Annotated in this window: 37 protein-coding genes and 1 pseudogene; 24 read left to right on the forward strand and 14 right to left on the reverse strand. The window is 67.6% G+C overall.

The genetic code is table 11. The features are described from left to right. The 6 genes and pseudogenes from EJC49_RS03740 to EJC49_RS03765 form a co-directional block, all read right to left on the reverse strand. Positions 1-632: pseudogene (locus tag EJC49_RS03740) on the reverse strand (hypothetical protein); the annotation flags it as partial. Next, positions 629-1,024, reverse strand: a complete 396-nt coding sequence (locus EJC49_RS03745; protein WP_126698127.1) for a phage holin family protein — start codon at positions 1,022-1,024, stop codon at positions 629-631. The gene EJC49_RS03745 and the pseudogene EJC49_RS03740, both read right to left, overlap by 4 nt. Continuing rightward, positions 1,021-1,620, reverse strand: coding sequence for a hypothetical protein (locus tag EJC49_RS03750; protein WP_126698128.1), 600 nt, complete (start codon positions 1,618-1,620; stop codon positions 1,021-1,023). The genes EJC49_RS03745 and EJC49_RS03750 overlap by 4 nt, the downstream gene beginning before the upstream one ends. Positions 1,621-1,924: 304 nt before the next feature. After that, a complete protein-coding gene (locus EJC49_RS03755) occupies positions 1,925-3,316 on the reverse strand; it encodes an alpha,alpha-trehalose-phosphate synthase (UDP-forming) (RefSeq protein WP_126698129.1) in 1,392 nt (463 codons plus the stop codon). A 53-nt stretch (positions 3,317-3,369) separates the two neighbouring features. Next, complete coding sequence (otsB, locus tag EJC49_RS03760) at positions 3,370-4,140, reverse strand: trehalose-phosphatase (protein WP_170314600.1); 771 nt, start codon at positions 4,138-4,140, stop codon at positions 3,370-3,372. 179 nt (positions 4,141-4,319) lie between these two features. Continuing rightward, on the reverse strand, positions 4,320-4,583 hold the full coding sequence (locus tag EJC49_RS03765; RefSeq protein ID WP_126698131.1) for a hypothetical protein: 264 nt from the start codon (positions 4,581-4,583) through the stop codon (positions 4,320-4,322). Positions 4,584-4,921: 338 nt separating this feature from the next. Between EJC49_RS03765 and EJC49_RS03770 the strand changes: the two genes are divergently transcribed. From EJC49_RS03770 to EJC49_RS03820, 11 genes are all read left to right on the forward strand, one after another. Continuing rightward, complete coding sequence (locus EJC49_RS03770; protein ID WP_245453247.1) at positions 4,922-6,955, forward strand: alpha-1,4-glucan--maltose-1-phosphate maltosyltransferase; 2,034 nt, start codon at positions 4,922-4,924, stop codon at positions 6,953-6,955. Then, complete coding sequence (treS, locus tag EJC49_RS03775; RefSeq protein ID WP_126698132.1) at positions 6,955-10,251, forward strand: maltose alpha-D-glucosyltransferase; 3,297 nt, start codon at positions 6,955-6,957, stop codon at positions 10,249-10,251. The genes EJC49_RS03770 and treS overlap by 1 nt, the downstream gene beginning before the upstream one ends. Then, positions 10,248-12,455, forward strand: coding sequence for a 1,4-alpha-glucan branching protein GlgB (gene glgB / locus EJC49_RS03780; RefSeq protein WP_126698133.1), 2,208 nt, complete (start codon positions 10,248-10,250; stop codon positions 12,453-12,455). Before treS ends, glgB begins: the two co-directional genes overlap by 4 nt. Before the next feature lie 7 nt (positions 12,456-12,462). Next, positions 12,463-14,535, forward strand: coding sequence for a glycogen debranching protein GlgX (glgX, locus tag EJC49_RS03785; RefSeq protein ID WP_126698134.1), 2,073 nt, complete (start codon positions 12,463-12,465; stop codon positions 14,533-14,535). Further along, positions 14,532-16,373, forward strand: coding sequence for a malto-oligosyltrehalose trehalohydrolase (treZ, locus tag EJC49_RS03790; protein WP_245453248.1), 1,842 nt, complete (start codon positions 14,532-14,534; stop codon positions 16,371-16,373). Before glgX ends, treZ begins: the two co-directional genes overlap by 4 nt. Positions 16,374-16,455: 82 nt before the next feature. After that, positions 16,456-17,085 carry a uracil phosphoribosyltransferase gene (upp, locus tag EJC49_RS03795; protein WP_126698136.1) on the forward strand — a complete coding sequence of 210 codons (630 nt, stop codon included), beginning with the start codon at positions 16,456-16,458 and terminating at the stop codon, positions 17,083-17,085. 111 nt (positions 17,086-17,196) lie between these two features. After that, the gene (locus tag EJC49_RS03800) at positions 17,197-17,754 is read left to right on the forward strand and encodes a TIGR02281 family clan AA aspartic protease (protein WP_126698137.1); all 558 of its coding nucleotides are present in this window, start codon (positions 17,197-17,199) and stop codon (positions 17,752-17,754) included. A gap of 79 nt (positions 17,755-17,833) precedes the next feature. Next, on the forward strand, positions 17,834-18,907 hold the full coding sequence (corA, locus tag EJC49_RS03805; RefSeq protein WP_126698138.1) for a magnesium/cobalt transporter CorA: 1,074 nt from the start codon (positions 17,834-17,836) through the stop codon (positions 18,905-18,907). Positions 18,908-19,099: 192 nt separating this feature from the next. Further along, positions 19,100-19,369, forward strand: a complete 270-nt coding sequence (gene rpsO, locus EJC49_RS03810) for a 30S ribosomal protein S15 (RefSeq protein ID WP_126698139.1) — start codon at positions 19,100-19,102, stop codon at positions 19,367-19,369. 270 nt (positions 19,370-19,639) lie between these two features. After that, complete coding sequence (gene pnp, locus EJC49_RS03815) at positions 19,640-21,787, forward strand: polyribonucleotide nucleotidyltransferase (protein WP_126698140.1); 2,148 nt, start codon at positions 19,640-19,642, stop codon at positions 21,785-21,787. 136 nt (positions 21,788-21,923) lie between these two features. After that, the gene (locus EJC49_RS03820) at positions 21,924-22,940 is read left to right on the forward strand and encodes a class I SAM-dependent methyltransferase (RefSeq protein WP_126698164.1); all 1,017 of its coding nucleotides are present in this window, start codon (positions 21,924-21,926) and stop codon (positions 22,938-22,940) included. Between the two features lie 26 nt (positions 22,941-22,966). On the opposite strand, the gene EJC49_RS03825 is transcribed toward EJC49_RS03820, so the two are convergent. The 4 genes from EJC49_RS03825 to fabA form a co-directional block, all read right to left on the reverse strand. Continuing rightward, the gene (locus EJC49_RS03825) at positions 22,967-24,496 is read right to left on the reverse strand and encodes a putative bifunctional diguanylate cyclase/phosphodiesterase (RefSeq protein ID WP_126698141.1); all 1,530 of its coding nucleotides are present in this window, start codon (positions 24,494-24,496) and stop codon (positions 22,967-22,969) included. A gap of 110 nt (positions 24,497-24,606) precedes the next feature. After that, positions 24,607-25,407 (reverse strand): enoyl-ACP reductase FabI, encoded by an 801-nt coding sequence (gene fabI, locus EJC49_RS03830; RefSeq protein WP_126698142.1) that lies wholly within the window; start codon positions 25,405-25,407, stop codon positions 24,607-24,609. 12 nt (positions 25,408-25,419) lie between these two features. Next, positions 25,420-26,637: a beta-ketoacyl-ACP synthase I gene (gene fabB, locus EJC49_RS03835; RefSeq protein ID WP_126698143.1), complete on the reverse strand. Its 1,218-nt coding sequence runs from the start codon at positions 26,635-26,637 to the stop codon at positions 25,420-25,422. Positions 26,638-26,698: 61 nt separating this feature from the next. Continuing rightward, complete coding sequence (fabA, locus tag EJC49_RS03840) at positions 26,699-27,214, reverse strand: 3-hydroxyacyl-[acyl-carrier-protein] dehydratase FabA (RefSeq protein ID WP_126698144.1); 516 nt, start codon at positions 27,212-27,214, stop codon at positions 26,699-26,701. A 235-nt stretch (positions 27,215-27,449) separates the two neighbouring features. Here fabA and EJC49_RS03845 point away from each other — a divergent pair, with 235 nt between their 5' ends. The 5 genes from EJC49_RS03845 to EJC49_RS03865 all read left to right on the forward strand — a co-directional run bounded on the left by EJC49_RS03845 (position 27,450) and on the right by EJC49_RS03865 (position 31,824). Further along, positions 27,450-28,181 (forward strand): hypothetical protein, encoded by a 732-nt coding sequence (locus EJC49_RS03845; RefSeq protein WP_126698145.1) that lies wholly within the window; start codon positions 27,450-27,452, stop codon positions 28,179-28,181. A gap of 106 nt (positions 28,182-28,287) precedes the next feature. Continuing rightward, a complete protein-coding gene (locus EJC49_RS03850) occupies positions 28,288-28,608 on the forward strand; it encodes a hypothetical protein (RefSeq protein WP_126698146.1) in 321 nt (106 codons plus the stop codon). A gap of 38 nt (positions 28,609-28,646) precedes the next feature. Further along, positions 28,647-29,312, forward strand: coding sequence for a peptide-methionine (S)-S-oxide reductase MsrA (msrA, locus tag EJC49_RS03855; protein ID WP_126698147.1), 666 nt, complete (start codon positions 28,647-28,649; stop codon positions 29,310-29,312). A 185-nt stretch (positions 29,313-29,497) separates the two neighbouring features. Then, positions 29,498-30,487, forward strand: a complete 990-nt coding sequence (locus EJC49_RS03860; protein ID WP_126698148.1) for a BMP family lipoprotein — start codon at positions 29,498-29,500, stop codon at positions 30,485-30,487. Positions 30,488-30,642: 155 nt separating this feature from the next. Next, positions 30,643-31,824 (forward strand): MFS transporter, encoded by a 1,182-nt coding sequence (locus EJC49_RS03865; protein WP_126698149.1) that lies wholly within the window; start codon positions 30,643-30,645, stop codon positions 31,822-31,824. Between the two features lie 22 nt (positions 31,825-31,846). On the opposite strand, the gene EJC49_RS03870 is transcribed toward EJC49_RS03865, so the two are convergent. The 4 genes from EJC49_RS03870 to EJC49_RS03885 form a co-directional block, all read right to left on the reverse strand. After that, entirely contained in the window at positions 31,847-32,566 is a 720-nt protein-coding gene (locus EJC49_RS03870; RefSeq protein WP_126698150.1) for a hypothetical protein, read from the reverse strand. Positions 32,567-32,661: 95 nt separating this feature from the next. After that, complete coding sequence (locus tag EJC49_RS03875) at positions 32,662-32,868, reverse strand: SlyX family protein (RefSeq protein ID WP_126698151.1); 207 nt, start codon at positions 32,866-32,868, stop codon at positions 32,662-32,664. Continuing rightward, a complete protein-coding gene (locus EJC49_RS03880) occupies positions 32,865-33,302 on the reverse strand; it encodes an acyl-CoA thioesterase (protein WP_126698152.1) in 438 nt (145 codons plus the stop codon). The genes EJC49_RS03875 and EJC49_RS03880 overlap by 4 nt, the downstream gene beginning before the upstream one ends. Next, positions 33,299-34,474, reverse strand: coding sequence for an iron-containing alcohol dehydrogenase (locus EJC49_RS03885; RefSeq protein WP_126698153.1), 1,176 nt, complete (start codon positions 34,472-34,474; stop codon positions 33,299-33,301). Before EJC49_RS03885 ends, EJC49_RS03880 begins: the two co-directional genes overlap by 4 nt. Before the next feature lie 120 nt (positions 34,475-34,594). Between EJC49_RS03885 and EJC49_RS03890 the strand changes: the two genes are divergently transcribed. The 8 genes from EJC49_RS03890 to deoA all read left to right on the forward strand — a co-directional run. After that, positions 34,595-36,127 (forward strand): ABC transporter ATP-binding protein, encoded by a 1,533-nt coding sequence (locus EJC49_RS03890; protein WP_126698154.1) that lies wholly within the window; start codon positions 34,595-34,597, stop codon positions 36,125-36,127. Beyond that, entirely contained in the window at positions 36,127-37,266 is a 1,140-nt protein-coding gene (locus EJC49_RS03895; protein WP_126698155.1) for an ABC transporter permease, read from the forward strand. The genes EJC49_RS03890 and EJC49_RS03895 overlap by 1 nt, the downstream gene beginning before the upstream one ends. A 1-nt stretch (position 37,267) precedes the next feature. Then, positions 37,268-38,230: an ABC transporter permease gene (locus EJC49_RS03900; RefSeq protein WP_126698156.1), complete on the forward strand. Its 963-nt coding sequence runs from the start codon at positions 37,268-37,270 to the stop codon at positions 38,228-38,230. A 164-nt stretch (positions 38,231-38,394) separates the two neighbouring features. Further along, positions 38,395-38,787 (forward strand): cytidine deaminase, encoded by a 393-nt coding sequence (gene cdd, locus EJC49_RS03905; RefSeq protein ID WP_126698157.1) that lies wholly within the window; start codon positions 38,395-38,397, stop codon positions 38,785-38,787. Continuing rightward, on the forward strand, positions 38,784-39,578 hold the full coding sequence (locus tag EJC49_RS03910) for a purine-nucleoside phosphorylase (RefSeq protein WP_126698158.1): 795 nt from the start codon (positions 38,784-38,786) through the stop codon (positions 39,576-39,578). Before cdd ends, EJC49_RS03910 begins: the two co-directional genes overlap by 4 nt. Before the next feature lie 32 nt (positions 39,579-39,610). After that, positions 39,611-40,591, forward strand: coding sequence for a deoxyribose-phosphate aldolase (gene deoC / locus EJC49_RS03915; RefSeq protein ID WP_210211746.1), 981 nt, complete (start codon positions 39,611-39,613; stop codon positions 40,589-40,591). 10 nt (positions 40,592-40,601) lie between these two features. Further along, positions 40,602-43,019, forward strand: a complete 2,418-nt coding sequence (locus EJC49_RS03920; protein ID WP_126698160.1) for an aldehyde dehydrogenase family protein — start codon at positions 40,602-40,604, stop codon at positions 43,017-43,019. Positions 43,020-43,254: 235 nt separating this feature from the next. Continuing rightward, positions 43,255-44,341: thymidine phosphorylase (deoA, locus tag EJC49_RS03930; protein WP_126698162.1), on the forward strand; the 1,087-nt coding region annotated here is incomplete at its 3' end.

The raw sequence follows: 44,341 nt of genomic DNA on the forward strand, positions 1-44,341 counted from the left end.
CGTCCGGCCCGTGCCGCCTGGCGCCCGGCATCGGCGGCGTAGTGACCCGCGTCGGCCGCGTAAGCACTGGCGCGGTCCTTCGCGTCGCGAACCGCGTCGGCGGCATCGGCGCCCAGGCGGGACGCCGCATCCGCCACCGAATGGCCCGCATCGGAAACACGGTGCGCGGCGTCGCCGGCGCGCTCGCTCCAGGTAGAGGTGTCGACGCCGTTGCCGTCTCGCGCCTCCAGATAGCCGAGGCCGCCGGCGCCGGTCTGGACGGGCCCGGTGCCGCGGCGCGGCGTGTTGCCGATGACGCCGTCATCCACCGCGCCGTCCGGATAGAAGGCGCTGTCGCCGTCATAGCCGAAGCCGCCATCGTCGGGATAGGGATAGTATTCGCGACGCACCGGCCGGGGACCGGCAAAGAGCCACGCCATCCCGGCGCCGATGAGCGCGAGGCTGAGCGGATTGTCGCGGACCTGGCGACCGAGGTTCGACACGGCGGCGGAGCCGTTCGAGTCGCCCATGTAGCGGAAGACCTCGTCGACCAGCTGGCCGGGCGACATGCGGTCGCGGATCTGCTCGGCGGTGCCGGCCATCCGGGCGCGGACTTCCTCCGCGTGACGTTCGTGTTCTGTCGAGGATTTCATCGCACCTGCTCCTTTGCAACGTCCATGTCACGGCTGACCTGGGCCAGCGTCTTTTCCGGCACCAGCTCCGACGGCGACATGTTGGCCGTGCCGCGGCGAACCAGCATGTAGCCGATCACGGCCACGACCAGTCCGACGAGAAGCGATGCCCAGCCTGCGCCGAGGCCGAGATTGGCCAGGGCGACGACGAGCGCCTGCAGCAGCACCAGAAGCGCGGCCAGAAGCATGACGGCGCCGGCCGCGACCTCCATCAGGCCGGTGCCGGCCTTGCTCATCTTTTCCTGCACCTCGGCGCGCAGAAGCCGCGCTTCGGTGCGGATCAATTCGGCCATCTGGTTGACGAGGTCCGTCACCAGCGTTCCGAGGGGTCGGGGATCCTGCTGGACGCTCATGACATGCCTCCCGTCCGGCTCGAGGGGATCGTGGGCTCGGCGGCGCCGTAAGCACCGGCGGCCGGCGTCGGGCGCGGCCCCTGCGGCGGGCGCGGCGCGCCGGTGCGCGGGCGGGCGTGGTCGTGCTGCGCGGAGGCGCCGGCGAAACGTCCGATCGCGATGCCGGCGAGGACGCTGGCGGCGATGAAGCTGACCGGGTGGCGGCGGCCGAAGTCGCGCACCTTGTCGACCATTTCGCCCGCGGACGCGCCCTGCAGGTTGCGCGACAGGCTTTCCAGCCCCTCGGCGGCCTGACCGACGAGACCGGAGATCGGCCCCATGTCCTTCTTGTCGAGCTCGTCGCGGGCGCTGCGGACGGCGTCGGCGAAGGTCTTCAGCCCGTCGGCCGCCTGATCCTTCAGGGCCTCGCCGCGCTCGCGGATCTCTTCCTGGGCCTCATGCGCCATGGACGAGGCCTGCTCGCCGATCGCCGCGCGAGCCTTGTCGAACTCACGGGCGGCAGCCTGCTTCTCGTCTTCGAAGCGCTCGCGGGCGGCATCGGCGTCGGCGCCGACCCGCGTTTTCGGATCGTTGGTGAAACTGTTCTGATCGTTCATTGATCGCTCTCCTCAAGCAAGTCCGAGAAAGGACAGGATGGCCAGGACCACGACGATCAGGCCGATGACGTAGATGATGGAATGCATGGCGAAATACCTCCGCTGCTGTTCGGTCCGCGTTCAGCTGGAAGAACCTGCGGACGGGAAACCTGTTCCATCGCGCCGGGAAAGTTTCGCCGGCCGGGCGTCGGTGCGGAGATGTCAGAAGGCAACTACGTAAGTGTAGACGCACATAACGGCTCGACGGACGGTTCGCCTTGCGATCCCGACGCGACGGTGCGGCAACGGTAACGGCGGTGTGGCGTCAGGCGGCGACGCTGTCGGCGCCGCCGGCGCCTTCGAGCTGGTCGATGAAGGTTTCCATCCAGATGCCGACGTCGCTCTGCTTCACCCGGTCGAGCAGACGCGCATGCCGGTTCTGCCGCTCCTCCAGCGGCATCCTCAGGGCCAGTTCCATCTTCTCCCCCATCTCCTCGGTGTCGTGGGGGTTGACGATGAGGGCGTCCTCGAGCTCCTCGGCAGCGCCGGCGAACTGGGACAGGACCAGCACGCCAGGATCAGCCGGATCCTGCGCGGCGACGTATTCCTTGGCCACCAGGTTCATCCCGTCGCGGAGCGGCGTGACCAAGCCGACCTCGCTGGAGCGGAACATGGCCGCCAGGCGCGGCCGGGGGACAGGCCGGTGGATGTAGCGGATCGGCACCCAGTCGATGTCGCCGAACTTGCCGTTGATGGAGCCCGACAGGCCTTCCAGCCGCATGCGGATCTCGGCATAGGCGGTGACGTCCTCGCGCGTGGGCGGTGCGATCTGCAGGAAGGTCACCGTCTTCTCGAGTTCGGGGTGCAGGTGCAGCATGCGGGAAAAGGCCTCGAACCGCTCGGGGATGCCCTTCGAATAGTCCAGCCGGTCGACGCCGACGATCTGGCGCTGACGCAGGATGGCGCGCCGCATGTGATCGATGTTGATGTCCTCGAACGTCTTCTCGGCCAGCTCCGTGAACTGGGCGACGTCGATGCCGATGGGAAGCCGAAGCGCGCGCACGGTGCGGCCGCCGCAGCGGATGACGCCGTCGGCGCCCATGGCGTCGGGGATGTTCTCCTCGACGTAGCGGTTGAAGTTGTTGAGGTCCGTCGACGTCTGGAAACCGACCACGTCATATTGCAGCAGCGCCTCGACCAGATAGGCATGGTTCGGGGAGGCGGCGATGATGTCGGCCGGCGGAAAGGGAATGTGGAGGAAGAAGCCCATCTTGTGCCGGCACCCGAGCGCCCGCAGCCGCTCGGCGAAGGGAATGAGGTGGTAGTCGTGCACCCAGACCATGTCGCCCTGCTTGAGGAAGGGCTTGAGCAGGGCGGCGAACTTGCCGTTCACCCGCATGTAGCCCTCGAAATACTGCGGACGGTAGTCGACCAGGTCGACCCGATAGTGGAAGAGCGGCCACAGGACGCTGTTGGCGTAGCCGATGTAATACTGGCTGTAGTCCTCGACGGTGAGGGGCGAGGAAATCACGTCGACGTCGCCGACCCGATCGATGCCGAGCTTCTCGGTCTCGTTTTCCAGCGTGTTGCCGTCCCACCCGAACCAGACGCCGCCCTTGGCCTTCAGCGCGTCGGCGATCGCGACGGCGAGGCCGCCCGACTGCGTGGCCTGGCGCAGGTCCGCCACCCGATTGGACACGACGACTAGACGGCTCATTCCTTTGCTACTCCCGGTGGTATCGATTTCTTTCTTCCCTCTCGGACGTAAGGCTAACTCGACCCGGCCCGTTCCGTTCCGCCCGATGGCGGGCCTGCCATTCCCCTCAACCAGGCATGCAGCGCCGCCGGGTCGGGCATTCGATGGGTGGCGATGGTGGGGCCGCCGCCGATCTTGACGGAGACGCCGTCCCACCGCGGCAAGGCACCGAAGGCGTCTTCATCGGTCACGTCGTCGCCGAAGAAGACGGGTCGACGACCGCGAAAGGGGGCTTCCGCCATGAAGTCGGCGACGAGGTCGCCCTTGGTGCGGCCGCTGAGCTTCAGTTCGGCGACCATCTTGCCTTCGAGAAGCGAGAGGCCGGAGGTGTCGGCGACCGCGCGCGCCAGTTCGCGACAGGCCCGTTCGAGTTCCGGCCGGCGGCGATAGTGCAGCGCCACGGAGGTGCGCTTCGCCTCGACCAGAAGCCCCTCGTGGCTGGCGGCAAACCGGTTCAGCTGCTCGACCACGCGCTCGATGGACTGGCGGTCGGCCTCGACCTGGTGCCGCCGGCCCTGCGGATCGCGTCGCTCGGAGCCGTGCGCGCCGCCCAGCGGCAACCGCAACGGCGACAGGAAAGCGTCGAGGGCATCGATCTCGCGGCCGGACACCACGGCAACCGCCCCGCCGGACATCCGGTGCAGGCGGCTGAGCGCCTCTAGAACCTCGGGGGCGATCCGCACCGCGCGAGGGTCTTCGACGATCTCCGCAAGGGTTCCGTCGAAGTCGAAAAAGAACGCCGTGGAGGACGGCGGAAAGGCCAGCGTCGAAAGGTCGTCGTACAAGGCTCCATTGCTCCTGCTGCACTGCACTATAGCGCCAGCCCGGAGAAATCCAACCCTCCGTTGTGCGTTTTGCGATGGCTACACAATTCTAGCGTGTATCACCGCCGCTGCACAATCCGGTTCGTCCGGGGAAGGCGACCCTCGCCGCCGCCCCGTCGCCCGGCCTTCGGACGGTCCGGCTAGGCGCGATATGCCCATGACCGGAACACGGCTCCGGTCTCGTCGGACCCGACCGGGACCCGGCGCTCGGCCCGACCGAAGGCTTCGGCCAGGCATCGGATGGCGTCCTTGGCCTTGACGAGCGCTTCGGTGGGGCTGGCGTCCGCGGCGTCGAGCGTGATGGTGCCGGTGGCGCCATCCTCGGTGACGAAGCAGATGGGCGTGGCGGCGGCCTCACCCGGCACGATGGCGTCGAGCTCTGGCGAGCGAGTGATCTGGGGCATTCTTTCCTCCTCCCGGATGCGCGGTCAGGCGCATTCCACGGAACGCAGAAGTTGTCTCGCCGTTCCCTGCCGCCATCGAAATTTCGCGGGACGATGTCCGGGCGGACGCCTTCCGAAGGGGGAACTTTTCCGTGCCGCTCGGGTTGAGCAAGGGTGACGGAGCGGAGACCGACCATGCGAAACACGATCTGGACTCGAGCCACGAGCCAGTCGCGGCCTGACCGTGGAACGGCACGCCTGCCCGACGAGCCGGCCATCCGGACGGATTTGCGCAGCGGCGGCGGCGACCCCGCCTCCCCCGCGCCTCACCCTTTCCCTTCGTCGAACGTTTGAGAACCATGGCCACGAACGCAAAGAGAAAGCCGCAAGGCGGCCCGGCGCGCGTTGCGCGGAAGATGACGGACCCGCGGCTTGGGCAACTGGCCGAACGGCGTCTCGCCATCGAGGGGATCGACCCCGAGATCGACGGGGGCCGGTTTCCCGCCAAGGCGGCGCAGGGCTACAGCTTTCCCGTGGAGGCAGACGTCTTCGGCGAAGGGCACGACGTCGTCGACGCGGCGCTGCTGTGGCGGCGCAAGGGCTCGAACCAGTGGACGGAGGTGGCGCTGGAATTCGAGGTCAACGATCGCTGGCGCGGCGAGATCGTGTTCCCGGAGATCGGCGACCACGAATACACCGTGATCGCCTGGCGCGACCTCTTTGCCGGATGGCGACGCGACGTGGACAAGAAGATCAAGGCGCGACAGGCCGTCGCGCTCGAACTCGAGGAGGGCATCGCCCTCGTGCGGGAGGCGGCCCGCGACCCGCGCGAACCCGGCGAAGGCGCCGCGCTGGCGGACTTGCTGGCCGAACTGGATCGGCAGCCCGACGAGGCGGCGCGCCTTGCGCTTCTTCTCGGCGAGGACGCCGCGGCGCTGATGAAGGCGCTGGCGCCGCGCAACAGCCTGACCTGGTACGAGCGCGTTCTCGACGTGATCGTCGACCGCGAACGCGCGGTCTTCGGCGCCTGGTACGAGATGATGCCGCGGTCGCAGTCGTTCGAGCCCGGCCGCCACGGCACCTTCGACGACGTGATCAAGCGCCTGCCCTACGTGAAGGATCTCGGCTTCGACGTTCTCTACTTCACGCCGATCCATCCGATCGGGAAGATCAACCGCAAGGGACCCAACAACACGCTGACGCCGACGGGCGATGACCCCGGCAGCCCCTACGCGATCGGATCCGACGAAGGCGGCCACGACGCGATCCATCCCGAACTCGGCACGATCGAGGATTTCGACCGGCTGGTGGAAGCCGCCGCCGCCCACGACATGGAGATCGCGCTCGATTTCGCCATCCAGTGCGCGCCCGACCATCCCTGGATCAAGGAACATCCGGAATGGTTCGACTGGCGCCCGGACGGGACGATCAAGTTCGCGGAGAACCCGCCGAAGAAATACGAGGACATCGTCAACGTCCACTTCTACCGCGATTCCATCCCGGACCTGTGGCATGCGCTGCGCGACGTGCTGTTCTACTGGATCGGCCACGGGGTGAAGATCTTCCGCGTCGACAATCCGCACACCAAGCCGTTCCCCTTCTGGGAATGGGTGATCGGCGAGGTGAGGAGCCAGCACCCCGACGTGATCTTCCTGTCGGAGGCCTTCACGCGGCCCAAGGTGATGAAGCGGCTGGCCAAGGCCGGCTTCACCCAGTCCTACACCTACTACACCTGGCGAAACCTCGACTGGGAGCTGGAGCAGTATCTCACTGAGCTGACGCAGGAGGAATGCCGCCACTACATGCGGCCGAACTTCTTCGCCAACACGCCCGACATCAACCCGCGCTATCTCCAGACGGCGGGCCGGCCCGGCTTTCGGACCCGCCTGCTGATGGCGGCGACGCTGGCCGGGAACTACGGCATCTACAATGGCTACGAGATCTGCGAAGCCGCCGCGCTGCCGGGCAAGGAGGAATATCTGGACTCCGAGAAGTACCAGCTGCGCGAATGGGACTTCGACCGCCCGGGCCACATCAAGGACGACATCCGCCTGGTGAACCGGCTGCGGCGCGAGCACCCGGCGCTGCGGGACTTCACGTCGCTGCGCTTTCACAAGGTCTCGAACGAGAACGTGCTGTCCTATTCGAAGGGCACGCCGCAATCGGGCAGCTATCTGCTTTTTCACGTCAATCTCGATCCGCACCAAGCCCAGACGTTCCATTTCGAGGTGCCGCTGTGGGCGTTCGGCCTGCCCGACGACGGCGCGGTGAAGGTGCAGGATCTCGTGAATGGAAACAGCTTCGCCTGGGTCGGCAAGAATCATACGCTGACCCTCGACCCCCAAGCCCGGCCCTATGCGGTCTGGCGACTGCTAGGACCGGTGACGACCTGATGAAGAACGCAAGCAATTCGATGGATGGCGCGATCGACCGCAGCCAGCCCGACTGGTATCGCGACGCGATCATCTATCAGGTGCACGTGAAGGCCTTCCAGGATTCGGATGGCGACGGCATGGGCGACTTCGCCGGCCTGATGAAGCGCCTGGACTACATCCAGGATCTCGGCGTCACCGCGATCTGGCTGCTGCCGTTCTATCCCTCGCCGCTGCGCGACGACGGCTACGACATCGCCGACTACCGGTCGATCAATCCGTCCTACGGCACGATGAAGGATTTTCGCGCCTTCGTCGCGGAGGCGCACCGGCGCGGCCTGAGGGTGATCACGGAACTCGTCATCAACCACACCTCCGACCAGCACCCCTGGTTCCAGAAGGCGCGGCAGGCCAAGCCCGGCTCGGCGGCGCGCGACTTCTACGTGTGGAGCGACACCGACACCAAGTTTCCGGAGACGCGGATCATCTTCCTCGACACCGAGAAGTCGAACTGGACCTGGGATCCGGTGGCGGGCGCGTTCTTCTGGCACCGCTTCTATTCGCACCAGCCCGACCTGAACTTCGACAATCCGCGGGTGCTGCAGGAGGTGCTGAAGGTGATGCACCTGTGGCTCGACATGGGCGTGGACGGACTTCGCCTCGACGCGATCCCCTATCTGGTCGAGCGCGAGGGCACCAACAACGAGAACCTGCCCGAGACGCACGTGATCCTGAAGAAGATCCGCGCCGAGCTGGACGCCCACTACACCGACCGCATGCTGCTGGCCGAGGCCAACCAGTGGCCGGAGGACACGCGGCCCTATTTCGGCGACGGCGACGAGTGCCACATGGGCTTCCACTTCCCGCTGATGCCGCGCATCTACATGGCGCTGGCGCAGGAGGACCGCTACCCGATCTCCGACATCATCCGCCAGACCCCCGAGATTCCCGACGGATGCCAGTGGGGCATCTTCCTGCGCAACCACGACGAGCTGACGCTCGAGATGGTGAGCGACCAGGAGCGCGACTACCTCTGGCGCACCTATGCCGAGGATCGCCGCGCCCGCATCAACCTGGGCATCCGCCGCCGCCTCGCGCCGCTGCTGCAGAACGACCGGCGCAAGATCGAGCTTCTGAATTCGCTGCTGATGTCGATGCCCGGCACGCCCATCGTCTACTACGGCGACGAACTGGGCATGGGCGACAACTACTATCTCGGCGACCGCGACGGCGTGCGCACGCCGATGCAATGGTCGGCCGACCTCAACGCCGGCTTCTCGCGCGCCAACCCGCAGCAGCTGTTCCTGCCGGTGATCATGGACGCCATCTACGGCTATCAGGCGGTCAACGCCGAAAGCCAGCAGCAGGACCCGTCCTCGCTGCTGAACTGGATGCGCAAGCTGATCCAGGTGCGCAAGCAGCACTCGGCCTTCGGCCGGGGCACGATGACGCTCCTCTATCCGCGCAACCGCAAGATCCTGGCCTATGTGCGCGAGCACGAGAACGACCGCATCCTGTGCGTGGCCAACCTGTCGCGCCAGGCGCAGGCGGTGGAACTCGACCTGTCGTCGTTCAAGGGCGCGGTTCCGATCGAGCTCACCGGCCGTTCGCCCTTCCCGCCGATCGGCGACCTGCCCTATCTGTTCACGCTGCCGGCCTTCGGCTTCTACTGGCTGTTGCTGGCCGACGAGGCAGAGGCGCCGCGCTGGCACCAGCAGGTGCCGGACGTGCTGCCCGATTTCGTCACGCTCACCACCCGCGACGGCCGTGTCTCCACGGCCCTGTCGGGCGCGGGCGGCAAGCTGCTCGAATCCGAGACGCTGCCGCAGTTCCTGCATCTGCAGCGCTGGTTCGCGGGCAAGGACCGGTCGGTCGAGGCGGCATCGATCAAGCCGCTCGCCGAGATCGACGGCGGCCGCCACATGCTGGCGGAGTGCCACGTGAACCTGGACGGCGAGGTTCAGCGCTACTTAATGCCGCTGTCGGCCCGCTGGGGCGAGGAAAACGTGACATTCGGCGCGCCGACGCTCTCCTACACGCTGGCCAAGCTGCGGCAGGGCCCGCGTTTCGGGGCGCTGGTGGACGCCGCCCACGACGACGGCTTCGGCCAGGCGATCCTGGCGGCGATGAAGGAAGGCGCGGACCTGCCGGTTGCGGGCGGGACCATCCGCTTCGACAACAACGGCCGGCCCGAGATCTATGCCGAGGCCGGAGCGTCGCGGCCGCTCGGCGTGGAACAGTCGAACGTGTCGATCGCCTTTGGCGACACGATCATCTTCAAGATCTACCGCCGGTTGCGCAGCGGCATGCAGCCCGAGGTGGAGATGGCCCGGTTCCTGACCAATGTCGGCGGCTTCGCGCATGCGCCGGGCTATCTCGGCTCGATCGAGCACCAGGCGGATGGCGAGGAGCCGACCGTGCTGGCGACCGCGTTCGAATATGTCCGCAACCAGGGCGACGCCTGGGACATCCTGTCGGCGGCCCTCCAGCGCGATCTGGAAAACGACGACCTGATTTCCAACGCCATGGCCGCGCCGGAGGCCGAGGAAGAACCGTTCTTCTTCCCGCTCAACCTCGGCGCGCTGCTGGGGCAGCGCACGGCGCAGCTTCACCAGGCGCTCGCGACCGACACGGACGACGTTGCGTTCCGCGTCGAAGCGACCACCCGCGCCGACGTCGAGGCCTGGGTGGCCTCGGCGCGGGCCGACCTGGACGCGGCGCTGCGCGCGCTGGACGGCGCCGAGCGCAAGGGCGAGGTCGGCGCCATGATCGACAGCGTGCTGGCGCGCAAGGGCGAGTTCGAGAAGCGGCTGGCGGCCTGTCTCGACCACACGCCATCCGGCGCGCGCTCGCGCATCCATGGCGACTACCATCTGGGCCAGGTGCTGATCGCCGCCGACGACGTGGTGCTCATCGACTTCGAGGGCGAGCCCTATCGCTCCATCGAGGAACGGCGCGCCAAGACCACGCCGCTGGTGGACGTGGCCGGCATGATGCGTTCGATCGACTATCTCGCAGCGGATGTGGTACGACTGCGCGGGCCTCTTGCAATGCCGGCCGACGAGCGTGCGGTCGCCCGCGCCATGCGGTGGCGGGAGGAGACGATCCATGCATTCCTGGACGCCTATCGCAAGACGATCGACGGCTGTTCGACGCACGTCGCCGACGCCGGCTTCGAGCGCGCCCTGCTCGACCTTTTCCAGATCCAGAAGGCGGCCTACGAAGTGAGCTACGAACTTGGCAACCGGCCGTCCTGGGTCGATATCCCTCTGCGGGGTCTTCTCGATCTCCTGGATGCCGATGGAGCCGAAGCATGAACATGGCCAACAAAGGGTCCGCCCCGCCGGCCGGCGATGTCGACGCCATCGTCGCCGCGCGCCACGGCAACCCCTTCGTGGTGCTCGGCATGCATGGCGGGGGCAGCGCGCCCCTGCTGGTCAACGTGTTCGCGCCGGAAGCCGGCGAGGTGGCCGTCATCGATCGCGCCACCGGCAAGGACGTGGCCGCGCTGGCGCGGATTCATCCGGACGGCTTCTTTTCGGGCCCGATCGAGGGTCGGTCCGATCGCTTCGACTACCGCTTGCAGCTCACGGCAGGAGAGCACCGCTGGACGATCGACGATCCCTACTCCTTCGGACCGATCCTCGGCGAACTCGACGAATACCTGATGGGCGAGGGCCGTCACGCCGAACTCTACAAGCGGCTCGGCGCGCATCCCGCCGAGGTCGGGGGCGTTCACGGCACCGTCTTCTGCGTGTGGGCGCCCAATGCGCGCCGGGTCAGCGTCGTCGGGCCGTTCAACAACTGGGACGGCCGGCGCCACCCCATGCGCAACCGCGTCGGCGTGGGCGTCTGGGAGCTGTTCGTTCCGGGCCTTCAGGCCGGCACGACCTACAAATACGAGGTTCTCGGCGTCCACGGCGAGGTTCTGCCGCTCAAGACCGATCCGGTCGGCTTCTTCGCCGAGGAGCCGCCGGCCACCGCCTCCATCGTCAGCGGGCTTCCGCGACACGACTGGAACGACGGGGGCTGGATGAGCCAGCGCGCGGTGCGGCAGGCGACCAACCAGCCGATGTCGATCTACGAAGTCCATCTCGGCAGCTGGCGCCGCGGCGCGGCCAACGAAATCCTCGACTACGACGCGCTGGGAGACCTGCTGATCGACTACCTCCAGGACATGGGCTTCACCCATGTGGAGTTCCTGCCGGTGACCGAGCATCCGTTCACCGGTTCGTGGGGCTACCAGCCGATCGGTCTGTTTGCGCCGACGAGCCGGTACGGTTCGCCCGAAGCCTTCGCGCGGATGGTGGACCGGCTGCACCAGGCCGGCATCGGCGTCATCGTGGACTGGGTTCCGGCGCATTTTCCGTCCGACGAGCACGGGCTGGCGCATTTCGACGGGACGGCGCTCTACGAGCACGAGGATCCCCGTCTCGGCTTCCACCAGGACTGGAACACGCTGATCTACAATTTCGGCCGCACGGAGGTGTCGAACTTCCTCCAGGCCAGCGCGCTCTACTGGCTCGACCAGTATCACGTCGACGCCTTGCGCGTGGATGCCGTCGCCTCGATGCTGTACCTCGACTACAGCCGCAAGCCGGGCGAATGGGTGCCCAACCGCCATGGCGGCAACGAGAACCTCGACGCCGTCGCGTTCCTGCGCGAGACCAACCAGCGCATCGTCGAGCGTCATCCGGGCGCGCTGACCATTGCGGAGGAATCGACGGCATGGCCCGGGGTCAGCCGTCCGGTGGGCGACGGCGGCCTCGGCTTCGACTACAAGTGGAACATGGGCTGGATGCACGACACGCTCGCCTACATGAGCCTCGACCCCGTGCATCGCCGGCATCACCATCACCAGATGACCTTCGGCATGGTCTATGCCTATTCGGAAAAGTTCGTGCTGCCGATCAGCCATGACGAGGTGGTTCACGGCAAGGGCTCGCTTCTCGGCAAGATGCCCGGCGACCGCTGGCAGCGTTTCGCCAATCTCCGCGCCTATCTCGCCTTCATGTGGACCCACCCGGGCAAGAAGCTGATCTTCATGGGCTGCGAATTCGGGCAGGAGCGCGAATGGAACCACGACCAGTCGCTCGACTGGCACCTGCTCGACGATCCCATGCATGCCGGCACGCGGGCGCTGGTTCGCGACCTGAACGCGCTCTACCGCTCCAACGCGGCGCTGCACGAGCTCGACTGCGACCCGCAAGGCTTCGAGTGGCTGGGCGCCGACGACACCGAAAACAGCGTCTATTCCTTCGTGCGCCGCAGCGGCAGCGGAGAACCGGTGGTGGTGGTGTGCAACATGACGCCGGTGCCACGGCCCGGATACCGTGTCGGCGCGCCGCGCCCCGGCTCCTGGTCGGTGCGGCTGAACAGCGACGACGCGGAATATGGCGGCTCCGGCGCGGGGCCAAAGGAACCTGTCAAGGCCAGCCCCGTTTCATGGCATGGCAGGCCACATTCGATGGAGCTCGACCTGCCCCCACTCGCCGTGGTGATTCTCGCTCCGCATCCCTAGGAGCACCATGCGCCGCAACGGACAGATCAAGACGGGCTCCCCCTTTCCGCTGGGGGCCCACTGGGACGGCTCGGGCGTGAATTTCGCCCTGTTTTCCGCCAACGCCACAAAGGTGGAACTCTGCCTCTTCGATGGCGCCGGCCGCCGCGAGATCGAGCGCGTGGAACTGCCCGAGTTCACGCACGAGGTCTGGCACGGCTATCTCCCGGACGTCCGCCCCGGACAATTGTACGGCTACCGGGTGCACGGGCCCTACGAGCCCTCGGCCGGCCACCGCTTCAACCCCAACAAGCTGCTGCTCGACCCCTATGCGCTGGAACTGCGCGGCGACATCCGCTGGCACGACGCCGTGTTCGGCTACCGGATCGGCCATCGGCGCGAGGACCTGTCGTTCGACCAGCGGGATTCGGCCTTCGTCATGCCGAAATGCGTCGTGGTCGATCCGGCCGTGACCTGGGGAAACGACGTGCGGCCCGGCCGCGCCTGGCACGACACGATCATCTACGAAGCCCATGTGAAGGGCATGACCGCGCTGAACCGCGATCTGCCGGAACAGTATCGCGGCACCTTCACCGGGCTGGCCGATCCGCGCACGATCGACCATCTGGTGAAGCTCGGCGTCACCGCGGTGGAGCTGATGCCCACGCAGGCCTTCTTCGACGACCGGCATCTGATCGAACGCGGCCTTTCCAACTACTGGGGCTACAACACGATCGGCTTCTTCGCGCCGGCCACCCGCTTCATCGCGCCCGGCGCCGGCATCCACGACTTCAAGCTGATGGTGCGCCGGCTGCACGAGGCCGGCATCGAAGTGATCCTCGACGTGGTGTACAACCACACCGCCGAAGGCAACCAGATGGGGCCGACGCTCTCCTTCCGCGGCATCGACAATGCCAGCTACTACCTGCTCGGCGATGATCCGCGCTATTATTTCGACACCACCGGCTGCGGCAACACGGTCAACCTGCGCAACCAGCGCGTTCTGCAGATGGTGATGGATTCGCTGCGCTACTGGGTGCAGGACTGCCATGTCGACGGCTTCCGTTTCGACCTGGCGAGCTCGCTCGGCCGCGACCGCGACAGCTTCGACCAGAACGCGGTCTTTCTCGACGCGGTGCGCCAGGACCCGGTGCTGTCGATGGTCAAGCTGATCGCCGAGCCGTGGGACACGGGCAACGACGGATACCAGCTCGGCAACTTTCCGCCGATGTGGGCGGAGTGGAACGACCAGTACCGGGACACCACCCGCGCCTTCTGGAAGGGCGACGACGGCATTGCCTCCGACCTGGCCGGGCGGCTTCTCGGGTCGGCCGACTGTTTCGAGAAGCGCGGGCGCCGGCCGTGGGCGAGCGTCAACTTCGTGACCGCCCATGACGGTTTCACGCTGATGGACCTCGTCAGCTACAACGACAAGCACAACGAGGCGAACGGCGAGGAGAACCGGGACGGCCACTCGCACAACCTGTCCTGGAACTGCGGCGTGGAAGGCGAAACGGACGACGAGGAGATCCTCGAACTGCGCGACCGGATGCGCCGGAACCTCGCCGCCACGGTGCTCCTGTCGCAAGGGACGCCGATGATCCTCATGGGCGACGAAATCGGCCGGACGCAGCACGGCAACAACAACACCTATTGCCAGGACACCGAGATGAACTGGCTGCGCTGGGGCGAGGATGTCGCGGAGCGCGACCAGGCCTTCTTCGAGTTCATGCGCAAGCTCATCCGGCTTCGCCACCAGCAGCCGCTGCTGCGCCAGCGGTACTTCCTGCATGGCGAACCGCGCCCCACTGGCGCGAGCGGTGTCTGCTGGCTTCGCGCCGACGGCGAGCAGATGACGGACGAGGACTGGCACCAGCCGCACACCCGCGCCTTCGCCATGCTTCTGTTCACGACGGAGCAGAAACTGCTGATCGTGTTCAACGCGCATTACGAGGACATCGACTTCGCCCTTCCCGAGGCGTTCGCGACCGGATGGCGGCGGCTTCTCGACACGGCCGACCCCGGCGCCGAAGACGCGGCGATCGATGGCGGGTTTACGGCTCGCAGCCGGGCGCTGATGCTTCTGGAGACCACGGCTTGACGGGCGGCAGGCCCCCTCGCGCCCTGCCGCCGCTGTCGTGGGGGGCCGAGCATACGGGCGACGGGGCGGTGCGCTTCCGGCTCTGGGCGCCGGGGCTCGACGCCCTGACGCTGCGGCTCGGCGGCGAGGACCGGCCGATGACGCGCGGACGCAACGGCTGGTTCGAGCACGTCGCCGACGGGATCGCGCCGGGCACGGCCTATGCCTACGTCCTGCCGGACGGAATGGCGGTTCCCGACCCGGCCGCGCGCGCGCAGGCAAGCGACGTGCACGGGCCGTCCCTCGTGGTCGATCCGGCCACCCATCGCTGGACCGCGCCGGACTGGACGGGCCGGCCCTGGGAACAGGCTGTCATCTACGAGCTGCATGTCGGCACGTTCACCGAGGCAGGCACGTTCGAAGCCGCCATCGAGAAGCTGGACCACCTGGCGGACCTCGGCGTCACCGCGATCGAACTCATGCCGGTGGGGCAGTTCTCAGGCGATCGCGGCTGGGGCTACGACGGTGTCTTGCCCTATGCGCCGCACCGGGCCTATGGCGGCCCGGACGGCCTGAAGGCGCTGGTGGACGCGGCCCACCAACGCGGCCTGATGGTTCTGCTGGACGTGGTCTACAATCATTTCGGGCCGGACGGGAACTACATCTCCCTTTACGCGCCGGACTTCTTCCGCGCCGGGAAGCACACGCCCTGGGGACCGGCGATCGCGTTCGAGGCCGAGCCGGTCCGGCGCTTCTTCGTCGAGAACGCGCTCTACTGGCTCGCGGAGTACCGTCTCGACGGCCTGCGGCTCGACGCGGTCGATCATGTCGCCGACGACCTGCTGGTCGAGATCGGACGGCGCGTGCGCGAGACGTTTCCGGACCGCCACATCCACCTGACGACGGAGGACAACCGCAACGTCACCTTCCTGCACCAGCGCGGCGAGACCGGCACGGTGCCGGGCTTCACCGCGGAATGGAACGACGACTTCCACAGCATCGCGCACGTGATCGCGACCGGCGAGACGGACGGTTATTTTGCCGACTTCGCCGACGATCCGGCCGGCAAGCTCGCCCGCGCCCTGGCGGAGGGCTTTGCCTATCAGGGCGAGGTGTCGCCGCAATGGGGCCGGCCGCGCGGCGAGCCTTGCGCGCACCTGCCGCCGACCGCCTTCGTCGATTTCCTGCAGAACCACGACCAGGTGGGCAACCGGGCCTTCGGCGAGCGCCTGCCCGCCCTCGCCTCGCCCGACATGCTGCGGGTGCTGACGGCGATGCTGCTGCTGTCGCCGCACATCCCGCTGCTGTTCATGGGCGAGGAGTTTTCCGAGGATCGGCCGTTCCTGTTCTTCACCGATTTTCGCGGCGATCTCGCGAAAGCGGTGACCGAAGGCCGGCGGCGCGAATTCGCGACGTTCGCGGCCTTTCGCGACGGGGAAGCGGCGCGGCGCATTCCCGACCCCAACGACCCCGGGACGTTCCTCGCGTCCAAGCTCGACTGGACGAAGCCCGGCCTCGGACGCGGGCGGATCCGGCTCGACCAGATCCGCCGGCTGCTCGCGACAAGGCGCGAAACCATCGCGCCGCTGCTGGCCTCGGCGCGCGGCCACAGCGGAACCATCCGCGACGCCGCCGAGGGTGTGGTGGCGGTCGACTGGAGGCTCGGCGGCGCGAGGCTGAGCCTGCGCGCCAATCTTTCCGGCACGACGCGCAGCGCACCGGGGCTCGATGCACCGGTTCTCTTCGCCGAACCGGCGGAGACGATGGCCGTCCTGGCCGACCGGGTGGAGATGCCGCCCGTTTCGATCGTGGTTGGCCTTGCTCCGCAGGGAGAAGCGGCAACGCGCGCCGAGGGCTGATCGCCGGCTCCTGTTTCCCCGTCGCCACCGATGCGCTAAGGGACCAGATCGAGAGAAATGCGCGCAGTCCGAGGAGCCCCCCATGAAAGGCGTCACCGTCGTCAGCCACCCGCTTGTCCAGCACAAGCTCACCATCATGCGCAAGAAGGAGACCTCGACGGCGAGTTTCCGGCGGCTGCTGCGCGAGATTTCGCTGCTTCTGGGATATGAGGTGACGCGCGAGCTGGAACTGACGACGACCACCATCGAAACGCCGCTGCAGACGATGGAGGCGCCGACGCTGGAAGGCAAGAAGCTGGTCTTCGCCTCGGTGCTTCGCGCCGGCAACGGCCTGCTCGAAGGGCTTCTCGACCTCGTGCCGGCGGCGCGCGTGGCCCATGTCGGGCTCTACCGCGACCACGACACGCTGGAGGCGGTCGAGTATTTCTTCAAGGCTCCGAGCGACCTCGGCGACCGTCTGGTCATCGTGGTCGACCCGATGCTGGCCACCGCCAATTCCGCGATCGCCGCAATCGACAAGCTGAAGGAGCGCGGCGCCACGAACATGCGCTTCCTGTGCCTGCTGGCCGCGCCGGAAGGGCTCGAGCGCTTTACCGCCGCGCATCCCGACGTGCCGGTGTTCACCGCCTCGATCGACGAGAAGCTGAACGAGAAGGGCTACATCGTGCCCGGTCTCGGCGACGCGGGCGACCGCATGTACGGCACCAAGTAGACCCCGGCGCAAACGCTTCGTTCACCATGCGCAGCGCAAGCCTGCGCGGATGGTGGCGAGCTTAAACCGCCTTCAACACAAAGCCTCCAGGGTTCGCCGCGGAGGTTTTCGATGAAGAGACTGCTGCTTGCCCTCTGCGCGATCGTGGCCGCCGCCACCGCGGTGCCGCTCGTCTACCAGTCAGATCCCGAGCGGTTCCACGACATGGCGTCCTGGGCGCTGCGCCCGGCCGAGCCGGAGCCGGTTCCGGTGGTCATGCTGGCGTCGCCGCGCGAGACGGGCGTGCGGCAGCTGACGGGCCGGCGCATCGAGATCCCGATCGATCGCCGCGGCCATTTCAGCGCGGAGTTCCGCGTCAACGGCACGCGGCTCGACGCCATGATCGACACCGGCGCGACGCTGGTGGCGATCAACCGGAGCACGGCGGCGCGCATCGGCCTGAACCTCATGGCGAAGGACTTCGTCTACAAGGTCGACACCGCCAACGGGCCGGCCCTGGCCGCCGCCGCCGTGATCGACAGCCTGCAGATCGGCCGCATCCGCCTCGACGGCGTGGAGGCCGTGGTGCTGGAGGACAAGTCGCTGAAGCAGACGCTGGTGGGCATGAGTTTCCTCAACCGGCTGTCCGCCTTCCGCGTCGAGCGCGGAACCCTGCTGCTGGAGCAGTAGACGGCGGGTCGCCGCCGCCCGCCCCCTCGCTTCGCGCCCGGGGTCGCGGTAAGGACGGCTCTCCTGGAGAAAGCCGCCGATGAAGGACAAGGTCAAGTTCGTGTTCAGACGGCGGGCGCCGATCGGCGCGCCGCCTGGCACCCTCATCCGCGACGAGCGCGCCTCGCCGACGTCGATCCGCATGATCGTGGTGGAGGACGATCACGTCGAAACCACCGCGAACGCCACGGTGGCGCAGGTGCGCGAGGCGCTGGGTTCGAGCAAGCGCGTCTGGGTGGACGTCACCGGGCTTGCCGACCTCGAGCTCCTGGGCGCGGTCGGCGAACTGTTCTCGCTCGATCCGCTCGCGCTGGAGGACATCACCAACACCAACCAGCGGCCCAAGGTCGACACCTACGAAAGCCATGCGCTGATCGTGGTGCACATGTTCGACGGCGTGACCGTGCGCTCCAAGGAACAGTTCTCGATCCTGTTCGACGAGCGGCACGTGGTGACCTTCCAGGAGCGGCCGGGCGACTGCCTGCAGCCGGTGCGCAAGCGCCTGCAGGGCGCCAACGGGCGCATGCGCAAGAGCGGCGCGCCCTATCTGGTCTATGCGCTGCTGGACACCATTCTCGACGCCTATTTCCCGATCCTGGAAAGGATCGGCGAGGAGCTGGAGGAACTGGAAGACCGCATCACCCAGGATCCGCAGCCGGCGGATGTCGGCCGGCTGCACCAGCTCAAGCGCGAACTGCTGGTGGTGAAGCGCGCGCTGTGGCCGTCGCGGGAAATGCTGTCGGCGATGTCGCGCGAGGACCTCGGCCTGATCCCCACCGAGGTGCAGCACTATCTGCGCGACACCTATGACCATGCCATCCAGCTGATCGACCTGGTGGAGACCTACCGCGAACTCGCCACCGGCCTGCTCGACCTCTATCTCTCCAGCGTGTCGACCCGCATGAACGAGGTGATGAAGGTGCTGACGATCATCTCCACCATCTTCATTCCGCTCGGCTTCCTGGCCGGGGTCTGGGGCATGAACTTCCATGCCGACTCGCCGTGGAACATGCCCGAACTCGGCTGGCGCTATGGCTATCCCGCGGCGCTCCTCGTCATGTTCAGCATCGCCTGCGGCCTGCTCTTCCTGTTCTGGCGCAAGAAGTGGATCTGACCGGCCGGACGCGCCGGCACCGCCCGGCGGGCGCCGGTCTCCCGGGAAATTGCCGCTGGCAATCAAACGTGTTTTGCACTATATGCGCCGCACATCTCGCATTTCGCGTCATGTGTACATGGCCCCTGCTGGACGACATCCCGGCCGCGGGCGACCCGTTTTCCTGATCCAACAACAGAAAGGACCAGCACGATGTCGGTAACTGCCGAGCGCAAGCAGGAGCTTGTCAAGGAATTCGCGACCAAGCAGGGCGACACCGGTTCTCCGGAAGTCCAGGTTGCCGTTCTCTCCGAGCGCATCAAGAACCTGACCGAGCATTTCAAGGGCCACGCGAAGGACAACCATTCCCGCCGCGGCCTTCTCAAGATGGTGTCCCAGCGCCGCAGCCTCCTCGACTATCTGAAGGGGAAGGATGAGGCCCGCTACAAGACGCTGATCGAGAAGCTCGGCCTGCGTCGCTGACGAACGTCCGGCCGGCGGCGCCAACGGGTGCCGCCGGCCGGTTCATTGGGCAGGGCTGACAGCCCGCCCGCCCGGTTTCCATCGCGCAAGGCGACCGTGGAAACCGCCCATGGCCAGGTCATGGGGCAGGATTGCAGGACGCTCGCGCGGAGATCGCGCCGGATCATCGAGCCTCCCGTTGTCTTGCCCATGGCTCGGCCCAACGAAGCCACAGGGGGAAAGGCCGCCCGCGCGGACTGCGCGGCCCCTTTCCGCACAGAAAGACGAAACATGTTCAATCACCACAAAGTGGAAATCGAGTGGGGCGGCCGTCCGCTCATCCTGGAAACCGGCAAGATCGCGCGCCAGGCCGATGGCGCGGTGCTCGCGACCTATGGCGAGACCGTCGTGCTCGCGACCGTCGTCTCGATGAAGGAGCCGAAGCCCGGCCTCGACTTCTTCCCGCTGACCGTCAACTACCAGGAAAAGACCTTCGCCGCCGGCAAGATCCCCGGCGGCTTCTTCAAGCGTGAAGGCCGGCCGAGCGAGAAGGAGACGCTGACCTCGCGCCTCATCGACCGCCCGATCCGCCCGCTCTTCGCCGAAGGCTACAAGAACGACACCCAGATCATCGTCACCGTGGTCCAGCATGACCTCGAGAACGATCCCGACGTGCTTGCGATGGTCGCGACCTCCGCGGCACTGACGCTCTCGGGCGTGCCCTTCATGGGTCCGATCGGCGGCGCGCGCGTCGGCTACATCGGCGGCGAGTACGTGCTGAACCCGCACATCGACGAGATGCCGGAATCGAAGCTCGACCTGATCGTCGCCGGCACCTCCGACGCCGTGATGATGGTGGAGTCCGAAGCCCATGAACTCACCGAAGAGGTGATGCTCGGCGCGGTGATGTTCGGCCACAAGGCCTTCCAGCCGGTGATCGACGCCATCATCAAGCTCGCCGAAGTGGCCGCCAAGGACCCGCGCGACTTCACCGCGCCGGATTATTCCGAGCTCGAGGCCGAGATGCTGAAGATCGTCGAGGACGAGCTTCGCGCCGCCTACAAGAACACCGACAAGCAGGCCCGCTATGCCGCCGTCGACGCGGTGAAGGCCAAGGTCAAGGCCGCCTTCGCGCCCGCCGAGGGCGAGGCGGCGAAGTGGACGTCCGAGCAGATCGGCACCGTGTTCAAGGAACTCCAGGCCAAGATCGTGCGCTGGAACATCCTCGACACCAAGAGCCGCATCGACGGCCGCGATCTCGCCACCGTCCGCCCGATCGTCTCGGAAGTCGGCATCCTGCCGCGCACGCACGGCTCGGCGCTGTTCACCCGCGGCGAGACGCAGGCGATCGTGGTCGCCACGCTCGGCACCGGCGAGGACGAGCAGTTCATCGACGCGCTGACGGGCACCTACAAGGAAACCTTCCTGCTCCACTACAACTTCCCGCCCTTCTCGGTCGGCGAGACCGGCCGTGTCGGGTCGCCCGGCCGTCGCGAGATCGGACATGGCAAGCTGGCCTGGCGCGCCATCCATCCGGTGCTGCCCGCCGCCGACCAGTTCCCCTACACGCTGCGCGTCGTCTCCGAGATCACCGAGTCCAACGGCTCGTCCTCGATGGCGACCGTCTGCGGCACCTCGCTGGCGCTGATGGACGCGGGCGTGCCGCTGGCCAAGCCGGTGGCCGGCATCGCCATGGGCCTGATCCTCGAAGGCGACCGCTACGCGGTGCTCTCCGACATTCTCGGCGACGAGGATCACCTCGGCGACATGGACTTCAAGGTGGCCGGCACGCAGGACGGCATCACGTCGCTGCAGATGGACATCAAGATCGCCGGCATCACCGAGGAGATCATGAAGGTCGCGCTCGAGCAGGCCAAGGGTGGCCGCACGCACATTCTCGGCGAGATGGCCAAGGCCATCACCACGGGCCGTTCGGAGCTGGGCGAGTTCGCACCGCGCATCGAGGTGATGAACATCCCGACCGACAAGATCCGTGACGTGATCGGCGCGGGCGGCAAGATCATCCGCGAGATCGTCGAGAAGACCGGCGCCAAGATCAACATCGAGGACGACGGCACGGTCAAGATCGCCTCTTCGAACGCCAAGGAAATCGAGGCGGCGAAGAAGTGGATCCACACCATCGTGGCCGAGCCGGAAGTGGGCGAGATCTACGAGGGCACGGTCGTCAAGACCGCCGACTTCGGCGCCTTCGTCAACTTCTTCGGCCCCAAGGACGGTCTCGTCCACATCTCGCAGCTGGCCTCCGACCGCGTCCAGAAGACCACCGACGTGGTCAAGGAAGGCCAGAAGGTCTACGTCAAGCTGATGGGCTTCGACGAGCGCGGCAAGGTTCGCCTCTCGATGAAGGTCGTCGACCAGGCGACCGGCAAGGAAATCGTCCGCGAGAAGAAGCAGGACGGCGACGAAGACGCCGCCTGATCCTTTTCGGATCGACGAAACGGGACGGGCGCGCCTTCGGGTCGCGCCCGTTTTCGCGTGGCGGCCCGCCTGATCCGCACGAAGGCGGATCAGGCGGACCGTCGTGCCACCAACTCGAAACATGGCCTCGATGACGATGACCGACGACGCGCTCAAGACCCTGTCCCACCCGTTCGAGGCGGGCCTGCTCGAAGCGCCCGGCCGCCGCGCGCTGTTTCTCGGCGCGCGTGCCGGCTTGCGCCTGCCGCGATCGATGGATCTCGAGCTCCTGGCCGTGCAGGGCTTTCGCCCGGACGTTCTGGCGCTGGAGAAGGCCGGCTTCACGGTGAAGCCGCGCGCGGAGGGGACAGGCTATGATCTGGCCCTCGTGCTGCTCGGCCGCCATCGCGGCCAGAACGAGGCCTGGCTGCGCGAGGCCTTCGGGCGCACGCGCGAAGGCGGGCTGGTGGTAGCCGCCGGCGGCAAGACGGAAGGCGCAGACAGCCTGCGCAAGCGCTTCGAGGGCGTGCTGACGCCTGCGGGCCACATGCCGAAGCACCACGGCGTCGTGTTCTGGTTCGAGCGGCCGTCGGACGAGCAGCTGGCGACCGCGCCCTTCATGACAGCTGGACCGGCCGACCGGGTCGACGGCCGGTTCCTCACCGCGCCGGGCATGTTCTCGCATGAGCGCATCGACCCGGCCTCGAAGCTGCTGGCCGACAACCTGCCGGCGGCGATCAAGGGGCGGGTGGCCGATTTCGGCGCGGGCTGGGGCTATCTGTCGTCGGAGATCCTGAAGCGCGCCGAAGGCCTGACGGCACTCGACCTGCATGAGGCGGACTTCGAGTCGCTGGAGGCGGCGAAGGCGAACCTGGCGGGTCTGACCGGCGATGCGCCGATCGGGTACCACTGGCGCGACCTGCTGCAGGAGCCGGTGGCGCGGCAGTACGACCTGATCGTCATGAACCCGCCGTTCCACCAGGGCCGGGCGGCCGAGCCGGCGATCGGGCAAGGCATGATCCGCGCCGCATCGGCCGCGCTGAAGCCGGGCGGCCGGCTGATGATGGTGGCAAACCGGGGGATGCCCTACGAGCCGGTTCTGGCCGCCGCCTTCGCCGCGACCGGCGAAACCTGCCGCGACGACCGCTTCAAGGTGCTCTGGGCGAAGCGGTAGCGCCGTTCGGCCGCCGCCGCCGTGCGTCAGTGTATGGCGAACGAGGGCAGTTCCACGGCTTCGCCGCCGCGGATGACCAGCGGGCCCGGCCGGCCGTAGAGATAGCCCTGGAACACGTCGCAGCCGGCGGCGCGCAACAGCACCGCCTGGTTTTCGGTTTCCACGCCTTCCGCGATGGTGCGCACGCCGAGCGCCCGCGACAGGCCGACGATGGTCGAGACGACCGCGCCGCCATTGTCCTTCTCGATGCGGCTGACGAAGGACTTGTCGATCTTCAGCTTCTGGAACTGGAAGTCGATGAGATAGGACAGGTTGGAATAGCCCGTGCCGAAATCGTCGACCGCAACCGAGATGCCGATCGCCGAGAGCTGGCGCAGCATTTCAGCGGCGCGCTCCTTGTCCTGCATCATCGCCGTCTCGGTCACTTCGAGTTCCAGCCGCTTCGGATCGAGCCCGGTCTGTTCCAGCACCGACTGGACGAAGCGGACGAAATCCCTGGTCATGAACTGGACCGGCGAGATGTTCACCGCCACGAAGCAGTCGTCGGGCAGGCAGTGCGCATCCTCGCAGGCCTTGCGCAGGACCCATTCGCCGATCGGGCCGATCATGCCCGTCTCCTCGGCGATCGAAATGAACTCCATCGGCGGGATGGAGCCGCGCTCCGGGTGGTTCCAGCGCAGCAACGCCTCGTATCCGACGACACGCCCCTTCAGCAGATCCATCTGCGGCTGGTAGTGGAGATCGAAATCGCCGCGCTGGAAGGCCACGTTGAGCTCCGATTCGAGCCATTGGCGGTAGTCGGCGACCTGTCCCATCGTGTCCTGGAAAACCGCCCAGTTGCCGACGCCGTTGGCGCGGGCGTTCTGCAGGGCCAGGTTGGAACGGCGCAGCAGCTTGATGGCGTCCTGGCCATCCTTGGGCATGGCGACCAGCCCGACCGAGAGGTTGACGGTCTGCTGGTGGGTGGGGAGCTTGTAGGGCTTGCTCATTTCCTCGAGCATGCGCTCGACCATCCGGTCGATGCGGTCGACGACCTTGCTTTCGGGCACGAGGACGATGAATTCACCGGCGCCGATGCGTCCGAGCTCCAGTCCCGCCGGGAAGTGCTTCTTCAGGCGGCGGGCAAAGACGCGGATCAGCTGGTCGCCCTGGCTGTAGCCGATCGCCTCGTTGATCTGCTTGAACCGGTCGATGTCGAGGTCGATCAGGTAGACCGGTTCGCCGGTGCGCACGGTGCTGGCGGCGGCCTCGGCGATCTTGCCGATCATGGCATTGCGGGAGTGGAAACCGGACAGCTTGTCGACCTGCGTCTCCTGGAAGACGTAGTTGGCCGATTCGTCGACGCCGGCGAAGAAGGAGAGCGCCGTTCCGGCCGCCGCCAGGGCGCAAAGGGCCGCGATGACCCCGCCGAGAATCCCCGGGTCCAGCCGCGTCATGTTGTCGAGCAGGCCGAATTTCAGCGCCCAGATGCCCAGCAAAAGGCTTCCAAGCCCCGCCGCCGCGATCGTGATCAACCTGAAGACCGGCGTCCTGGTGGGGTTGCTTGCCGCAGCCATACCCAATTCCTCAATTTCGACCGAACCCTAGTCCGGTGTCACTGAAGTTTCGGTGCAGGGCACGTCTAAATGTTTAGCGATTGGCGCGAATGCGACAGGCACGCGGTGGTTCAATCGGCCTTCTTGAGCTCGTCGAGCGCCGGCATCGAGACGATGTGATAGCCGCTGTCCACGTAGTGGACCTCCCCGGTGACGCCCGACGCGAGGTCGGAGAGGAGATAGAGCGCCGAGCCGCCGATCTCGTCGATGTCGACCGTGCGCCGCAGCGGCGCATTGCGCGCCTGGTAGGCGAACATGTGGCGGGCGTCGGCAATGCCCGCGCCCGCGAGCGTGCGCACCGGACCGGCCGAAAGCGCGTTGACGCGGATGCCCGAGGGTCCGAAGTCGTTGGCGAGGTAGCGGACGCTCGCCTCCAGCCCGGCCTTGGCGACGCCCATGACGTTGTAGTTGGGCATCACCCGCACGGAGCCGGCATAGGTCAGCGTGAGGAGCGAACCGCCGCCCGACATCAGCTCGGCCGCCCGCCGCGCCACCTCGGTGAAGGAAAAGCAGGAGATCACCATGGTGCGCACGAAATTGTCGCGCGTGGTGTCGGCGTAGCGGCCCTTGAGCTCGTTCTTGTCGGAGAAGCCGATGGCGTGGACGAGGAAATCCATGCCGCCCCATTCGTCCTTCAGGGCACCGAACACGGCGTCCATGGAGGCGGTGTCCTCGACGTCGCAAGGCAGGACGAGGCTCGCGCCAAGCGATTCGGCGAGCGGCTTGACCCGGCGGCCGAAGGCATCGCCCTGGTAGGTGAAGGCCAGTTCCGCGCCCTGCGCGGCAAGCTTCCTGGCGATGCCCCAGGCGATCGAATGGTCGTTCGCGACGCCCATCACGAGCCCGCGCTTGCCCTTCATCAGATCCTGCATGACCGGTGTGCCTTAAGCGTGACGCTGGAAGACGAGCGTGGCGTTGGTGCCGCCGAAGCCGAACGAATTGGACAGGACGGTGTCGAGCTTCGCGTCGTCGATCCGCTCGCGCACGATCGGGACGCCCTCGAATTCGGGATCGAGCGTCTCGATATGGGCGCTCTTGCCGATGAAGCCCGCCTGCATCATCAGGATCGAGTAGATCGATTCCTGCACGCCGGCCGCGCCCAGAGAATGGCCCGTCAGCGACTTGGTGGACGAGATGTGGGGGATCCGGTCGCCGAAGACCTCGCGGATCGCGCCGATCTCGCGCTGGTCGCCGACCGGCGTCGAGGTGCCGTGCGTGTTGATGTAGTCGACCGGGCCATCGACGGTGGCGATCGCCTGCTTCATGCAGCGAACCGCGCCCTCGCCGGACGGCGCGACCATGTCGTAACCATCGGACGTCGCGCCGTAGCCGACCACCTCGGCATAGATCTTCGCGCCGCGCGCCCTGGCATGCTCGAGTTCCTCGAGCACGAGGACGCCCGCGCCGCCCGCGATGACGAACCCGTCGCGGTCGACGTCATAGGCCCGGCTGGCGACGGCCGCGCGGTCGTTGTACTTCGACGACATCGCGCCCATGGCGTCGAACAGGTTCGACATCGACCATTCGAGATCCTCGTGGCCGCCGGCGAACATGACGTCCTGCTTGCCCCACTGGATGAGCTCGTAGGCGTTGCCGATGCAATGCGCCGAGGTGGAGCAGGCCGAGGAGATGGAGTAGTTCACGCCGTGGATCTTGAACCAGGTGGCGAGCGTCGCCGAGGCGGTCGACGACATCGCCTTCGGCACGGCGAAGGGTCCGATGCGCTTGGGGCTGTTGTTCTTGTTGGTGATCTCGGCCGCGTCGACGATGGTGCGGGTCGACGGACCGCCCGAGCCCATCACGATGCCGGTGCGCTCGTTGGTGATGTCGCCCTGCTCCAGGCCGGAATCCCGGATGGCCTGTTCCATGGCCACGTGGTTCCAGGCGCCGCCCTTGGACAGGAATCGCATGGCGCGGCGGTCGACCAGCTCGGTCGGATCGAGCGTCGGCCGGCCCCAGACCTGGCAGCGGAAGCCGTGCTCGGCGAAGGAATCCGAAAAGCTGATGCCGGAGCGCGCGTCGCGCAGCGACGCCTCGACCTCCGCCGCATCGTTGCCAATCGAGGACACGATCCCCAGCCCGGTCACGACCACTCGTCTCATGATGGTTTCCTTCTCGCCGTGTTGTCTCGCGACGCCGCCGCGGCGGCTCACCGCGATCGTGTCAGGCCGCACTCTGCTTGGACAGGCCGACCTTCAGGTCGGATGCGTGATAGATGGTCTCTCCATCTGCCTTTAGCCAGCCGTCGGCGATGCCGAGCACCAGGCGGCCCCGCATGACGCGCTTGAAGTCCACGCCATATTCGACGAGCTTCACCGAGGGCGTGACCATGCCCTTGAACTTGACCTCGCCCGTCGACAGCGCCATGCCCTTGCCCGGCTCGCCCAGCCAGCCGAGATAGAAGCCGGTCAGCTGCCACATGGCATCGAGCCCCAGGCAGCCCGGCATGATCGGATTGCCGATGAAGTGGCAGGGAAAGAACCAGAGGTCGGGCCGGATGTCGAATTCGGCGCGGATGTAGCCCTTGCCATGTTCGCCGCCGGTCTCGCTGATGTCGGTGATGCGGTCGAACATCAGCATGGGCGGCGCGGGCAGCTGCGCGTTGCCGGGTCCAAACAGGTCTCCCCGGGCGCAGGCCAGAAGGTCCTCGTAGCCGTAGCTGGATTTCTGCGCCGCCATGTGTCCCTTCCCTTCGTCGCCGGCTTCCTGCCGATCAGATAGCGTTTTGCCCGTGCCGCTGCAAATCGTTGCCTGCGCTTATCGCGATGCCGACCGGGGGTCAATGCGGGCGCCGGTTCCGTCGGGTGCCGGCGGCGGCGAGATCGGGGGTTTTCCAACGAGAGACCGATCGCGGCCATGCTTGACAGCGCGCGACACGTATCGTTCGCTGGCGGGGCGGGAGCGGGGACGTTCGATGGACGCAGCGAGTTCTGGCGCGATGGGGCCGTCCGGCGGAGACCTCGGCAAGGGGTGGGGCTGGACGCCGCCGCTCGCCTGGGTGGCGCTGACGATGCTTCTCGCGGCGAGCGGCGTTTATTCCACGCTGCCGCATGCGTGGAACCCGTCGCTGCCGGCGTTCCTGACCACCTATCTCCAGGCGAGCCTGGGCGTCTCGGTGGTGAACATCCTCTGGGGCGGATGGATCCTGGCGGCCGCCCATTCCCGCTCACGCGCCCTGCGGCGCGGTTTCCTCGCCTGGCAATCGTTCAACATCGTCGCCGTGGCGGCATCGGTGGGATACACCGGCTTCGTGGCCGAGTTCGTCACGACGGCCTCCAGCGTGTTCCTTCCGCTGATGGAGTTCGCGGTCGGCATCGCGCTGATCGTCTATGCCCGGCGGCTTCCCGACGCTCCGGCGCCGGCCGTGCCAGCGCCCGTTCCGGCGACGGCGGGACGCAAGCCCTCCGCCGCGCTCTACCTCGTCAACGGCGTGATCGGCGGGATCGTCGGCGCGATCCTCGGCGGCGTCGCGGGCTTCCCGTTCGGCGCTCTTCTGGCGGACGTCCTCGACATCTCGTGCTTCGAGGGCGGCTGCGGATACTTCGCGGCGGCGATCGGGCTCCTGCTCATCCTCGTCGGCCTCGTCGCCGGGATCGTGGTGGCGGTGATGCGCACCCGCCGGGCGGCGCGGCGGCCACCCGCCTGATGCTGCGGGCGTCACATTCGCGTGTAGCGATTGAAGCCGGCCGGCCATGGCCTTACATCGGCGGGGACGATAGACTTGGCCGCGGCAATGATCCGGGGCAGCAGGCGTGATACGGTTCTTCTTTCGATTTCTGTCGGTGGTGTCGCTGGCCGTGGCCGTCATTCTGGCCGTCATCGACGCCACCCGGTCGATCGCGGCATCGGAACTCGTCCTGACCCCACTCGGCACGAGCTGGTTCGCCGTCTCGCCCGAAACGCTGAACCTCGCCCAGGCCGTCGTTCAGCGCCACGTGTTTCCGGCCTTGTGGGATCCGATCCTCGTGACGATCCTGACCTTGCCCGGCTTCGTGGTCTTTCTGGCGCTGGCGCTGCTGTTCTACATGATCGGACGCAGACCGGCGCGCCGCTTCGGCAGGGTGGGCGCCTGACGCGGACCCGCCCGATGGTTCAAAGGAGCTGACACAGAATGTTCTTCCTCGGCGATCTCCTCAACAAGAAGCAGACGATGCCCAAGCCGGAGGACGCGCTTCGCGGCCGCGACGCGCCGCTGCCCACCGCGCGGGTTCACGACGTCAACGGCCGGCCCCTGAAAGGCCCCTATCCGGACGGCCTCGCGGTCGCCTATTTCGGCATGGGCTGCTTCTGGGGCGCCGAACGGCTGTTCTGGCAGACCCCGGGCGTCTGGGTCACCGCGGTGGGGTACCAGGGCGGCTACACGCCCAACCCGACCTATCCCGAAACCTGCACCGGCATGACCGGCCACGCCGAAGTGGTGAAGGTGGTCTACGATCCCGGCGAGGTTTCCTTCGCGGACCTGCTGAAGATCTTCTGGGAGAGCCACGATCCGACCCAGGGCATGCGCCAGGGCAACGACGTCGGCACGACCTATCGCTCGACCATCTACACGACCACGCAGGACCAGCTGGACCAGGCGCTCGCCTCGCGCGATGCCTATCAGGCCGAGCTGCGCCATGCCGGGCGCGGCAGAGTGACGACCGAGATCGCCGAGGCGCCGGAATTCTATTTCGCCGAGACCGAGCACCAGCAGTACCTGAGCAAGAATCCGGGCGGCTACTGCAACCTTCGGGGCACCGGCGTGTCCTGCCCGATGCCCGGCGTGGCCGCCGAGTAGGCCGCGTTCGCCGGTCTTCGGCTTTTCCGGAAGGTCAAAAAATCCGCGTGAATTTTGCCATCCGGCGTGCAAGAGTGACGGCGAGCGGGGGTAAAAACCCCTGCCTGGGTTCGCGCGGGGGCGAAAGCTCCACAGTCGAGCCTGCACATAAACCGTTTGGAAAAACCAACAGGGTGTGGATCACAATGAAGCGTCTCGTCCTTGGCCTCCTGGCCGCAACAGTCCTGTCGGTGCCGGCCTTCGCCGCCGACATCGCACCCGCGATCATCTATGATCTGGGCGGCAAGTTCGACAAGTCGTTCAACGAGGCGGCCTACAACGGCGCCGAGCAGTTCAAGGCCGAATCCGGCATCGAATACGTCGAGTTCGAGATTTCCAACGACGCGCAGCGCGAACAGGCCCTGCAGCGCTTCGCCAATGACGGCCGCAACCCGATCGTGATGGCCGGCTTCTCCTGGGCGGCGGCGCTGGAGAAGGTGGCGGCCGAGTATCCGGACACCAACTTCGCCATCATCGACATGGTGGTGGACGCGCCGAACGTCCGTTCGGTCGTCTACAAGGAACACGAGGGCTCCTATCTCGTCGGCGTGATGGCTGCGATGGCTTCGGAGTCCAAGAAGGTCGGCTTCATCGGCGGCATGGACATTCCGCTGATCCGCAAGTTCGGCTGCGGCTATGTCGGCGGCGCCAAGGCGGCCGGCGCGACCGACGTGATCCAGAACATGACCGGCGACACGCCGGCGGCCTGGAACGACCCGACCAAGGGCGGCGAAATCGCCAAGTCGCAGATCAGCCAGGGCGCGGACGTGATCTACGCCGCGGCCGGCGGCACCGGCGTGGGCGTGCTGCAGGCGGCGGCGGATGCGGGCAAGCTCGGCATCGGCGTCGATTCCAACCAGAACGGCCTGCAGCCGGGCAAGGTGCTCACCTCGATGCTGAAGCGCGTCGACGTGGCCGTGTACAACGCCTTCAACGACGCCAAGAACGACCAGTTCACCTATGGCTTCAACGTGCTCGGCCTGGCCGAGGACGGCGTCGGCTACGCGATGGACGACAACAACAAGGATCTGGTGAGCCAGGACATGATCGACGCGGTGGAGAAGGCCAAGGCCGACATCATCGCCGGCACCGTCGAGGTGCACGACTACATGTCGGACAATTCCTGCCCGTACTGATCGAGGGCCTTTCTCGTCGAAACCGCCGGGCCCAGCGCCCGGCGGTTTTGTTTTGGGCCACGTCCGGCCGGCCGTTGTGGGAACCGACACCGAGCCTGTATGCATCGGCGTCCCCGGGGCCGGCTTCGATTCGGCCGCCATGCGTGAGCCGAACCATGACGCCGAATGGAAGCACCCGCCGCATCGCGGCCCTCGTCATGCTCCTCGTGGCCGGCATCCTGGCGGGCGCGCAGCTGGCCAAGATCGCGCCGCTGGTCGACTGGTACCAGCGCGAGGCGGGCTACTCGCTGGTGACGATCGGCTGGCTGACCTCGACCCTCGGCCTCTTCGTCGCGCTGGCGGCGCTGCCGGCCGCCTTCGCCATCGACCGTGTCGGCATGTACGCCTCGTTCGTCGGTTCATCCGCCGCGCTGGCGGTGGGCGGGGTGATGCTCGCCGGCTTCGAAGCCCCGGCCGCCGTGCTGGCGGGCCGCCTCGTCGAAGCGCTCGGCTACCTGGTGATCGTGATCGCCACGCCGGCGCTGCTGGCCGCGCTCGCGCCCGAACGGCTGAAGGCGCCGGCGCTCGCGGTGTGGGGCGGCTTCGTCCCGCTCGGCTATGCCTTCGCGGATTTCTCCGCGGCGGCCCTGCTGCCGGTGGTGGCGCCGCGCACCTATCTCCTGATCGTCGCGTTGTGCTTTGCCGCCAGCGCCGCCGCAGCGGCCGTGCTGGCGCTTCGCCTGGACCCGGTCGACGACGGCGCGCGGGACCGGTCTCCCCTGTCGCTTCGGTCCAACTTCACCCTGCCCGTGGGCGCGGTGGCGGCCGCCTTCGGCGCCTATGTGGTGCTGTCGCTCGGCTTCTTCTCGTTCCTGCCGAGCTTCGCGGGCGACGGCACCGGCGCAATCCTGCTCTCGGCGGGTTTCGTCGCGCTGATGGTGCCCTTCGGCAACGTCCTGGCCGGGGTTCTCGTGGAGGGCCGGGGGCCGCGCTTCATCGCCTGGCTGACGGTGGCGGGCTTCGTCGCGAGCGCGGTCTCGGCCGTGCCGTTCTTTTCGTCGCCCGATCCGGTGATCGCGACCGCGGCCGCCGTGGTCTTCGCCATTTCGGGCGGGGTGGTGGCCTCGGCCCTGTTTGCCTGCATTCCCTCGGTGGTGCCGGTCGGAGGGTCGGTGGCGGTGGGCATCGGGCTCGTCGCCCAGACCGGCGGCATCGGCACCCTGGTCGGGCCGCCGCTCGCGGGCTACATGATTTCCGAATACGACTGGCCGGGCTTCGGCTGGTTCCTGGCCATCGTCTCGCTGGCGGGCATCGTGTGCCTGACGCCGATGCTCGGCGCCCGCACGCCAAGGGCCTGATGCGCGACCGGTGGGCGCCCGCCTACGGAGCGCCGACGGGCCGGGCCATGCCTTCGAACAGGATCGATCCGTCCGCGAAGGACATCCCTGCCGTCACACGGTAGCGCTGTCCTGGCTCGGGATTCGGCAGATCCGGCCCGCGCCACCGCGTCGTCTCGGCGGACTGCAGCGCGCCCAGCGGCACGAAGCCGATCACGTCGTCGTAGATCGTCCAGAGATGAAACCCGGCGCCATCGACCGCGCCTTCGAGCGCCAGGGGCACGAAGCGAAGCGTGTCGTCATTGCCGACCTCGAGAATGCCGCCGAGGCCGCCGCTCTCGTCGGTGAGGGCGACGACCATGGCCGGCGTGGCCGGGCTCGACGATCTGTCGCCCGCGACATAGCTCGCCCCGCAGGCCGCGGCCACGCCGGCAACCAGAAGGGCGCCCTTCCAGCCGGACGCGAGAGGCGAGCGCGCAAACGACGAACGGCCCGTCGCGCGCGCCGACCGGCCGGTCCGGGCGGCGGGCGAGGCGACGGCCTGCATCTGGGGAAGGCTGTTCAGCCCCGCTTCGACGGACCGCCACAACTCCCTGTCGGTGAGGGTGTCGCTGCGCCGGATCCGCTCGGAAAGACGCAGCACGGCCTCGCGGAACTTCGGGTCGAGCTCGAGGTCGCGTTCCGCGCGCTCGCGTTCGGCCGGCTCCATCCGGCCCATGACATAGTCCCCCGCGCGTCCGTAACGTTCGCTGTCGCTGCTCATGGCGTCTGATCCGCAGTCGGTCCTCCCCGGACCGAGGCCATGATAGAGCATCCGGCGCCGCGGCGGAACCGTGAACAGGCGTCCGTCACCACCAGCTACCAGTGCGGCGGCTTCGTCACCGGGACGTCAGAACCCGTCCGTTCCTCGACGGCGAGGAAGCGTTCGGTCAGGAGGTCGAGCTTCTTGCGCATCTTCTCGACGACGACCCACTGCTCGGCGAGCTGGCCGGACAGATCCTCGATGGTGCGCTCCTGTTCGGCGACGATCATTTCGAGCCGGGCGACGCGGTCGTCTTCGTTCATGTCGCGATCCCCTCGAGCGCGACGCGCAACGCCTCGTTCAACGGCATGGGCTTGCGGCTTTCGCGGTCGACATAGACGTGGATGAAGAAGCCTTCCGCCGCCGCCGTTTCATCCGCGTTGCGAAACAGGCCGACCTCGTAGCGCACCGAACTGGACCCGAGCCGGGCGACGCGGATGCCGGCGGTCACGACATCGGGAAACGCCATCTCGGCAAAGTAGCGACACCCCGTCTCGACCACGAGGCCGATCTGGCGGCCACCGTGGAAATCGAGCACGCCGCGTTCGACGAGCCAGCCATTCACCGCCGTGTCGAACAGCGAATAATGGACCACGTTGTTCATGTGGCCGTAGACGTCGTTGTCCATCCAGCGCGTCTGGATGGTGCGGAAGGCGCGATAGCCGGCGCGGGTGCCAGGCGCGGGGCGCGTCATCACCAGGCCGCGCGGTAGATCGCCAGCGCGTCGGATTCGCCCACCGGGCGCGGATTGTTCACCAGCAGGCGCTGCTGCTTCATGGCATCCGCCGCCATCTTGGCCAGATGCTCCTCGCCGATGCCGACGTCGCGCAGGCGCGGCTGCAGCCCGACACGGGCGGAGAGATCGGCCAACGCCTCGATGAAGGCGGCGCAGCGACCCTGGACCCCTTCCTCGCGGGCCAGGCCGGGGAAGGCGTCGGCGGCGATTTCGGCGTAGAGATGCGCGGCGTCCGGCGCGTTGAAGCGCAGCACGTGCGGCAGCACCAGCGCGTTCGACAGGCCGTGCGGAACGTGGAACGTGCCGCCGATCGGATAGGCCAGCGCGTGCACGGCGGCCACGGGCGAATTGGCAAAGGCCTGCCCGGCCAGCATGGAGCCGAGCAGCATGGCGCCGCGCGCGGCGATGTTGCCGCCGTCGCTCACGGCCGTCTCGATGTTGGCGCCGATCAGCTGCAGCGCCTGCTTCGCCAGGCTGCGCGACAGGGGATTGTTGTTGGCGCTCTTCGACGCATAGGCCTCGATGGCATGCACCATGGCGTCGATGCCGGTGGCCGCCGTGATCGCCGGCGGCAGGCCGAGCGTCAGCTCGGCATCGAGCACGGCGACGTCGGGGAGAATGACCGGGGAGGAAACGCCGCGCTTTTCCTCGTCGCCGACCGTGATGATGGAGACCGGCGTCACTTCCGATCCGGTGCCGGCCGTCGTCGGCACCAGCACCAGCGGCAGGCGCGGCCCCCTGGCATTGCCGACGCCCCAGGCGCCGTCGAGATCCTCGCTGGAACCGATCAGCAGCGCAGCCAGCTTGGCCACGTCGAGCGACGAGCCGCCGCCGAAGCCGACCACGCCGGTCACGCCGGCGGACCGTCCCGCGCTGGTGGCCTGCATCAGCGTCGCGAGCGAGGGATCCGCCTCGACCTGATCGAAGATCGTCACGGGGATGCCCGCCGCCTCGAAAGAGGCCAGCGCCGGGTCGCAAAGCCCCAGCCTGCGCAGGCCGGGGTCGGTGACGAACAGGACCGTCTCTCCGAGCCTCCTGCCGGTGAGCTGGCCCAGCCGTCTGGCGGCGCCGTTCTCGAAAACGATCGAGGGGGTGGTGTTGAATGTGAAGGGAGGGAATGCCGGATTTGTCATGGCGCGGAAATTGACAAGCCGCGAGCCTTTTGTCGAGAGTGAAGGATGGGCAATTGGCAACCGTGGTCGCGCGTGTTAGCAACTTTGATCAAACGATAAAAAACGAGGGGACCCGGTTGCATGGCGCCAGCTGCAATCGAACTCAAAGGCATCAACAAGAGTTTCGGCGCGGTTCATGCCAACCGTGACATCGACATCGAGATTCCGAAGGGCACGATCCACGGGATCATCGGCGAGAACGGGGCCGGCAAGTCGACGTTGATGTCGATCCTCTACGGCTTCTACCAGGCCGACAGCGGCGAGATCTTCGTCGACGGCAAGAAGACCGACATCCAGACCCCGAACGATGCCATCGCCGCCGGAATCGGCATGGTGCACCAGCATTTCATGCTGGTCGAGAATTTCACCGTGCTGGAAAACATCATCCTCGGCGCGGAGGGCTCGCAGCTGCTCAATGCCGGCATTTCGCGCGCGCGCTCCGAACTGCACCGGCTGGAGCAGGATTACGGCCTCGAGGTCGATCCGGACGCCGTCGTGGAGGAGCTGGCCGTCGGCCTGCAGCAGCGCGTCGAGATCCTGAAGGCGCTCTACCGGGGCGCCGAGATCCTGATCCTCGACGAGCCGACCGGCGTGCTGACCCCGGCCGAGGCCGATCATCTCTTCCGCATCCTGCGCATGCTGAAGGACGAGGGAAAGACGGTGGTGCTGATCACGCACAAGCTGCGCGAGATCATGGCCGTCACCGACAACGTCTCCGTGATGCGGCAAGGCACGATCGTGGCGACGCGCAAGACCGCCGCGACCACGGTGGAGGAACTGGCGGAGCTGATGGTGGGTCGCCGCGTCCTGCTGCGCGTCGACAAGGGCGAACCGAACCCCGCGGCGGTCAAGCTGTCGGTCCGGAACCTGACGGTGAAGGATTCGCGCGGCGTCACCATGGTCAACGACGTGTCCTTCGACGTGCGGGCGGGCGAGATCGTCGGCGTGGCGGGGGTGGCGGGCAACGGCCAGTCGGAACTGATCGAGACGATCGCCGGCATCCGCAAGGCGGTTTCGGGAACGGTCATGCTCGACGGCAAGCCGATCGACGTGACGGGCGCGGCCGACCCCGGCGAATTGCGCGACCGGGGCCTGGCGCACGTACCCGAGGACCGCCACCATGTCGGCCTCGTGCTGCCCTTCGAGGAGAACGAGAACGCGATGCTCGGCTACCACGACGACCCGAAATTCCTCAACGGACCTTTCCTGAACATCGACGCGATCCGCGCGGACGCGCGCGAGAAGATCCAGAAATACGACATCCGGCCTGCCGACTGCCGCCTGAAGACGGCGAATTTCTCCGGCGGCAACCAGCAGAAGATCGTGCTCGCCCGCGAGATGGAGCATGATCCGGGCGTGCTGATCGTCGGCCAGCCGACGCGCGGCGTCGACGTGGGCGCCATCGAATTCATCCACAAGCAGCTGATCGCCATGCGCGACGGCGGCAAGGCGGTGCTGCTGGTCTCGGTCGAACTCGACGAGGTGCGCTCGCTGTCCGACCGGATCCTGGTGATGTTCGACGGACGCCTGGTCGGCGAGCGCGGTCCCGACGCCACCGAAGGCGAACTCGGCCTGCTTATGGCCGGCGTCGAAGCCCGGGAGGCGGCGGAGTAATGAGCACCCCCTATGCCAAGCTGCCGGCCTGGGCCGACTACGGCCTGATCCCGGTGATCAACCTCTTCGTGGCTTTCGCGGTCGCGGGCCTCGTGGTGCTCCTGGTGGGCGAGAGCCCCGTCCAGGCGGCGACGCTGCTGATCAAGGGCGCCTTCGGCTCGGGCGCCGGCATCGGCTACACGCTGTACTATGCGACGAGCTTCATCTTCACCGGGCTCGCCGTCGCCGTCGCCTTCCATTGCGGCCTGTTCAACATCGGCGGCGAGGGCCAGGCCTATGTCGGCGGGCTCGGCGTCGCCATCGTCTGCCTGTCCTTCGACAGCGTGTTTCCGTGGTGGGTCAACTTTCCGCTGGCCATCCTCGGCAGCGCCGCGATCGGCGCCTTCTGGGCCATGATCCCGGCCATCCTGCAGGCCAAGCGCGGCAGCCACATCGTCATCACGACGATCATGTTCAACTTCATCGCCGCGAGCCTGATGGTCTACCTGCTGGTGGGGCCGCTGAAGCCGGCGAATTCGATGGCGCCGCAGACCCGCACCTTCGCGCAGGACGCCTGGCTGCCCAAGCTCGGCTGGGTGCTCGAACTGTTCGGCGCGTCGATCCGCTCGACACCGCTCAACCTGTCCTTCGTGCTGGCGCTGGTCATGGCGGTGGTGGTGTGGGTGCTGATCTGGCGCACCAAGCTCGGCTACGAGATCCGCACCTACGGGTTCAGCCCCAAGGCGGCGAAATATGCCGGCGTCGGCGAAGCGCGCATCATCGTCGTCACCATGATGCTGTCGGGCGCGCTGGCGGGGATGATGGCGCTGAACCCGGTGATGGGCGACCAGCATCGGCTGCAACTCGATTTCGTCACCGGCGCCGGCTTCGTCGGCATCGCGGTGGCGCTGATGGGCCGCTCGCATCCGGCCGGCATCGTGCCCGCGGCGATCCTGTTCGGCATGCTCTACCAGGGCGGAGCGGAAATCTCCTTCGTCATGCCCAACATCTCGCGCGACATGATCGTCATCATCCAGGGCCTGGTGATCCTGTTCGCGGGCGCGCTGGAGCACATGTTCAGGCCGAGCCTGCAGGCCGCGCTCGCGAGCCTTTCGCCGAAATCGATGGGCATGAACGCGACCAAGCGGGAAGGAGCCTGACATGGATACGCTGGTCCAGCTCCTCGACGCGATGGTGCGCGTTTCCGTGCCGTTGCTGCTCGCCTGCCTCGCCGGCCTCTATTCGGAGCGTTCGGGCGTCTTCGACATCGGGCTGGAGGGCAAGATGCTGGCCGGCGCCTTTGCCGGCGCGGCGGCCGCGGCCGCCTCCGGCTCGGCCTGGATCGGCCTGTCGGCCGCCATCCTGGTGGCGGTGTTCCTGGCGCTGGTGCACGGCTTCGCCTCGATCACCCATCGCGGCAACCAGATCGTCTCGGGCGTCGCGATCAACTTCATCGCGGCGGGCTCGACCATCATTCTCGGCCAGGCCTGGTTCAGGCAGGGCGGGCGGACCCCGTCGCTGGCCGGCGATGCGCGGTTCCAGACGATCGAGCTTCCGGGGGCGGCGGCCGTGCGCGACGTGCCCGTGCTCGGGCCGATCTATTCCGAGATCATCTCTGGCCATTCCATCCTGGTCTATTTCGCCTTCTTCATGGTGCCGTTCACCTGGTGGGCGCTGTTTCGCACCCGCTTCGGCCTGCGGCTGCGCGCGGTGGGCGAAAATCCGGCCGCGGTCGACACCGCCGGCATCTCGGTCACCTGGCTGCGATACCGCGCGGTGATCATCACCGGCATCCTGACCGGCGTCGCGGGCGCCTATCTCTCGGTGGCGCAGAACGCCGGCTTCGTGAAGGACATGACGGCGGGCAAGGGCTTCATCGCGCTCGCGGCGCTGATCTTCGCCAAGTGGAAGCCGGTGCCGGCCATGTTCGCCTGCCTGCTGTTCGGTTTCCTCGAAGCCTCGTCGATCCGCTTCCAGGGCATGGACTGGCCGCTGGTGGGCCGTGTCCCCGTGCAGCTGATCAACGCCCTGCCCTTCGTGCTGACCGTCATCCTGCTCGCCGGCTTCATCGGCCGGGCCGTTCCGCCGAAGGCCGGCGGGGTGGCCTATGTGAAGGAGCGGTGAGGGGGAGTGGGAAGTGGGCAATCGGCAGTCGGCAGTCGGCAGTCGGAAACAAGTGGACCCGTCCGACGTCCCGCCAGAATAGCCGCTGCCGCCTCAAAGGCGCATGAAACAATCTCGACTGCCGACTGCCGACTGCCGACTGCCGATTTTCCCCCGGAGCCCCCATGTCCCACGATCTCTTCGAAGCAGCGCGCAAGGCCATGGCGAGGGCGCATGCGCCCTACTCGAAATTCCCGGTCGGGGCCGCCCTGCGCACCACTGACGGCCGCATCTATGCCGGCGCCAACATGGAGGTGGCGTCCTATCCGGAGGGCTGGTGCGCCGAGACGACAATGCTCGGCCACTATGTGATGGACGGCGGCGGGGAGATCGCGGAAGTGGCGGTCTTGGCCGAGCGCATGGCCCGCATCACGCCTTGCGGCGGCTGCCGGCAGCGACTGGCCGAGTTCGGCCGCGCCGACACGAAGCTGCATTTGTGCGACGAAACCGGTATAGTGGAGACAACGACCCTGGGGGCCATGCTTCCCCTGGGCTTCCAGGGAGACATTCTGAAGTGAAGACCGCGATCGATCATCTCGTCGAGAAGCTGGCCGGGCGAACGGCGGACACGGCCCTCGTGCTCGGCTCCGGCCTGGGCGGCCTCGTCGACGACCTGGAGGATGCGGTGCGCATTCCCTATGGCGATCTGCCCGGTTTTCCCGTCAGCGGCGTCTCGGGCCATGCCGGGCAGATCGTCGCCGGCCGCTTCGGAGGGGCGCCGGTGCTGATGCTGGCCGGCCGCGCGCATTATTACGAGCATGGCAATGCCGCCGCCATGCGCCCGGTGCTGGAGACGCTCGCCGGGATCGGCGTGACCAAGCTCGTCCTCACCAATGCCGCCGGCTCGCTGCGGCCCGAGATGGGCCCGGGCTCGGTGATGCTGATCACCGACCACATCAATTTTTCCGGCTCCAACCCGCTGTTCGGCGAACCGACCGACCGTCGCTTCGTGGGCCTGACGGAAGCCTATGACGCGGGCATCCGCGCGGCGCTGAAGGCCGCCGCCGCCGCGACGGACACGCCGCTGCACGAAGGCGTCTACATGTGGTTTTCCGGCCCGTCCTTCGAGACGCCGGCCGAAATCCGCATGGCCCGCATCGTCGGCGCCGACGCGGTGGGCATGTCGACCGTGCCGGAAGTGATTCTCGCCCGCTTCCTCGGCATGCGGGTCGCGGCCTGTTCGGTGATCACCAACCTGGCGGCCGGCATGACCGGCCAGGAGCTTTCGCATCAGGAGACCAAGGACATGGCGCCGCTGGGCGGCGCGCGCCTGGCCGCGATCCTGCGCAAGGCGATCGGAGAGATTTGATGAACGCCAGAACCGCCGAGCCCGCGTCCGGCATGGCGACCGGGCTGGTGAGGATCGAACAGCCGCAGGCGCGCGTCGAGGGCGTGCCGTTCCAGGCCGACTGGTTCGACGCAGTGGACGTGAACCTGTCGGCGGTCGAGCGCCGGACGGCCACGCTCGGCGCCCGTCGCTCGGTGAAGAAGGAGTGGCAGGCGGCCTGGCTGGTCAAGGCGATCCAGTGCATCGACCTGACGACGCTGGCCGGCGACGACACGCCGGGCCGCGTGCAGCGGCTCTGCGCCAAGGCGCGGCATCCGCTGCGCGACGATCTCGTCGAGGCGCTGGGGCTGACCGGCCGCCGGCTGACGACGGGCGCGGTGTGCGTCTATCCCACGATGGTGCGCACGGCGGTGAAGGCGCTCGAAGGCTCGGGCATCCCGGTCGCCTCGGTGGCGACGGGCTTTCCCGCCGGGCTGACGCCGCTGGAGCAGCGGCTGGCCGAGATCCGCTACGCGGTCGGCGAGGGCGCCGAGGAGATCGACATCGTCATCACCCGGGCGCATGCGCTGACCGGCAACTGGCAGGCGCTCTACGACGAGATCAGCCTGATGCGCGAAGCCTGCGGCAATGCCCACATGAAGGCGATCCTGGCCACGGGCGAACTGAAGACGCTGACCAACGTCTACCGCGCCTCGATGGTGGCGATGATGGCCGGCTCCGATTTCATCAAGACGTCCACCGGCATGGAAGGCGTCAACGCCACGCTGCCGGTCAGCCTCGTCATGGTGCGCGCCATCCGCGACTTCCTGGAGCGGACCGGCCAGCGCGTCGGCTTCAAGCCGGCCGGCGGCATCCGCGCCGCCAAGGACGCGCTCGCCTGGCTGATCCTGATGAAGGAGGAACTGGGCCGCGACTGGCTGGACCCCGACATGTTCCGCTTCGGCGCCAGCGCGCTGCTCTCCGACATCGAGCGCCAGCTCGAGCATTTCGTGACGGGGCGCTATTCGTCGACGGACCGGCACGGGATGGCGTGAGGCACAGCGGATGAACAAGATCGTGACCATCCTCGACAGCATGGACTACGGCCCCTCGCCGGAGGAAGACAGCCATGTCCGCGCCTGGCTGACGCGTCATGGCGGCCGGTTCGGCCAGTTCATCGGCGGGCGGCTGACCAAGCCGGACGGGACGACGTTCGAAGTGCGCAATCCGGCCGATGGCGAATTGCTGGCCGAGGTCGCCGAAGCCGGCGAGGCCGAGGTCGAGGCGGCCGTGAAGGCGGCGACGTCGGCGTTCAAGTCCTGGTCGGCGCTGTCGGGCACCGAACGCGCGCGCCATCTCTACGCCATTGCCCGCCAGGTGCAGAAGCATGCCCGCTTCCTCGCGGTGCTGGAGACGCTCGACAACGGCAAGCCGATCCGCGAGACGCGCGACATCGACGTGCCGCTGGTCGCGCGGCACTTTTACCACCATGCCGGCTGGGCGGAACTGCGCGACGACGAATTCCCCGGCCATGCGCCGGCCGGCGTCTGCGGCCAGATCATCCCGTGGAACTTCCCGCTCTTGATGCTGGCCTGGAAGGTCGCGCCCGCGCTCGCGGCCGGCTGCACGGTGGTGCTGAAATCGGCCGAGCACACGCCGCTGACGGCGCTCGCCTTCGCCGAGCTCTGCGCCGAGGCCGGGCTGCCGGCCGGCGTCTTCAACCTCGTCAATGGCGGCGGCACCACCGGCGCGCTGGTGGCCGGCCATCCCGGCCTCGCCAAGCTCGCTTTCACCGGCTCGACCGAGGTGGGCCGACTGCTGCGCCGCCAGACGGCCGGCTCGGGCAAGAAGCTCTCGCTCGAACTCGGCGGCAAGTCGCCCTTCATCGTGTTCGACAGCGCCGACATCGACGCCGCCGTGGAGGGCGTGGTCGACGCCATCTGGTTCAACCAGGGCGAGGTCTGCTGCGCCGGCTCGCGCGCCCTCGTGCAGGAGGGCATCGCCGACCGGTTCCACGCGAAGCTGCGGGCGCGCATGGAGCGGCTTCGCGTCGGCTCGCCGCTCGACAAGTCGACCGACATCGGCGCCGTCGTCGCGCCGGTGCAGATCGCCTCGATCCGCGCCAAGGTCGAGGCCGGGGTGGCGGAGGGCGCAACGCTGTGGCAGCCGTCCTGGGCGGACGAAGCGTTCGCCAGGGCGACCGAAAAGGGATGCTTCTTCCCGCCGAGCCTGTTCACCGGCGTCTCTCCCGCTTCGGCGCTGGCGCAGGAGGAGATCTTCGGGCCGGTGCTGGTGTCGATGACCTTCCGCACGCCGGGCGAGGCGGTCACGCTCGCCAACAACAGCCGCTACGGCCTTGCCGCCTCGATCTGGTCGCAGAATCTCGACGTCGCCTTCGATGCCGCGCGCAAGGTGAAGGCCGGCGTGGTGTGGATCAATTCCACCAACCTGTTCGATGCCGCCGTCGGCTTCGGCGGCTACAAGGAAAGCGGCTTCGGCCGCGAGGGTGGCCGCGAAGGCATGCTCGAATATCTCGTGCCGGCCTGGGAGAAGAAGGCGCGGCCCGTGCCCGCCGGCAAGGCGCTGCCGGCACCGGTGCCGGTCGATGGCGACGCGGGTCCCGGCTCGGTGTCCGCGTCGCTCGACCGCACGGTGAAGCTCTACATCGGCGGCCGGCAAATGCGGCCCGATTCGGGCTATTCCTATCCGGTGCTCGACCCGAAGGGCCGGCTGATCACCGAGGCCGGCTGGGGCAGCCGCAAGGACATCCGCAACGCGGTGGAGGCCGCGCGCAAGGCCGACGCCTGGTCCGACATGACCGGCCATGCCCGAGCGCAGGTGCTGTGGTTCCTGGCCGAAAACCTCGAACTGCGGGCCGCAGAGTTCGCCGCCCGCATCGACCGCATGACCGGCGTCGGTTCCAAGCAGGCCACGCGCGAGGTGGCGGCCTCGGTGGCGCGCATCGTCCACTACGCCGCCCGCGCCGACAAGCATGACGGCCGCGTGCGCGCGCCGCAGGGCCGAATGCTGGCGCTGGCGCTGCCCGAACCCTTCGAGGTGATCGGCATCTCCTGCCCGGACGAGGCGCCGCTGCTCGGTTTCGTCTCGCTGGTGGCGCCGGCGATCGCCATGGGCAACCGCGTCGTCGTCACGCCCTCGCAGCACCATCCGCTGGCGGCCTGCGACCTCTACCAGGTGCTCGACACGTCGGACGTGCCGGACGGCGTGGTCAACATCGTCACCGGCGACCGCGACCAGCTCGCCGTCGTGATGGCCAGACACGACGACATCGCCGCCTGCTGGTATGCCGGCTCGGCGGACGGCAGCGCCATGGTGGAGCGCGAATCGGCCGGCAATCTCAAGGCCACCTGGGTCAACCACGGCAAGGCGCGCGACTGGCATGATCCGGCGCAGGGACAGGGCGAGGAATTCCTGTTCCGGGCGACGCGGATCAAGTCGATCTGGACGCCGTTCGGGGTGTGAGGGTGGGTGGTCTCGTCATGATGTCTTTGCCCTACGGCGCCCCCCTCTGCCTGCCGGCATCTCCCCCACAAGGGGGGAGATCGGCGGCTTCGGCCTCGACGCTTCTCCTGCGACGTTGGCGATTGGCGAAGACTGCCGAGCGAGCGATCTCCCCCCTTGTGGGGGAGATGGCCGGCAGGCCAGAGGGGGGCGCGAAGAAGCTCGACGCTGCGGTCTGGCGGTCGGGGGCCACCTGATGCTCCCGCAGGAAATCATCCGGAAAAAGCGCGACGGCAAGACGCTGACGTCGGACGAGGTCGCCTTCTTCGTCCGCGGCCTCGCCGACGAGAGCGTCACCGAGGGACAGGTCGCGGCACTGGCCATGGCGGTGTTCTTCAACGGGATGAGCCGCGACGAGGCCGTGGCGCTGACGCTCGCCATGCGCGATTCCGGCGACGTGCTCGCCTGGGATCTGCCCGGCCCGGTGGTCGACAAGCACTCGACCGGCGGCGTCGGCGACAACGTTTCGCTCATGCTGGCGCCGATCGCGGCCGCCTGCGGCGCCTTCGTGCCGATGATTTCCGGCCGGGGGCTCGGCCACACCGGCGGGACGCTGGACAAGATGGATTCTATCCCCGGCTATGTCAGTCAGCCGGCTAACGACCTCTTCCGCCGTACCGTGAAGACCGTCGGCTGCGCCATCATCGGCCAGACCGGGGACCTGGCGCCGGCCGACAAGCGCTTCTATGCCATCCGCGACGTGACGGCGACGGTGGAGTCGATCCCGCTGATCACCGCCTCGATCCTGTCGAAGAAGCTCGCAGCCGGGCTTCAGGCGCTGGTGCTCGACGTGAAGGCCGGCAATGGCGCCTTCATGGCGAAGAGCCGCGACGCGGCCGGGCTGGCGAAGAGCCTGGTCGAGGTCGCCAACGGCGCGGGACTGGCGACCACCGCGCTGATCACCGACATGAGCGAACCGCTGGCCTCGGCGGCCGGAAACGCGCTCGAGGTGGTCAACGCTGTCGACTTCCTGACCGGGCGGATGCGCGATCCGCGGCTCGCAGAGGTGACGCTGGCGCTCGCCGCCGAAATGCTCGTCGCCGCCCGGCTATCCGCTTCCCCGGTCGAGGGCGAGGCGATGGCGCGCCGCGCGCTGGAGAGCGGACAGGCCGCCGAGACCTTCGACCGCATGGTCGCCGCACTGGGCGGGCCGACAGACTTCGTCGCGAACTGCCGTCGGCACCTGCCCGAGGCGCCGGTGATCCGCGCCGTGCCGGCGCCGGCGACCGGCCATGTGATCGGCGTGGACACCCGCGCCATCGGCGTGGCGGTGGTGGCGCTGG

The organism is Aquibium carbonis (assembly GCF_003970795.1).
In the GTDB taxonomy this organism is placed as follows: domain Bacteria; phylum Pseudomonadota; class Alphaproteobacteria; order Rhizobiales; family Rhizobiaceae; genus Aquibium; species Aquibium carbonis.

Bases quoted from the DNA above. Each gene is read 5' to 3' on its own strand.
- upp (WP_126698136.1), top strand. From the start codon at position 16,456: ATGAAAGGCGTCACCGTCGTCAGCCACCCGCTTGTCCAGCACAAGCTC.
- cdd (WP_126698157.1), top strand. From the start codon at position 38,395: ATGTCCCACGATCTCTTCGAAGCAGCGCGCAAGGCCATGGCGAGGGCG.
- glgB (WP_126698133.1), top strand. From the start codon at position 10,248: ATGAACATGGCCAACAAAGGGTCCGCCCCGCCGGCCGGCGATGTCGAC.
- EJC49_RS03900 (WP_126698156.1), top strand. From the start codon at position 37,268: ATGGATACGCTGGTCCAGCTCCTCGACGCGATGGTGCGCGTTTCCGTG.
- glgX (WP_126698134.1), top strand. From the start codon at position 12,463: ATGCGCCGCAACGGACAGATCAAGACGGGCTCCCCCTTTCCGCTGGGG.
- EJC49_RS03825 (WP_126698141.1), bottom strand. From the start codon at position 24,496: ATGGCTGCGGCAAGCAACCCCACCAGGACGCCGGTCTTCAGGTTGATC.
- EJC49_RS03770 (WP_245453247.1), top strand. From the start codon at position 4,922: ATGGCCACGAACGCAAAGAGAAAGCCGCAAGGCGGCCCGGCGCGCGTT.
- EJC49_RS03865 (WP_126698149.1), top strand. From the start codon at position 30,643: ATGACGCCGAATGGAAGCACCCGCCGCATCGCGGCCCTCGTCATGCTC.
- corA (WP_126698138.1), top strand. From the start codon at position 17,834: ATGAAGGACAAGGTCAAGTTCGTGTTCAGACGGCGGGCGCCGATCGGC.
- rpsO (WP_126698139.1), top strand. From the start codon at position 19,100: ATGTCGGTAACTGCCGAGCGCAAGCAGGAGCTTGTCAAGGAATTCGCG.
- fabI (WP_126698142.1), bottom strand. From the start codon at position 25,407: ATGCAGGATCTGATGAAGGGCAAGCGCGGGCTCGTGATGGGCGTCGCG.
- EJC49_RS03895 (WP_126698155.1), top strand. From the start codon at position 36,127: ATGAGCACCCCCTATGCCAAGCTGCCGGCCTGGGCCGACTACGGCCTG.
- fabB (WP_126698143.1), bottom strand. From the start codon at position 26,637: ATGAGACGAGTGGTCGTGACCGGGCTGGGGATCGTGTCCTCGATTGGC.
- EJC49_RS03820 (WP_126698164.1), top strand. From the start codon at position 21,924: ATGACCGACGACGCGCTCAAGACCCTGTCCCACCCGTTCGAGGCGGGC.
- msrA (WP_126698147.1), top strand. From the start codon at position 28,647: ATGTTCTTCCTCGGCGATCTCCTCAACAAGAAGCAGACGATGCCCAAG.
- EJC49_RS03870 (WP_126698150.1), bottom strand. From the start codon at position 32,566: ATGAGCAGCGACAGCGAACGTTACGGACGCGCGGGGGACTATGTCATG.
- EJC49_RS03920 (WP_126698160.1), top strand. From the start codon at position 40,602: ATGAACAAGATCGTGACCATCCTCGACAGCATGGACTACGGCCCCTCG.
- fabA (WP_126698144.1), bottom strand. From the start codon at position 27,214: ATGGCGGCGCAGAAATCCAGCTACGGCTACGAGGACCTTCTGGCCTGC.
- deoC (WP_210211746.1), top strand. From the start codon at position 39,611: ATGGCGACCGGGCTGGTGAGGATCGAACAGCCGCAGGCGCGCGTCGAG.
- EJC49_RS03745 (WP_126698127.1), bottom strand. From the start codon at position 1,024: ATGAGCGTCCAGCAGGATCCCCGACCCCTCGGAACGCTGGTGACGGAC.
- EJC49_RS03750 (WP_126698128.1), bottom strand. From the start codon at position 1,620: ATGAACGATCAGAACAGTTTCACCAACGATCCGAAAACGCGGGTCGGC.
- EJC49_RS03890 (WP_126698154.1), top strand. From the start codon at position 34,595: ATGGCGCCAGCTGCAATCGAACTCAAAGGCATCAACAAGAGTTTCGGC.
- EJC49_RS03755 (WP_126698129.1), bottom strand. From the start codon at position 3,316: ATGAGCCGTCTAGTCGTCGTGTCCAATCGGGTGGCGGACCTGCGCCAG.
- EJC49_RS03885 (WP_126698153.1), bottom strand. From the start codon at position 34,474: ATGACAAATCCGGCATTCCCTCCCTTCACATTCAACACCACCCCCTCG.
- treS (WP_126698132.1), top strand. From the start codon at position 6,955: ATGAAGAACGCAAGCAATTCGATGGATGGCGCGATCGACCGCAGCCAG.
- EJC49_RS03845 (WP_126698145.1), top strand. From the start codon at position 27,450: ATGGACGCAGCGAGTTCTGGCGCGATGGGGCCGTCCGGCGGAGACCTC.
- EJC49_RS03800 (WP_126698137.1), top strand. From the start codon at position 17,197: ATGAAGAGACTGCTGCTTGCCCTCTGCGCGATCGTGGCCGCCGCCACC.
- EJC49_RS03860 (WP_126698148.1), top strand. From the start codon at position 29,498: ATGAAGCGTCTCGTCCTTGGCCTCCTGGCCGCAACAGTCCTGTCGGTG.
- EJC49_RS03875 (WP_126698151.1), bottom strand. From the start codon at position 32,868: ATGAACGAAGACGACCGCGTCGCCCGGCTCGAAATGATCGTCGCCGAA.
- pnp (WP_126698140.1), top strand. From the start codon at position 19,640: ATGTTCAATCACCACAAAGTGGAAATCGAGTGGGGCGGCCGTCCGCTC.
- EJC49_RS03765 (WP_126698131.1), bottom strand. From the start codon at position 4,583: ATGCCCCAGATCACTCGCTCGCCAGAGCTCGACGCCATCGTGCCGGGT.